47 protein-coding genes are annotated in these 45,025 nt (G+C 71.9%); 24 read left to right on the forward strand and 23 right to left on the reverse strand.

Features of this window, described 5'->3' with window-relative positions; translation table 11 throughout:
* Positions 1–98: 98 nt before the first annotated feature.
* Complete coding sequence (locus tag AC069K_RS08890) at positions 99–485, reverse strand: MerR family transcriptional regulator (protein ID WP_365113201.1); 387 nt, start codon at positions 483–485, stop codon at positions 99–101.
* A 132-nt stretch (positions 486–617) separates the two neighbouring features.
* Here AC069K_RS08890 and AC069K_RS08895 point away from each other — a divergent pair, with 132 nt between their 5' ends.
* Positions 618–1,283, forward strand: coding sequence for a class II aldolase/adducin family protein (locus AC069K_RS08895; RefSeq protein ID WP_478613706.1), 666 nt, complete (start codon positions 618–620; stop codon positions 1,281–1,283).
* On the forward strand, positions 1,280–1,693 hold the full coding sequence (locus AC069K_RS08900) for a carboxymuconolactone decarboxylase family protein (protein WP_365113183.1): 414 nt from the start codon (positions 1,280–1,282) through the stop codon (positions 1,691–1,693). The genes AC069K_RS08895 and AC069K_RS08900 overlap by 4 nt, the downstream gene beginning before the upstream one ends.
* A 64-nt stretch (positions 1,694–1,757) precedes the next feature.
* Here the strand turns inward: AC069K_RS08900 and AC069K_RS08905 are convergent, their stop codons facing one another.
* The 3 genes from AC069K_RS08905 to AC069K_RS08915 form a co-directional block, all read right to left on the reverse strand.
* Positions 1,758–2,315: an SMI1/KNR4 family protein gene (locus AC069K_RS08905; RefSeq protein WP_478613709.1), complete on the reverse strand. Its 558-nt coding sequence runs from the start codon at positions 2,313–2,315 to the stop codon at positions 1,758–1,760.
* 95 nt (positions 2,316–2,410) lie between these two features.
* Complete coding sequence (locus AC069K_RS08910; protein WP_478613711.1) at positions 2,411–2,959, reverse strand: DUF1062 domain-containing protein; 549 nt, start codon at positions 2,957–2,959, stop codon at positions 2,411–2,413.
* Between the two features lie 237 nt (positions 2,960–3,196).
* Positions 3,197–4,075: a sigma-70 family RNA polymerase sigma factor gene (locus AC069K_RS08915; protein WP_478613713.1), complete on the reverse strand. Its 879-nt coding sequence runs from the start codon at positions 4,073–4,075 to the stop codon at positions 3,197–3,199.
* Positions 4,076–4,158: 83 nt separating this feature from the next.
* On the opposite strand from AC069K_RS08915, the gene AC069K_RS08920 reads away from it, so the two are divergent.
* Both AC069K_RS08920 and AC069K_RS08925 read left to right on the forward strand, forming a co-directional pair.
* On the forward strand, positions 4,159–4,608 hold the full coding sequence (locus AC069K_RS08920; protein WP_478613715.1) for a carboxymuconolactone decarboxylase family protein: 450 nt from the start codon (positions 4,159–4,161) through the stop codon (positions 4,606–4,608).
* A 165-nt stretch (positions 4,609–4,773) separates the two neighbouring features.
* Complete coding sequence (locus tag AC069K_RS08925) at positions 4,774–5,751, forward strand: TIGR01777 family oxidoreductase (RefSeq protein WP_478613718.1); 978 nt, start codon at positions 4,774–4,776, stop codon at positions 5,749–5,751.
* 13 nt (positions 5,752–5,764) lie between these two features.
* Here the strand turns inward: AC069K_RS08925 and AC069K_RS08930 are convergent, their stop codons facing one another.
* Positions 5,765–6,640, reverse strand: coding sequence for an NmrA family NAD(P)-binding protein (locus AC069K_RS08930; RefSeq protein WP_478613720.1), 876 nt, complete (start codon positions 6,638–6,640; stop codon positions 5,765–5,767).
* Positions 6,641–6,896: 256 nt separating this feature from the next.
* On the opposite strand from AC069K_RS08930, the gene AC069K_RS08935 reads away from it, so the two are divergent.
* The 4 genes from AC069K_RS08935 to AC069K_RS08950 all read left to right on the forward strand — a co-directional run bounded on the left by AC069K_RS08935 (position 6,897) and on the right by AC069K_RS08950 (position 11,954).
* Positions 6,897–7,400: a cupin domain-containing protein gene (locus tag AC069K_RS08935; RefSeq protein ID WP_365112624.1), complete on the forward strand. Its 504-nt coding sequence runs from the start codon at positions 6,897–6,899 to the stop codon at positions 7,398–7,400.
* Between the two features lie 156 nt (positions 7,401–7,556).
* Positions 7,557–8,009: an iron chaperone gene (locus AC069K_RS08940; RefSeq protein ID WP_478613723.1), complete on the forward strand. Its 453-nt coding sequence runs from the start codon at positions 7,557–7,559 to the stop codon at positions 8,007–8,009.
* 617 nt (positions 8,010–8,626) lie between these two features.
* Positions 8,627–8,827, forward strand: a complete 201-nt coding sequence (locus tag AC069K_RS08945; protein ID WP_190087684.1) for a DUF6229 family protein — start codon at positions 8,627–8,629, stop codon at positions 8,825–8,827.
* A 310-nt stretch (positions 8,828–9,137) separates the two neighbouring features.
* Positions 9,138–11,954, forward strand: a complete 2,817-nt coding sequence (locus AC069K_RS08950; RefSeq protein ID WP_478613725.1) for a type 2 lanthipeptide synthetase LanM family protein — start codon at positions 9,138–9,140, stop codon at positions 11,952–11,954.
* A gap of 28 nt (positions 11,955–11,982) precedes the next feature.
* On the opposite strand, the gene AC069K_RS08955 is transcribed toward AC069K_RS08950, so the two are convergent.
* Complete coding sequence (locus AC069K_RS08955; protein WP_478613728.1) at positions 11,983–12,342, reverse strand: chaplin; 360 nt, start codon at positions 12,340–12,342, stop codon at positions 11,983–11,985.
* Positions 12,343–12,603: 261 nt separating this feature from the next.
* Here AC069K_RS08955 and rox point away from each other — a divergent pair, with 261 nt between their 5' ends.
* Positions 12,604–14,052, forward strand: a complete 1,449-nt coding sequence (gene rox, locus AC069K_RS08960; RefSeq protein ID WP_478613731.1) for a rifampin monooxygenase — start codon at positions 12,604–12,606, stop codon at positions 14,050–14,052.
* Positions 14,053–14,151: 99 nt separating this feature from the next.
* Here rox and AC069K_RS08965 read toward each other — a convergent pair whose 3' ends face one another.
* The 3 genes from AC069K_RS08965 to AC069K_RS08975 form a co-directional block, all read right to left on the reverse strand.
* Positions 14,152–14,940 carry an HAD family acid phosphatase gene (locus AC069K_RS08965; protein WP_478613733.1) on the reverse strand — a complete coding sequence of 263 codons (789 nt, stop codon included), beginning with the start codon at positions 14,938–14,940 and terminating at the stop codon, positions 14,152–14,154.
* A gap of 153 nt (positions 14,941–15,093) precedes the next feature.
* Positions 15,094–15,753, reverse strand: a complete 660-nt coding sequence (leuE, locus tag AC069K_RS08970; RefSeq protein ID WP_478613736.1) for a leucine efflux protein LeuE — start codon at positions 15,751–15,753, stop codon at positions 15,094–15,096.
* Positions 15,754–15,921: 168 nt separating this feature from the next.
* On the reverse strand, positions 15,922–16,947 hold the full coding sequence (locus AC069K_RS08975) for a GlxA family transcriptional regulator (RefSeq protein ID WP_478613738.1): 1,026 nt from the start codon (positions 16,945–16,947) through the stop codon (positions 15,922–15,924).
* A 50-nt stretch (positions 16,948–16,997) separates the two neighbouring features.
* Here AC069K_RS08975 and AC069K_RS08980 point away from each other — a divergent pair, with 50 nt between their 5' ends.
* Positions 16,998–17,855 (forward strand): dienelactone hydrolase family protein, encoded by an 858-nt coding sequence (locus AC069K_RS08980; RefSeq protein ID WP_365112650.1) that lies wholly within the window; start codon positions 16,998–17,000, stop codon positions 17,853–17,855.
* Positions 17,856–17,870: 15 nt separating this feature from the next.
* On the opposite strand, the gene AC069K_RS08985 is transcribed toward AC069K_RS08980, so the two are convergent.
* The gene (locus AC069K_RS08985) at positions 17,871–18,326 is read right to left on the reverse strand and encodes a MarR family transcriptional regulator (protein WP_478613741.1); all 456 of its coding nucleotides are present in this window, start codon (positions 18,324–18,326) and stop codon (positions 17,871–17,873) included.
* Between the two features lie 117 nt (positions 18,327–18,443).
* On the opposite strand from AC069K_RS08985, the gene AC069K_RS08990 reads away from it, so the two are divergent.
* The 4 genes from AC069K_RS08990 to AC069K_RS09005 all read left to right on the forward strand — a co-directional run bounded on the left by AC069K_RS08990 (position 18,444) and on the right by AC069K_RS09005 (position 22,692).
* Positions 18,444–19,181 carry an SOS response-associated peptidase gene (locus AC069K_RS08990; RefSeq protein WP_478613743.1) on the forward strand — a complete coding sequence of 246 codons (738 nt, stop codon included), beginning with the start codon at positions 18,444–18,446 and terminating at the stop codon, positions 19,179–19,181.
* 186 nt (positions 19,182–19,367) lie between these two features.
* On the forward strand, positions 19,368–19,649 hold the full coding sequence (locus AC069K_RS08995; protein WP_478613746.1) for an SDR family oxidoreductase: 282 nt from the start codon (positions 19,368–19,370) through the stop codon (positions 19,647–19,649).
* 128 nt (positions 19,650–19,777) lie between these two features.
* A complete protein-coding gene (locus AC069K_RS09000; protein WP_478613749.1) occupies positions 19,778–22,135 on the forward strand; it encodes an Orn/Lys/Arg family decarboxylase in 2,358 nt (785 codons plus the stop codon).
* Positions 22,136–22,374: 239 nt separating this feature from the next.
* Positions 22,375–22,692 carry a hypothetical protein gene (locus AC069K_RS09005; protein WP_365112665.1) on the forward strand — a complete coding sequence of 106 codons (318 nt, stop codon included), beginning with the start codon at positions 22,375–22,377 and terminating at the stop codon, positions 22,690–22,692.
* A 111-nt stretch (positions 22,693–22,803) separates the two neighbouring features.
* Here the strand turns inward: AC069K_RS09005 and AC069K_RS09010 are convergent, their stop codons facing one another.
* Positions 22,804–23,787 carry a LuxR family transcriptional regulator gene (locus AC069K_RS09010; RefSeq protein WP_478613752.1) on the reverse strand — a complete coding sequence of 328 codons (984 nt, stop codon included), beginning with the start codon at positions 23,785–23,787 and terminating at the stop codon, positions 22,804–22,806.
* Positions 23,788–23,986: 199 nt separating this feature from the next.
* On the opposite strand from AC069K_RS09010, the gene AC069K_RS09015 reads away from it, so the two are divergent.
* Positions 23,987–25,336: an aminopeptidase P family protein gene (locus tag AC069K_RS09015; protein WP_478614445.1), complete on the forward strand. Its 1,350-nt coding sequence runs from the start codon at positions 23,987–23,989 to the stop codon at positions 25,334–25,336.
* Positions 25,337–25,425: 89 nt separating this feature from the next.
* Here AC069K_RS09015 and thpR read toward each other — a convergent pair whose 3' ends face one another.
* On the reverse strand, positions 25,426–26,019 hold the full coding sequence (gene thpR, locus AC069K_RS09020; RefSeq protein ID WP_478613754.1) for an RNA 2',3'-cyclic phosphodiesterase: 594 nt from the start codon (positions 26,017–26,019) through the stop codon (positions 25,426–25,428).
* A 91-nt stretch (positions 26,020–26,110) separates the two neighbouring features.
* Positions 26,111–26,959, reverse strand: a complete 849-nt coding sequence (locus tag AC069K_RS09025) for an aldo/keto reductase (RefSeq protein WP_478613756.1) — start codon at positions 26,957–26,959, stop codon at positions 26,111–26,113.
* Positions 26,960–27,348: 389 nt separating this feature from the next.
* Between AC069K_RS09025 and AC069K_RS09030 the strand changes: the two genes are divergently transcribed.
* Positions 27,349–27,990, forward strand: a complete 642-nt coding sequence (locus AC069K_RS09030; protein WP_478613759.1) for an HhH-GDP family DNA glycosylase — start codon at positions 27,349–27,351, stop codon at positions 27,988–27,990.
* 30 nt (positions 27,991–28,020) lie between these two features.
* Here the strand turns inward: AC069K_RS09030 and AC069K_RS09035 are convergent, their stop codons facing one another.
* The 5 genes from AC069K_RS09035 to AC069K_RS09055 all read right to left on the reverse strand — a co-directional run bounded on the left by AC069K_RS09035 (position 28,021) and on the right by AC069K_RS09055 (position 32,610).
* Positions 28,021–28,386, reverse strand: a complete 366-nt coding sequence (locus AC069K_RS09035; RefSeq protein ID WP_478613761.1) for a nuclear transport factor 2 family protein — start codon at positions 28,384–28,386, stop codon at positions 28,021–28,023.
* 106 nt (positions 28,387–28,492) lie between these two features.
* Entirely contained in the window at positions 28,493–30,001 is a 1,509-nt protein-coding gene (gene proP, locus AC069K_RS09040) for a glycine betaine/L-proline transporter ProP (RefSeq protein WP_365112681.1), read from the reverse strand.
* 234 nt (positions 30,002–30,235) lie between these two features.
* Positions 30,236–31,033 (reverse strand): SigB/SigF/SigG family RNA polymerase sigma factor, encoded by a 798-nt coding sequence (locus AC069K_RS09045; RefSeq protein ID WP_365112684.1) that lies wholly within the window; start codon positions 31,031–31,033, stop codon positions 30,236–30,238.
* A gap of 482 nt (positions 31,034–31,515) precedes the next feature.
* Positions 31,516–31,962, reverse strand: a complete 447-nt coding sequence (locus AC069K_RS09050; protein WP_365112686.1) for a DUF2267 domain-containing protein — start codon at positions 31,960–31,962, stop codon at positions 31,516–31,518.
* Positions 31,963–32,178: 216 nt separating this feature from the next.
* Entirely contained in the window at positions 32,179–32,610 is a 432-nt protein-coding gene (locus AC069K_RS09055; RefSeq protein WP_478613766.1) for an Hsp20/alpha crystallin family protein, read from the reverse strand.
* 128 nt (positions 32,611–32,738) lie between these two features.
* Here AC069K_RS09055 and AC069K_RS09060 point away from each other — a divergent pair, with 128 nt between their 5' ends.
* On the forward strand, positions 32,739–33,422 hold the full coding sequence (locus AC069K_RS09060; RefSeq protein ID WP_365112691.1) for a type III effector protein: 684 nt from the start codon (positions 32,739–32,741) through the stop codon (positions 33,420–33,422).
* A 65-nt stretch (positions 33,423–33,487) separates the two neighbouring features.
* On the opposite strand, the gene AC069K_RS09065 is transcribed toward AC069K_RS09060, so the two are convergent.
* The gene (locus AC069K_RS09065; protein ID WP_478613770.1) at positions 33,488–34,432 is read right to left on the reverse strand and encodes a LysR family transcriptional regulator; all 945 of its coding nucleotides are present in this window, start codon (positions 34,430–34,432) and stop codon (positions 33,488–33,490) included.
* A gap of 136 nt (positions 34,433–34,568) precedes the next feature.
* Between AC069K_RS09065 and AC069K_RS09070 the strand changes: the two genes are divergently transcribed.
* Positions 34,569–35,822 (forward strand): MFS transporter, encoded by a 1,254-nt coding sequence (locus AC069K_RS09070; protein ID WP_478613772.1) that lies wholly within the window; start codon positions 34,569–34,571, stop codon positions 35,820–35,822.
* An 80-nt stretch (positions 35,823–35,902) separates the two neighbouring features.
* Positions 35,903–36,496: a DUF4291 domain-containing protein gene (locus AC069K_RS09075; RefSeq protein ID WP_478613776.1), complete on the forward strand. Its 594-nt coding sequence runs from the start codon at positions 35,903–35,905 to the stop codon at positions 36,494–36,496.
* Between the two features lie 38 nt (positions 36,497–36,534).
* On the opposite strand, the gene cpt is transcribed toward AC069K_RS09075, so the two are convergent.
* Together cpt and AC069K_RS09085 are read right to left on the reverse strand one after the other, a co-directional pair.
* Positions 36,535–37,068 carry a chloramphenicol phosphotransferase CPT gene (gene cpt / locus AC069K_RS09080; RefSeq protein WP_478613779.1) on the reverse strand — a complete coding sequence of 178 codons (534 nt, stop codon included), beginning with the start codon at positions 37,066–37,068 and terminating at the stop codon, positions 36,535–36,537.
* A 142-nt stretch (positions 37,069–37,210) separates the two neighbouring features.
* Positions 37,211–37,660 (reverse strand): SRPBCC family protein, encoded by a 450-nt coding sequence (locus AC069K_RS09085; protein ID WP_478613782.1) that lies wholly within the window; start codon positions 37,658–37,660, stop codon positions 37,211–37,213.
* Positions 37,661–37,853: 193 nt separating this feature from the next.
* Here AC069K_RS09085 and AC069K_RS09090 point away from each other — a divergent pair, with 193 nt between their 5' ends.
* Positions 37,854–38,234: a hypothetical protein gene (locus AC069K_RS09090; RefSeq protein WP_365114525.1), complete on the forward strand. Its 381-nt coding sequence runs from the start codon at positions 37,854–37,856 to the stop codon at positions 38,232–38,234.
* Between the two features lie 107 nt (positions 38,235–38,341).
* Here the strand turns inward: AC069K_RS09090 and AC069K_RS09095 are convergent, their stop codons facing one another.
* On the reverse strand, positions 38,342–39,436 hold the full coding sequence (locus AC069K_RS09095) for a carboxylate-amine ligase (protein WP_365114527.1): 1,095 nt from the start codon (positions 39,434–39,436) through the stop codon (positions 38,342–38,344).
* A gap of 143 nt (positions 39,437–39,579) precedes the next feature.
* Here AC069K_RS09095 and AC069K_RS09100 point away from each other — a divergent pair, with 143 nt between their 5' ends.
* The 4 genes from AC069K_RS09100 to AC069K_RS09115 all read left to right on the forward strand — a co-directional run bounded on the left by AC069K_RS09100 (position 39,580) and on the right by AC069K_RS09115 (position 43,186).
* Positions 39,580–39,909 (forward strand): DUF6479 family protein, encoded by a 330-nt coding sequence (locus AC069K_RS09100; protein ID WP_358830927.1) that lies wholly within the window; start codon positions 39,580–39,582, stop codon positions 39,907–39,909.
* A gap of 173 nt (positions 39,910–40,082) precedes the next feature.
* The gene (locus AC069K_RS09105) at positions 40,083–40,499 is read left to right on the forward strand and encodes a CBS domain-containing protein (RefSeq protein WP_358830926.1); all 417 of its coding nucleotides are present in this window, start codon (positions 40,083–40,085) and stop codon (positions 40,497–40,499) included.
* 48 nt (positions 40,500–40,547) lie between these two features.
* Positions 40,548–41,099: a type 1 glutamine amidotransferase domain-containing protein gene (locus tag AC069K_RS09110; protein WP_478613789.1), complete on the forward strand. Its 552-nt coding sequence runs from the start codon at positions 40,548–40,550 to the stop codon at positions 41,097–41,099.
* On the forward strand, positions 41,096–43,186 hold the full coding sequence (locus tag AC069K_RS09115) for a catalase (protein WP_478613792.1): 2,091 nt from the start codon (positions 41,096–41,098) through the stop codon (positions 43,184–43,186). Before AC069K_RS09110 ends, AC069K_RS09115 begins: the two co-directional genes overlap by 4 nt.
* Positions 43,187–43,283: 97 nt before the next feature.
* On the opposite strand, the gene AC069K_RS09120 is transcribed toward AC069K_RS09115, so the two are convergent.
* Positions 43,284–44,810: an FAD-dependent oxidoreductase gene (locus AC069K_RS09120; protein ID WP_365114534.1), complete on the reverse strand. Its 1,527-nt coding sequence runs from the start codon at positions 44,808–44,810 to the stop codon at positions 43,284–43,286.
* Positions 44,811–45,025: the final 215 nt, after the last annotated feature.

A 45,025-nucleotide genomic window follows, 5' to 3' on the forward strand; every position in this document is an offset into this window, starting at 1 on the left:
CCCACACACCGAAAAAACAACAGAAGACGGGGGGGGGGGTGGGGGGGGGGGTCTCCCCCCCCCCCCCCCCCCCCCCCCCCCCCCCCCCCACGCACCGCTCAGGGCGTCGGTGCCGCCGTCTGCCACTCCGCCATCTGCTCGCGGAACTTGGGGCATCTGACGATGTCCTCCTCGCCGCACTTGAGCGCGTGGGTCAGCAGTTGGTGCGCGTGGTCGAGGTCGACCATGCGCTGCTCGATCTCGGTGATCTTGGCGCGGATCATCGCCTTCCGGCGCGGCTGCTCCCGCTGGAACTCACCGATCTCGACCAGCGTCAGCCCGGCCTGCTGGCACTTGCGCAGCACCGTGATCCGCTCGGCGGCCTCCGGCGGATAGCGCCGCTGCCCGCTGACCCGCTCGGGCGCCGGCAGCAGGCCATGGCGCTCCCAGTACCGGATGGCCGAGGCGGGCACTCCGGTGATCTCCGCGAGCCGGCCGATCGTCATGCGCACGTTCCGCTCCTTCTGTGCCTGTTCGCGCCCGGCAGTTGACTTAAACCTTAGTTCAAGTTGAAGAGTGGTCCGCACGTGGACAGCGGCGGACGAGCCGCCGCTGCCGGCACACCGGGAGACACCGTCATGAGGGATACGTACGTGGTCAAGGCGCGCGCCGACGAGCTGGTGGAAGCCGCGGAGAGCCTCTTCGCCGCCGGGGTGATGGCCCACTCCGGACACGCCAACCTGAGCGCCAGGCTGGAGGGTGGGCGCATGCTGCTCACTCCCGGATACGTGCGCGGGATACGGCCCGAAGACCTGGCGGCCGTCAGCTTCGACGGGCAGGTACTGGAGGGGGAGCTCCAGTCCGTCAGCGCCGAGATCATCGCCATGCACAGCGTCGTCTACCGGGCCCGGCCCGACGTGGGCGCGATCATCCACACCCACTCGCCGTCCGCGACCGCCTTCGCCGTGGCCCACCGGCCGCTGCCCTGCCGCACCGAGCCGATGCTGCGTTCCGGACAGGCCGAGGACGTCCCCGTGGTGCCCTGGGGGCCGCGCGGTTCGGACGTCTCGGTGCGCGGGATCGCCGACGTCCTCGACCGGCGCCCGACCACGGCCGCCGTCCTGCTGGCCAACCACGGCCTCCTCGCGTTCGGCCCGCACTCGGCGGCCACCGCCCGCCTCGTCGTGGCGCTCGAGGAGAGCGCCGAGGCCGAGATCGCCGCGGCGGCGATCGGCGGAGCCGTGGACTTCCCGCCGGGCGCCCAGGAGGCCGTACGTGCCGCGATCGCGCGGCTGGCGTCATGACCGACGACAGCCTCGCCTCCCGCGCGGAGGCCGTACGGGACCGCTACCGCTCCACCCTCGGCACCGTCCCCGGGGGCGTGGAGGAACGCCTGGGCCTGGCCCAGCGCTTCGGCCGGCTGCCGACCGAGGAGGCCATCGCGGCCCTGCGCCACATCGTGCTGACCGACAACCCGCTGGGCGGACGGGTGCAGCAGCTCGTCCACTTCGGACAGTTGCTGGCTCTCGGCCGGGCGCACCCGGCCCGCATCCACGCCCGGGGCGCGCTCCACGCGGGAGCCGACATCGCCGACCTCATCGGCGTCGCCGAGACCGCCCTCATCACGGCGGGCGTCCCGGCGTACGCACTCGGCACCGAGATCGTCGCGGAACTCGCGCGGGAGCGGGGCGGGGGTGGCGACACCGAACAGTAGGGCGCCGGGCGCGGGGGGAGAACCACGGGCCCCCGGGCAGGACGGTTCCACCGCGCCGCCCCGGCTACCGCTCCTGCACGTGCTGCCCGTCGACCACCGAGAACTCCTCCAACCGCGCGGCCACATCGGTCAGATAGCCGACGAAGTCGTTCGCGACGGGACCGCTCGGCCCCACTTCGTGATCCATGTCGATGACCTGGCCGACCTTCCCGGCGGGCCCGGGCGACAGGTCCAGGACCGAGCCGTTGCCCGCCCCGTCGGCGTCGAGGCAGACCCAACCGGTGTTCCACCAGCCGGGCTTGAGCGCGTCGCCACCCGAGTGGAAGTCCTTGTGGTCGTCGAAGGTGCCGTCGGCCAGGAGACTCCGCCAGACGCCTGTCTCGCCGAGGATGCCGTCACAGGACAGCAGCCGGCCCTTGGGCCAGCCGCCGTCGGTGGTCCCGTCGTGCCGGCGCAGCGACGCCTTCACCTGGGCGGGAAGCTCGACGCCCAGCGTCGACTCGACCGAGGCGATCTGCTCCTCCGTCGCGGGGGGTTGGAGCACCTGCGCGGCGCCCTGGGCGTCGTACCACCGCTCGATGTCGTCCCAGACCGCCGCGACCGCGGTGTCGTCCTCGCTCACCGTGTGCTCCCTTCCTCGTACCGTTCGTTGGTGCCCAGCGTAGGGGGGCCTGTCCGGCGAAGCCGCCGGACAGGCCCCCGTCACCCCTTCTGGGCTCAGCGCTTGAGCGTGAAGGTGAAGTCGCCGGTGAGCTTGCCGCTCAGCCGGACCGCCGACACGAGGTTCCCCTCCGCCAGCAGCCTTGCGACCTCCGCCCGCGAAAGGCCGCAGCCGTCCGCGATGAGCCGTACCGGCCGGACGGGAATCCGTGCCGCGAAGCGGACCGAGACGTCGATCACCTCGCGGTCCAGATGGTCCGTCCCCCCGGTGTCGAGGCGCCAGGCGTCGTCCCAGTCGAGGGCGATGCGGTTACGGCGCCGCACGAGCGGATCCTGGAGCAGCTCGGCCGCCAGACCGGGATCGTTGTCGTGCAGCCGGTCGAGCAGCTCGGGCCGTACGGAACGTACGTTGGTCCGCTCCAGGATCGTGATCTTGGTGGTGTCCCCGCACGAGACGCAGAGCGCGAGGAGCCAGACGTCGATCAGCTTGTGATGGGCGTTGACGCGGAATTTGCCGTTCGCCCGGAAGCGGTCGGACGCGCACGTGTGGCAGCGGCGCAGGACGACAGGCAGGCAGGTGGGCATGACCACCCAGGTGGTGAGCACAGAAGTACACCGGTTTCAGTGAGAAGTCCGCAGCAGGAAGCAGCGCGGCGCACGAGCGCGACGCGCGAAGGTTCAGCAGTCGGGGGGTCTCACTTGGTGTACAACGGCACGTCCTTGCCTGGGCGATATGGCTCGGCAGCACGATAGGGGTGCGCGGTGGTGCTGATCCACCCAATTTCTCGTACGTCCGCGTGGGCGCTGGGTTGGATCCCGCCCACGTCTGCCGGCCCCCCGCCCTCACACCGGCGCGGGGAGGTCCATCAGCGCGAGTCTGGCCGGGTCGACCAGGGCGGTGATCTCCCTGATCCGGCCGTCGGTGACGGTGAACGCGAGGACCGTGAGCGGAGTGCCGTCCTCGCGCCAGGAGAGGACGCCGGGCAGGCCGTTGACGAGCACGGCCCGTCCGCGTACCGCCGCGCCCGCGGACAGCTTCGCGCCCGCGGCGACCTCGGTGGCGCCGAGGGTGACGACCACACCGGCGGGGGTGTCGACGGCCAGTCTCACGTTCGGGTCGAGCACCCGCAGCAGACCCTCGAAGTCTCCGTCGCGGGAGGCCGCGAGGAAGGCTTGGACCACCGCGCGCTGCTCCGGTCCCGCTCCCGGCGGCCGGTCGGTCGCCCGCACCTTCCTGCGGGCGCGGCTGGTGAGCATCTTGGTGGCGTCCGTGGACTTGCCCAGGATCTGGCCGATCTCGGCGAACGGCACCCCGAAGAGGTCGTGCAGCACGAACGCCAGCCGTTCGCTCGGCCGGAGCGACTCCAGGACGACGAGGAGGGCGAGCCCCACCGAGTCGGCGAGCACCGCGTCGTCCTCGGGGACGGGCCCGTCGTCGACCGTCACCACGAACTCGGGCAACCCGTCGCCGTACGACGCCTCGGGCCGGGACCGGCGCGCCCGCAGCACGTCGAGGCTGATCCGGCTGACCACCGTGGTCAGCCAGCCGTCGAGGTTGTGGAGGCCCGCCGCGTCCTGACGGGACAGCCGCAGCCACGCCTCCTGTACGACGTCCTCGGCGTCGGCGTGCGATCCGAGCATGCGGTGGGCGACTGCGCGCAACCGTGCGCGCCGCGCCTCGAAAGCCTCGGCCACCGGGTCCGTCGGGGTGCTGTCGGACATGTTGTTACCTTCCTCGTAACCGCTCCGTCATGGGTGTTGACGAGCCCGGAAGGGCACACGTAACCGATGAGGGAGCAAGGCTGATGGAAGCACGTATGAAGGGTGCGGCGAACCCCGATCTGATCACCGCGATCCACCACCTCCACAAGGCGATTCACGCCGGGGGTGTCGACCGGCGCCTGCTGGAGCTGGTCCACCTCCGCGTCAGCCAGATCAACGGCTGCAGCCCGTGCGTATGGGCCGGTGTGGAGGGGGCGAGGAAGGCCGGGGAGACGGATGAGCGGCTGCACACCGTGGTCGCGTGGCGCGAGACGCCCTTCTTCACGGATGAGGAGCGCGCGGCCCTCGCGCTGGCCGAGGCGGCCACCCGCATCCAGGACGGCGCGGCGGGCGTGACCGACGAGATCTGGGACGCGGTCGCCGGCCATTTCACGGAGGAGCAGGTGGCCGCGATCATCCTGGAGATCGCGACGACCAACTTCTTCAACCGGATCAACCGTACGACTCGGGAGCAGGCGGGCAAGGCCTGGTGAGGGGTGCGGAAAGCCCTTGGCCGGGCGGCCGCGCGGGCGGGGTGGCGTCCCGCCCGCCCGGCCGGGGGCGCGCCCCGCACCCACCCCCTGGCCCCGCACCCACCCTCTATTTGAACGCGTTCAACTTCTCCTCTAGGCTCGCGGCAACAGAGGGAGGGGAAGTCGATGAAGGTAGTCATTCCCGGTGGAACCGGTCAGATCGGTGCCGTGCTGGACCGTGCGCTGACCGCCGCCGGTCATGAGGTCGTGATCCTCACCCGGCGGCCCGCGGCGGAGCGCGAAGTCCACTGGGACGGCGAGAACATCGGGCCGTGGGTCCAGGAGATCGACGGCAGCGACCTCGTGATCAACCTGGCGGGACGGAGCGTGAGCTGCCGCTACACCCCGGCCAACCTGCGGGCCATGATGGATTCGCGGGTCCGCTCGACGCAGGTCGTGGGCCGGGCGATCGCGGCCGCCGCCAGGCCGCCCCGCCTCTGGCTCCAGATGAGCACCGCCACCGTCTACGCCCACCGCTACGACGCGCCGAACGACGAGGCCACCGGGGTGATCGGCGGAGCCGAGACCGGTGTCCCGGCGTACTGGGCCTACAGCGTCGAGATCGCCAAGGCCTGGGAGCGGGCGCAGCAGGAGGCCGACACCCCGAGGACGCGCAAGGTCGCGCTGCACTCCGCCATGGTGATGAGCCCCGACCGCGGCGGTGTCTTCGACGTGATGTCGTGGATGGCCCGGCTCGGCCTCGGCGGGCCCGTCGCGGGCGGCGCCCAGTACGTGTCGTGGATCCACGAGGACGACTTCGTCCGCGCCGTCCGGTTCCTGGCCGACCGCGAGGACATCTCAGGACCGGTCAATCTGGCCGCCCCCGACCCGCTGCCGCACCGCGCCTTCATGCGTGCCCTGCGCGCCGCCTGGGGAGCCCCGCTGGGCCTGCCCGCGACGAAGGGGATGGCGGAGCTGGGCGCGTACGTCCTGCGCACGGACACCGAGCTGCTGCTGAAGAGCCGCCGTGTCGTCCCCGGCCGCCTCCTCGACGCGGGCTTCGCCTTCGACCACGGCGCGTGGCCGGCGGCCGCCCGTGACCTGGTCGGCCGCCGCCGAGGGGGCGCCGGCGGGAGAGCGGCCCGGGTACGCGCGGGCGCGTGACCCCGGGGACCCGTCACTTCTCCAGCAGTGGTCGCAGATGGGCGTGAGCCCAGCCGCCGAGAGAGGTGGGGGTGGTGGTGAGCAGGTCGCGGGGCTGCTCGGGCTTCAGGTCGCGCGTTCCGGCCGTCATCCCGACCATGCCCTCGATCGCCGAGGGCGGCAGTCCGGCCGCGCGGAGCGTGTCCCGCGCGGTGTCGTCGCCGACGTGGTCGACCCGTACCGGGCGCCCGAGCGCGGCGGTCAGGATCCGCGCGACCTGGCGGAAGGTGAGGTCCTCCGGTCCGTGGACCGCCTGCACCACCCGGCCCCGCCAGGCGTCGTTCAGCAGCCGGGCCGCCACCACGTCGCCGATGTCGCGCGGATCGGCCCAGGGCATCGGACGGTCGGGATCGAACGCGGTGGTCAGGGCCCCTTCGGCGATCCCGTCCAGGTCGAACAGCAAGTTGGTGAAGAAGTACGCGCAGCGCAGGTGCAGGACGTCGGCTCCGGTGGTGTCGAGCCGTTCCTCGATCCCGGCCAGCGCGTCGATGTGCCCGGCTCCCCGCCGCTTCTCCGCCCCGATACTGCTCAGCAGCACCACCCGCCGCACCTCACCCGTCCGAGCCGCCTCGATCAGGGGCGCCACGGTGCGCAGCGAGGTGTCGACCGGGTCGGCCGTGGTGTGCGGGGTGGGGTCCACCCAGAAGACGGTCCGCGCCCCCGCCACCGCCCGGCGGACGAACTCGGCGTCCGTGAGGTCGCCTTGGCGTACGTCGACGCGCGCGCGGGTCTCGTCGTCCAGGCGGGCCGGGTCGCGGACCAGGACGCGGGGGCGGACGCCGGCTTGCAGCAGCAGCCGGACGACACGCGAACCCACGTGTCCGGTCGGTGTGGTCACCGCGATGGTCATCGGGTGTCCCTTCCGTGGACTTCACTGGCAGTGTGCACTCCAGGGTCCCGCGTACCCGGTCGCCCCGCCCCGCAAGCCAACGATCAGCCCGCCGCCCCGCCTCCACTCACCGAACAGCCGTGGCCGGCGGGTGTGGTTCGCATGTAATTGACCTCGGATTCCGGTGGGAAATTGCACTGTCCGTCAGGTCTATCCGCTGCGTAAAGTAGTGATCACAGCGACACCGAGTCCGCTGCGAACCGAACGGGGAACCACCATGACCAGCACGAACGCCGCCTCCGCCGCGCACCTCACCCGCGCCGCCGACGCCGAGACCTGCGCCGACCCGAGCAGTGTGATGACCCTGCTCGCCGACACGGACGCGCCGAACGGCGGCTTCACCTCCTACCGTTCCACCTTCGCCAAGGGAGCCGTGGGCGCACCCGCGCACTTCCACACGAAGGCGACGGAGCTCTTCTTCGTCATCAGCGGCTCCCTCCAGGTGCTGGTCGGGGAGGAAGTCACCATCCTGAACGCCGGAGACTTCCTCGCCGTGCCCCCGCACACCCCGCACGCCTTCGCCGCGGCCCCCGGCTGCGAGGCCGACGTCCTGTTCACCTTCACGCCCGGCATGGGCCGCTTCGACTACCTGCGGCTGCTCGGCAGCGTGATGCGCGGCGAGACCGACCCCAAGAAGATCGCGGAGTCCTCCGAGCGTTACGACAACCACTACGTCGACAGCCCCGCCTGGCGCGCCGCGCTCGCCGCCTCCGCGTCGTGAACCACCGGGCCCGGCACGGGCGGTGCCGGGGCGACGGCACCGCCTGAGTGCCGCCCCGCCGCCCTCTCCCGCCCGCTGTCCGGCCCGTTGTCAGTGCCCCTGGTTATGGTCTTCTCCAGAGCCGCCCATCGAGGTCATCAAGGGGGAAGACGCATCATGAGCAGCACTGACAGCCGTGCGTACGAAGGGTTCTCGGCCGAGGAACGGGCCGCGATGAAGGACCACGCCCAGGAGCTGAAGTCGGCGTCGAGACGCAGCTCGCGCGCGGACAAGGCGGCCCAGGCGGTGCGGGACGTCCTCGCGAAGATCGGCGAGATGCGGGACGCGGACCGGATCATGGCCGAGCGCGTCCACGCGGTCGTCACCGCCACCGCCCCGGCACTCGCGCCGAAGCTCTGGTACGGAATGCCGGCGTACGCCCTGGACGGCAAGGTCGTCTGCTTCTTCCAGAGCGCGGAGAAGTTCAAGACCCGCTACGCCACCCTGGGCTTCAGCGACCAGGCCCAGCTCGACGAGGGCACGATGTGGGCCTCCGCCTTCGCCCTGACCGAGGTGACACCCGAGGTGGAGGCACGCATCGCCGCGCTCGTGAAGCAGGCGGTGAGCTGAGGGGGGATGGGCTGAGGCGCGGGTGCCCGGGGGAAGGGGGCGGGCCGGGCGTTCCGCTCGGCGCGGTGGGCGGCGTCATCGTGCGCGCGTCGGCCATCGAGCCCGCTTTGTTGGCCGAGGGGTCGCTGTTGAGCCGGGGACGGCGGCTGTCACGCTCGTTTCAGCCCCAGTGGCTCCGGCGGCGCGGCTTTCTCCTGGCCCCGGCCGCCGGGTGCGGTGAACGCGGAGGTCCCCCGTCTCGGCGTGCGCCGCGGGTGCCTGTCCGCCATCGGGCGGCGGGCAGGCACCCATGACCCGGCCCTGTCCCACGTGCCGGCACACCACCCTGGCCTGCGCGACGGGACCCGGTAGCCCCTGGATGCGGTGCCCGCCGCGAACGTCAAGAAGCAATGCGGCCATCCCACTCGATCAAGTCGCGGGCCGAATAAAGCCCCCCGGAGGCCCGGAAGCAGACGGCCTCCACGCTCCGTACCGCCGTCAACGGGCGTCCCAAGGGCCGTCATTGCGCGCATCGGACTCCCAGGACTGTGGCCGGATTAGTCATCTGACAGGTGTTCGGATCCGGCAATACTCGGCACTGGGCAGTCCGCCCACTTTCCTACGTCCGGAGGCCGCAGATGCCCCAGACCAGTGTTCCCGCAACCGCCGTGCTCAACGCCTGGCTGTCGGGCGCCGAGAGCGCGTACGGCCAGTCCAACCCCGCCGGTCCGCTCTACGTCGGCGGCGCCGCCGCCGAGGCCGCGCTGACCGACCCGAGCGACTCCCTGTACGGGTTCTGCTCCAGCCCGAGTGGCTCGCGCGGAAGCTGGTGTTGCTGATCACCGAAGAGCGTTCCCGCACAGATCCTTCGCGGGACACGCCTCTTGAGCGTCCTGGCAACCGCGCCCAACGGGCGCGCCGCCGCTGAGTGACGCCAGCGGACAGGCGCGAGGACATACGGAACGACGGGTGGGGGACCGCTCACCATGCCGCGGCGCACTGGCGGACCGGGGCTGGTCACGCGGTTCCCCACCCCAGGTGGCGCATCGCGCGAAGCACCACGTGGCGCATCGCGCGCAGCACCTGATGGAGCACCCAGGGGAGCGCCTCGACGGCGCCGACGTGTGACGTACGGGGAAGGGGCGGGCCTTGGACCGATCGGCGCCGGAGAAGAGAGACGAGGCGGAGTGGTTCGTCCGTCCCGTACGCACCATCGCCCGGCCATGGCGCAGGGAACTGGCCCGGCGGCTGGCCGCCGTGGACGACCTGTCCCGTGCGGAACGCGAGGTGGTGCTGGAGGCGGGCCACACCGCCCTGCTCGGCTCCCTGCACGCCAAGCTGTCCCGGCTCTTCCTGATCGAACTGCACGCCCTGCGCATGACGGAAGGCGGCGGGCGGGCCGGAGATGACACCGCGACTTGGGCCGCCTTCATCGAACAGGCCGAGGAAGAGGGCCATCTCGACCGGCTGGCCGACCGCTACCCCACACTCGGGCGGCGGATCGCCTCGGTCGCGCGGCAGTCGGTGGCGGCCACCGCCGGGTTCGCCGCACGGCTGGCCTCGGACCGTGAACTGCTGGGAACGTTGCTGGGCACACCCGCCGGGGAGATACGGGCGGTCGTCTTCGGGGAGGGTGACACCCACCGGGGCGGTCTGACGGTCAGCAGGGTCGACTTCGACGGTGGCAGCGTCATGTACAAGCCCCGCCCCTCCCAGGTGGATGTGGCGCTGGGCAGGCTCCTGGAGGACGTCTTCGCGGACTTCCCCGACGCGCCGGAGCCGGACGAACGCATCCGTGTCCCCAGGACGTTGGTGCGCGACGGCTACGGCTGGTCCGCGTTCGTACGCCACCGCTACTGCGCGGACGACACCGAACTCGCCGCGTTCTACCGCAACGTCGGCCACTGGCTCGCCGTCCTGCGCTTCACCGGCGGCACCGACATGCACGCCGAGAACATGATCGCGGCGGGCCCGGTGCCGGTGATCGTGGACGCGGAGACGCTCTTCGACGCCCCCGCGCCCTTCCCGGCCAGTGGCCGGGGCGACGCGGTGGACGTGGCCGCGGCGGCCATCCGCCGTACGGTGCTGCGCACCGGTCTCCTGCCCGTACGCGGCACCGGCTTCGCGCTGGGCGGAGTCGACATCTCCGGGATCGGGGCGCTGCCCGGCCAGCAGCCGCTGATCCCCAACCCCGTGATCGCGGACGGCGGCACCGCCGCGGCCCGCTTCGAGGTGGACCTGGTGGCCATGCCCACCGCGGGCAACCACCCCAGCCCCACCCCGGTGCTGAGCGCGTACTGGGACCGGATCCTGGCCGGCTTCCGTGAGATGACCGCGCATCTGCGCCGACCCGGCACCGACCCGTACCGGATGCTGCGCCGCTTCGAGGGCGCCCAGGTGCGGCGCATCCTGCGGCCGACCCAGGCGTACGTCGACATCGGCCGGATGCTGTGGCACCCCGCGTCCCTGCACGACGAGGCGGCGGCCGTCGAGCGCGCCCGCGACATCCTGCGGCGCAACGCGGAGGTGCTGCCCGGCGCCCCCACCGACCGTGCGGCCATCGACGGCGAGATCGCGGACCTGCTGGCCGGGGACGTCCCGATGTCCACCTTCGTGGTGGACGCGGCCGTCGTCCGGGCCACGGTCGAAGACTGGCGCACCGCCGACCTGCCCCTGGAGGAGGCGGTGATCCAGGACGCGCTCGTGGGCGCGTACCTCAACGAGCGCTCACTGCCCCAGCGGGTCCAGGCCGCCGCCCACGAACCGCACGCCCGGGACCGGGAGCGGCGGCGCCGCGACCTGGCCACCCGGATGGTCCGGCGGCTGTGCGACGGCGCGGTGCGCGGCGAGGACGGGACGGTCACCTGGATCAGCCCGGTCTTCACCCCGGCCGGATGGTCCATCAGGGTGCTGCCCGCCGATCTGTACACCGGACAGGGGGGTGTGGCGCTGACCCTCGCGGAGTACGTGACCGAGGCGCGGGCCGGACGGGCGGACGAAGTACCGGGCGTGGCCGAGGCGTTCGCGGGTGCGCTGCGGGTGCTCATCAGCACCGAGGACCTCACGCCGACCCCCTCGGCCGGCGCGTTCAGCGGGGCGGCGTCACAGGTGTGGACGTGGCTGGCACTGCACCGGGTGCTCGGCGAGCCGTGGTTGCTGGAGCGGGCGGAACAGCGGGCGACGCTGCTCGCGCGGGGGCCGCTGGTCGAGGACGACGTGGAGGTGGATCTCCTCAACGGAGCCGCCGGGGGCGTGGTTCCGCTGCTCAACCTGGCGGAGGCGACCGGGCGGGACCGCTGGCTCGACGCCGCCGCGCACATCGGCCGGCGGCTGTCCGGGCTGGCCGAAGTCGACGGCGCCGGGGCACGCTGGACGACCCGGCTCAACCCCGAGGGCATCGGCGGCTTCGCGCACGGCGCCACGGGCATCGGCTGGGCGCTGAAGCGGCTGGCACTGAGCGGGGCGGGCTCCGCGGCCGACCGCCGGGACTGGGCGCACCTGGCCGAACGGGCCTTCGCCTTCCAGGAGTCCCTCTACCGGCCCGAGCAGGGCAACTGGCTCGATGTGCGCGTCGGCGCCGAGGAGGACTTCTTCACCAGTTGGTGCCACGGCAGCGCCGGGATCGGCATCGGCATGCTCGACCTCCACCGGCGTACCGGGGACCCCGCCCACCTCGACATGGCCCGGCGCGCCGCGCAGGCCTGCGCCGCCGAGGGTTTTGGCTGGAGCCACACGCTGTGCCACGGCGACCTGGGGCTCTGGGAGTTCCTGACGTCGGTGGGTGTCGGTGACGCCGACGCCCTCGACGGTGAGATCCTCAGCGGCCTCGAACAGCGAGGGCCGGTGGGGGGTTTGGCCCGCGAGGCCTTCTCGCCGAGCCTGATGTCGGGGCTGTCCGGGGTGCTCCACACTCTGCTGCGGATGCACCCCGAGGCCGTCCTGCCCAATCCCCTCCTCCTGGACTGAGGGGGGTCGCGGTGGCAGGTCGAACGGTTCAGCCGATGCCGACGCTGTTGCCGCAGATGTTGATGGGAGCGTCGACAACAACCTGGATCAGGTTGCCGGAGAGGACGCCGGGGGAGTTGGCGACGTACCCCTCGGCGTAGGCGCTTCCGTGGTTGGTGCATTCCGTCCCGCGGGAGTCGCCGCGGTCACGGTCGTGGTCGCGGTCACGGTCACGGTCACCGCGGCCGTGGTCACCGCGGCCGTGGTCGTCGTGGTCACGGTGGTCGTAAGAGCCGTGGCCGCCGTATCCGTTGTCCGGGCCGTGATCCGCCATGGCGGGCGCGGCGGAGCCGAGGGTCAGGGCAGTGCCGACAAGAGCGGCGAGCAGATACTTCTTGGTGTTGGTCATATGGACATGAAAACCGGTGGGATCCGATCCCGCGCGCCGGGATCGGAGGGTTCACTCGCTTGCCCGAAGCGGCCGGTATCCGACGCGGCAAGGAGGGGATGACACCTGGCAACGACGAAGCCCCGGGAACGACGAAGGCGAGAAGCTCAATCGCTCCTCGCCACTCTCAAGGTATAGCGCACAGGGGGGCTTGCGGCAAGGCCCCGGTCATACCGCAGAATCGCAGGCCGATGCCAGGACCTGCGGAAACGGGAAACTTTGATGATCGACGTGGCCATTGTCGGCGGCGGACCCACCGGTTTGATGCTCGCCTGTGAACTTCGGCTGCACGGGGTGGGTGTCGTCGTACTGGAGAAGCTGACCGAACCCACCGACCAGTCGCGCGGACAGGGCCTGCACGCGCGCAGCGTCGAGGTGATGGACCAGCGCGGCCTGCTGGACCGGTTCCTCGCGGTGAGCGAGAAGTTCCAGGCGGGCGGCCTCTTCGGCGGTGTGGTGAAGGCGTGGCCGGAGGGGCTGGACACGGCCCACCCGTACGGCGTCGCCACCCCGCAGCCGGTCACCGAGCGGATCCTCACCGAGCGCGCCCTGGAACTCGGTGCCGAGATCCGGCGCGGCTGCCGGGTGGTCGGGCTGAGCCAGGACGAGGACGGGGTGAGCGTCGAACTGGCGGACGGCAGCCGGGTGCGCTCGCGCTACCTCGTGGGGTGCGACGGCGGTCGCAGCACCGTGCGCGGACTGCTCGGCGTCGCCTTCCCCGGCGAACCCGCCAAGGTGGAGACCCTGCTCGGCCAGATGGAGGTGGCCGAGGACCCGGCCACGGTCGCCGCCGCCGTGGCGGAGGTCAACAAGACGCAGTTCCGGTTCAGCGTCACCCCTCCCGATGACGCGGGGCTGTGCCGGGTCGTCGTGCCCGCCGACGGCGTCGCCGAGGACCGTACGGCCGAGCCGACCCTGGACGATTTCAGGCGGCAGTTGCGCGCGTACGCGGGCACCGACTTCGGTGTGCGTTCACCGCGTTGGCTCTCCCGGTTCGGTGACGCCAGCCGGCAGGCCGAGCGCTACCGGGTCGGCCGGGCGTTCCTCGCCGGGGACGCGGCCCACATCCACCCGCCGACCGGCGGCCAGGGGATGAACCTGGGGGTGCAGGACGCGTTCAACCTCGGTTGGAAGCTGGCGGCCGCCGTCAACGGCTGGGCTCCCGAAGGGCTCCTCGACAGCTACCACACCGAACGGCACCCGGTCGGCGCCGCCGTACTGGACAACACCCGCGCGCAGATCACCCTCATCGGCAGCGACGCCGGCGCGACGGCCCTGCGCACCCTCTTCGCGAAGCTGATGGACTTTGAGGAGGTGAACCGGTACGTGACCGGAATGATCACCGCGGTCGACGTCGCCTACGACTTCGGCGGGGGCCACGCGCTCCTCGGCCGGCGGCTGCGGGACGTACGGCTGACGCGGGGGCGGTTGTACGAGCTGATGCGCGGCGGGCGCGGTCTGCTGCTCGACCGGACCGGGCTGCTGTCGGTGGAGGGCTGGGCGGACCGGCTCGACCATGTCGTCGACTCCGGTGCGGAACTGGACGTGCCCGCGGTGCTGCTGCGGCCGGACGGCCATGTGGCGTGGGTCGGCGACGATCAGGGGGACCTGCTCGCCCATGTGCCCACGTGGTTCGGCGCGGCGACAGGGGGCGGGGAACCGGCCCGGTGAACGGGCCGCTGACGTGCGGCGGTTGAAGGCCACCGGCCGGGGTGCGCGGTGTGACGGCGCGCCCCGGCCGGTCCGCCTACGGCAGGAAGTGCATGGCGCCTACGGCAGGAAGTACATGGGGTTGGGGATCTTGTACGTCTGGTCGGCGTGGCCGCCCGCGAGGTCGGTGTACTGGTCGCCGAGGTTGGCGACGATGCGGTAGCCGAGGCTCTCGATGTGCCGGCGGGTGCCCGCCTTGTAGTCGACCGTGGAGCAGGTCCAAGTGGGCTTGCCGCAGCTCAGGTAGGCCGGGGGGTTGGCCTTGTCCTTGAGGAAGAAGTGCGCGCTGTCGACCGGGACGCCGTAACCCGCCGAGGTGAGGTTGGTGGCGCTCGCGTCGCGCTGAGAGACGTCGCGGCCGGTGAGGAAGAAGACGGTGACGCCCTTCTTGGCCGCGTAGTTGACCAGGTCGGGCATACCGAAGACGGCTATGGACCGCGCGCTCTGGACGTACGCGTTGAAGGCGCTGGCGTTGTACGCGAAGCCGTTCTTCTTCTCGTAGTCGTACGTCAGCAGGGTCGTGTCATCGACGTCGAGGACGATCGCGGGCTTGCGGCCGTCGTGCCCGGGGTGCTCGGCGGCGTGGGTGATCCAACGCTTGGCGCGGGCCTCGATCGAGGCGACCTGCTTGGCGTAGTTGCTGGTGGGGGAGGCCTGGTAGGCGCCGGTCGAGTCGGGAGCCCCGCCGTAGTAGGCGTTGATCTTGTCCTCGACCTTGGTGATGTTGGGGATCTCCTTGTCGCTCTTCGGCGTGCCGTTCCCGGCGGTGGCCGCGCCCGCGCCGTAGAAGGCGGCGCCGGTGACGGCGAGGGCGGCGACGGTTGCTGCGGTTTTGGTGACAGTGCGCATGGGCAAGGTCTACGCGCATCACACACCGTCCCGCCAGGGTGTTTGATCAATTCTTTACCGCCGGGTAACGAAAGGGTGGGCCCGTGGCGACGGACCCACCCTTGCGTACGAGTACGGGGTACTGAGAACCGGAGTGCGGAGAACCGGTGAGCCTCACGCCCCGCTGAACGACAGCTTCGCGGCGAAGCCCAGGAAGAGGACGCCGGCGGCTGAAGTGGCGCCCGCCGACAACCGCCTGCGGCGACGGAAGGCGGCGGCCAGCCGGGTGCCGCTGAATATCAGCGTGGACAGATAAAGGAAGCTCGCCAGCTGGAGCAGTGTGCCCAGCACCAGGAACGACAGCGCCGGATAGGCGTACCCCGGGTCCACGAACTGCACGAAGAAGGAGACCAGGAACAGGATCGCCTTGGGGTTGAAGAGGCTGAGCATCAGCGCGCGCCGGTAGGGCCGCTCGACGGCGGCCTCCTGCTGGAGCTCGTCGGCGCCGGCAGTCCCGGCCGCGGTGTGGCGGTCGCGCCACATCCCGAGCGCCTGGCGCAGCATGCCGAGCGCCATCCAGGACAGATACCCGGCGCCGGCGTACTTGACGACGGCGAACAGCAGCGGCGTCGTCTGGAGCAGCGACGCGGCCCCGAGCGCGGAGAGCGTCATCAGCACCGTGTCCCCGGTCCACACCCCGGCGGCGGCGACATATCCGGTGCGCACACCACGCCGGGCCGCGACGGAGAGCACGTACAGGGAGTTGGGCCCCGGCGCCAGGATGATCAGCACCAGGCCCACGAGGTATGTCGGAAGATCGGTTACACCCAGCATGCGGGGGAGTGTCGCACATGGGTGCGAGGTGGGGGTGGGTGTTTCACGATGCGGAGGGGGCCGGGATCCGGGGTGGAGCCCTCCATGCCTCGCCTGGGCCCTTCACACCTCCTCCACCCAGGCGGCCACGTGTCGCGCCGACCGCGCACCTACGCCGCCTCTCGCGTGTCAGCCTCCACCCCGCCGGAACGCCGCCCGATAGTCCCTGGGGCGGCGGCCGGTGTGTCTGGCGAAGAGGGACGCGAACGTCGCGGGGTCCTGGTAGCCGACCGCGGAGGAGATGCCGGCGACCGTGCGGTCCGTCGTCTCCAGGAGGTGGCGGGCGCGTCGGACGCGCGAGGACTGGAGGTACTCCAGTGGGCTCTGGCCCGTCTCGTCGGCGAAGCGCCGCAGCAGGGTGCGGGTGCTCACGTTGAAGGCGTCCGACAGCGCGGTGAGGTCGTACCGGGCGGTGAGCGTCTGGTCGAGCCGCCGCATGACCCGGTGGGAGAACTCGTTGCCGGGGCGCGGGAGCAGTCGCGCGTCGACGTAGGGGGTCTGTGACGTACGGGCGTCGTCGACCAGCGCGACCCGCGCGGTCGTCCGTGCCACGTCGGCGCCGCTGTGCCGGCGGATCAGCTCCAGCGCGAAGTCGTACATCGCGCTGAAGGCGGCCGTCGTCGTCACGCCCTCGTCGGTGACGACCAGCCGCTCGGGGCGGACTTCGGCGCCCGGGCAGCGTCGGGACAGTTCGTCCGCGAAGAGCCAGGACGTCGTCGCCCGGCGCCGGTCGAGAAGTCCCGCCTCGGCGAGCAGGAACGCGCCGACGCAGATCGACACTACGGCGCGGCCCGCGGCGCCGTGGGAGCGGATCGCCGCGATCTCCGGGGCGAGGGGGGCGAGTACGGCGTCCATGTCGAGGCCCGGCACGAGCTCGAAACCCGGCACCACGAGGACGTCGACCTCGCGCAGCGGAGCGACGGTGAGGACCGCGCCGCCCGACGCGGTGACGCGACGGCGGGGCGAGACGACCGACACCTCGTACCCCGCCCGGTCGGGACCGGCGACGTGCGCGGCCATCGTCAGCAGATCGGGTACGCCGAACACCTCGGAAGCGAAACACCCCTGATAGGCCAGGACACCCACACGCAACGCGCTCGCACCCACCGCCGCCTCCTCCCCGCCTGGCCCGATGGCGAGATTACCCTCGTCCATGGCGATCCGGCCCCTCCCGGTAAGCGGGCGCGCGCGTCCAGGCTGTCCCCATGAGTGCTGCCAACCAGAGCCGCGACGACGCGATCACGGATTTCTCCCGCCGACTCGTGGAGATCGACGGAGCGGTGAAGACGGTGTACGTGGCCGGTGCCGGGCCGGCCGTCGTGCTGATGCCGGAGATGCCCGGCATCAGCCCCGACGTCCTGCGCCTGGCACGGTGGATACGGGACGCGGGCTTCACCGTGTACGTCCCCTCGCTGTTCGGGGTGGACGGTGCCTACCCCACGGCCGACGGGGGAAGCGAGGTCGTACGGCGTGCGTGCGTCAGCGCCGAGTTCCGCGCGTTCGCCGGGGGTGGAACCAGTCCCGTCACCGCGTGGCTGCGCGGGCTCGCGCGCCGGGCGCACGCCGAGTGCGGCGGTCCCGGGGTCGGGGCGATCGGGCTCTGCTTCACCGGCAACTTCGCACTCACCATGGCGCTGGAGCCGGCCGTCGTCGCACCCGTCCTCAACCACCCCTCGCTGCCACTGGACGATCCCGCCGGGCTGGAGATGAGCGAGGAGGACGCGGCAGCGGTCCGCGACCGCGTCGTGCGCGACGGACTGAAGGTCCTCGCCTACCGCTTCGACAACGACCGCTGGTGCACCGGCCGGCGTTTCGCCGCCTACCGCACACTCCTCGGTGACGCCTTCGACGGCCGCGTCCTGGACGGCGGTCACGCCCGCACGGATCCGCCGCCGTTCTTCGCCGATGTGGTGGCGTCCCCGCACAGCGTCGTCACCGCCCACCTCGTGGACGAGGCCGGCCACCCCACGGTGCGGGCCCGGGACGAGATCCTGTCCTTCCTGGCGGACCGGCTGCTGAGCCCGAGCCCGCCCGGGGAGCAGGCCGAGACCCAGTCGCCCTGACCGCCCCGGCCGCCACTAGGGCAGATCGCCGTTGCCGCCCAGGTTGGCGACGACGCGGCGCAGGACGTCGATGGTCGCCGCGTACGACGCGTCGTCGAGGCCCGTCCGCATCCGTGTGTGCACCTTGGCGTTGCGGTCGTGGGCGCGCAGGCGTCCCGCCTCGCCCGCGTCCGTCAGTACGAGCGTGCCGTCGGTCTCCGCGGTCCAGCCCCGGGAGGCGAGATCGGTGAAGACGGCGTCGAAGTCGGTGTCCTGGTCGTCGAAGGGCGTGAGCTTTGCGGCGAGGGAGGCTCGGGTCCAGTGGCCGGGGGCACCGGCTATGTGGTTGAGGGCCCACCAGTGCGGCTGGGTGAGGTCCTCCACGGCGAGGGCGGTGCGCAGACCGCCGATGACCAGGCCCGCGGCCTCTCTGGCCCAGTAGCCGATGGGCTGGGCGGCAAGGGTCTCCTGGGGGTATTCCTTGATCGTCATGCCGCGACCGTAAGACCTCAAGCGCACATGAGGTCAACCGTCCTGCCGGGCCCACCGCTGGCCGCCGAGGCCGCGACGCCGTGTTTCCGGTGGTGTCACCGGTGGCACAGTGGTTCCATGTGCGGCCGTTACGTCTCCACCCGTAGCCCCGAGGACCTGGTCCAGCTCTTCCGCGTCACCGACTGGCGTACGGAGGAGCGTCTGGCGCCGAGCTGGAACGTCGCGCCGACCGACGAGGTGTGGGCCGTCCTGGAGAGGACCGGGCGCGGCGACGAAGACACCGCACCCGCGGCGGGGAGGCAGTTGCGGCCGCTGCGCTGGGGCCTGGTGCCGCCCTGGGCGAAGGACGTGAAGGTCGGCGCCCGCATGATCAACGCCCGGGTGGAGACCGTGCACGAGAAGCCCGCCTTCCGCCGCGAGTTCCTCAAGCACCGCTGCCTCCTGCCCGCCGACGGCTTCTACGAGTGGCAGCAGGAGAAGGACCCGGCCACCGGCAAGCCCCGCAAGCAGCCGTACTTCATCCACCCCGAGGACGGCCAGGTGATGGCGCTGGCCGGGCTGTACGCGTACTGGCGCGACCGGTCCGTCCAGCACGACGACGACCCCGGCGCATGGCTGGTGACCTGCACCGTCATCACCACCGAGGCCACCGACGCGGCGGGCCGCGTACACCCGCGCATGCCCCTGGCGCTCACGGAGGACCACTACGACGCCTGGCTCGACCCCCACCACCACGACCCGGACCACCTGCGCGCCCTGCTGAGCCGCCCGGCAGACGGCCACCTCGACGCCCGCCCGGTCTCCCCGGCGGTGAACAGCGTGCGCAACAACGGGCCGGAGTTGCTGGAGGGATGAGGGGCGGCGGGGTGTTGGCGGAGGCGGCCCGTCGAGCAAGGGCGGTCACGCAAGGGGACGAGGGGGAGATCCTCGGCTCCGGCGGCGGTGTCACCGCCTGCGGCCTGATCCTCCACCACCGCCAGACGCGTGTCGACGAAGTGAGTGCGGTTATGCGCGCCGGGGGCCGCAGAGCGCCTGGTGGCCGTGGCCGCCGACAGCACCGACTCCGGCCCTGTCCGGGCCGCGGTCGAGGCGACGGTCAAGGCGTTCGGGCGGCTCGACCACGTCGTCGCCGACGCCGGTTTTTCCACCCACGACAACCTCGCCGACGCCGATCCGGACCAGTGGCGCGAGATGCTCCTGCTGAACGCCTCGGCCCAGCCCTCCTGGTCAAGGCGGCGCTCCCCGAACTCACCAACGGCGGTGGCCGGATCGTCCTGGTCGACAGCACCGCGGGCATCGAGAACACCCCCCGGCACCATGTAACTCGGTCGGCAAGAGCGCACTCCGCCCCGTACCCATATGGGTGGTTTACCGTTCCCGGCGACCGCCTCCCCTCCCCGCGCAGGATGCTTGCCACGTGAGCTGTCCGGTGCGATGTGGGTGGAGATGTCATGGTGAACGGTAGTGTCCTGCTGGCCCTGCGCGAGGATCCCCTCGGCGGGGGGCCGGGGACGGAGCAACTGCGTCGGATCGGCAAGGAATTGGAGAACCGCGGCCTGGAAGTGCGCTGGGCGCGGACCGCGGAGGCCGCCTGCGCGGCCCTGCGGACCGAGGCGGGTCTCACCGCCGCCGTGGTGGCGTGGGACCTGCCGTCCGCGAACGGCAAACCCGCCGACACCGACGCGCACGGCGCCGAAGCGGGTGGCGCGGCCGCCCTGCGCCAGATCTCGCGCCGGTTCAAGGACCTGCCGGTCTTCGTCGTCATGCCCGAGGACTCCGACCACGGCCTGGAGCAACTGCCGCTGTGGGTGGCGGAGACCGCCGTCGGGTACATCTGGCCGCTGGAGGACACCCCCACCTTCATCGCCGGCCGGGTCGCCCACGCGGCGCACGCCTACGGCGACGCGGTGCTGCCGCCGTTCTTCAAAGCGCTCCGGCGTTTCGACGACGCCCACGAGTACTCCTGGCACACCCCCGCCCACTCGGGCGGGGTGGCCTTCCTGAAGTCACCGGTGGGCCGGGCGTTCTTCGACTACTACGGCGAGCGCCTGTTCCGCACCGACCTCTCCATCTCCGTGGGGGAGCTGGGTTCCCTCTTCGAGCACAACGGCCCCATCGGTGAGGCCGAGCGCCACGCCGCCCGCATCTTCGGCGCCGACCGTACGTACTTCGTCCTGCACGGCGACTCCACCGCCGACCGTATGGTCGGCCACTACTGCGTCACCACCGACGAGATCGCCCTGGTGGACCGCAATTGCCACAAGTCGGTGCTGCACGGCCTCGTGATCTCCGGCGCGCGCCCGGTCTACCTCGTGCCGACCCGCAACGGCTACGGCCTCGCCGGCCCCCTCCCCGCGAGCGAGACCGCCGCGGGCGCGGTCGCCGCCCGGATCGCCGCCCACCCGCTGACCCCGGGAGCGGTCTCCTCCGACGCCCAGTACGCGGTGGTCACCAACTCCACCTACGACGGCCTGTGTTACGACACCGTGCAGACCGCACGCGCCCTCGCGCCCAGCACACCGCGGCTCCACTTCGACGAGGCGTGGTTCGCGTACGCCCGCTTCCACCCGCTCTACGCCCGCCGGTACGGCATGGCCGTCGGCCCGGACACCTTCGAGGGCGGGGACCGGCCCACCGTCTTCTCCACCCAGTCCACCCACAAGCTGCTGGCCGCGCTCTCCCAGTCCGCGATGGTGCATGTGCGTTCGTCGCCCCGTGCCCCGGTCGAGCACGACCGGTTCAACGAGGCGTTCATGATGCACGGGACCACCTCGCCGCTGTACCCCGCGATCGCCTCGCTGGACGTGGCCGCGGCGATGATGGACGGTCCGCAGGGGCAGTGGCTGGTCAACGAGGCGGTCACCGAGGCCATCCGGTTCCGGCAGGCCGTCGTGCGCATCGGGCGCCGTATCGCCGCCGCGGGCGACCGGCCGAGCTGGTTCTTCGGCGTCTGGCAGCCCGAGACCGTCGTGGATCCGGCCACCGGGTCCCGTACGCCGTTCGCCGACGCCTCACCGGCGCTGCTGGCCGGTGAGCCGCGCTGCTGGGAGCTCGACCCCGACGCCGACTGGCACGGCTTCCCCGGTCTGAGCGAGGGCCAGTGCATGCTGGACCCGATCAAGGTCACGCTGACCTGCCCGGGGGTCACCGCGACGGGCCGCAGCGAACCGTGGGGCATCCCCGCGCGCATCCTGACCGCCTACCTCGCCGAGCGCGGCATCGTCGTGGAGAAGACCGACACGTACACCACGCTCGTCCTCTTCTCCATGGGCATCACCAAGGGCAAATGGGGCACCCTGATGGACGCCCTGATGGACTTCAAGGCGCTGCACGACGCGGAGACCCCGCTGCGGCAGGTGCTGCCCCAGCTCGTCGAGGCCCACCCCAAGCGGTACGGGCACGCCACCCTGCGCGGCCTGTGCCAGGAGATGCACGAACACCTCACCCGCGCCGACCTGATCGACGCCCTGGACACCGCCTTCCGCGACCTGCCCCGCCCCGTCGTCCCGCCCCAGCGCTGCTACCAGCAGCTGATCCGCGGCGGCACCGAACGCCTGCCCCTCGCCGAGGCCGCGGGCCGGGTGGCCGCCGCCATGGTCACGGTCACCCCGCCCGGCATCCCCGTCCTGATGCCCGGAGAGGCCCTCGGCGCCCCCGACGGCCCGGTCCTGCGCTACCTCGGCGCCCTGGAGGCCTTCGACCGGGCCTTCCCCGGCTTCCACAGCGAGGCCCACGGCGTGGTCATCGACCCGGATACGGGTGACTACCTCATCGAATGCGTACGGGAGGAGAACCGGCCGGGAGAGTGAGGCGTCCGGGCCCGGATTCCCGTCCCGGGACGGGCGGTTCGCGGGCGTGTCGGCCATGCGGTGCGCATGACCGACCCGGGCCGACTCGCTGCGGACAACCCGAGAAGGACCGAGAAGGACCGAGAAGGACCGAGGAGGAGGGGCCCGAGTGGGGGAGTGAGGTGGTTGGTATCGCCGTCTCGGGGCATTCCAAGGGGATGCCCCCGGCGACCGCGGGGGCCCGCATGGCAGGAGTTTCCATGACCGACTACGTCATCACCGTGCCGGGTACGTTCGTCCACGGCATCACCGACGACCAGCGTGCCGCGGTGGAGCGCAAGCTGCGTCCGCAGGACCCGTCGAACACCGACTTCGGCGAGAACGAGGAGCTCAGCCTCCTCACCCTCCAGGACGGCAACATGTTCTCCGTCCGGCTGGAGGTGGAGGCAGCCACGCGCGACGAGGCCGAGGCGAAAGCCGTGGACCTGGTCTCCGCCGCCCTGCGCGACACCGGGCTGGCGGAGGACGACGCACCTCTGGGGCCCGCGGCCGTCACCGGCATCGACCGCGAGTTCTGAGCAGGGGCGGCCGTGACGCGGCCCGATGGGGCGTCAACCGGTCCGGCTACGGGCTCAGTTCGGCGCATACACAACCTGCCGGGCACGCTCCCGTCCCGACGCCGACCCGCGTCACAGCCATCCCTGCCGCTGCGCCTGCAACGCCAGCTGGAAGCGGTTCGCCGCGCCCAGGCGTGCCATCAGGATCTGGAGCCGGCGGAAGAGGGTGCGGCGGCTGAGGCCCAGTTCGCGGGCGATGACGTCGTCGCCCGCCCCGCCCGCGAGCAGCCACAGCAGTCGGCGGTCGGCCGGGGGCAGACCGCCGGGGCGGGCGGTGCTGCCGTGGAAGGGCAGGGCGTTCTGCCAGGACTGCTCGAACAGGGCGATGAGCGCGGAGAGCAGACCGCACGGCTGGACCACCAGCATGGAGTTGTGCACATCGGCCTCCTTGATCGACAACGACACCAGCGCGTACGCCTCGTCGATGATCACGAGCTTGACCGGAACCGACGGCAGCACCCGGGCCTGCTCCCCGGCGTTGACGCACGGCTCGACGGCCTCCTTCAGATGCCCCGGGTACTCCAGGGACGCCCGCGAGTACACGACGCGCTGCGTCACCCCGCGCGCGAGCGTGGCCAGCGCGTCGTCGGTGGCGCCCGACAGGGGGAAGTACGGCGGTGACTCGAACTGGCGGATCTGCTCGCGGGCGCTCGCCCAGGCCTGGCGCATCCGGGGGCCGACGGCGTCACCGGTGACGACCTCGACGAGGTGGTCGTTGTAGGCGGCGAGCCGCTGGCGCCGGAACGACTCGAAGGCGCCGCCGACGGCGATGCGCGACTCCTCGACCTCCGCAGCCCGGTGCCGGGCCAGGATCTCCAGACCCGCCGCGGGCGGAACCGGCGCCACCACGTCCCCGCCCTCCTCGGCGGCGCTGGCCAGACCGGCGTCGACCAGCTCGCCGTACGCCGCGGTGAGGGCCGCGCCCTCCAGGCCCGCCGCCGCCGCGACCGCGCTCAGCGGTGCCGGGGCCAGCTCCAGCAGGGCCAGGTAGACCCGGGCCGCCGAGGGGTCGATGCCCAGGAGCCGCAGGGCCTCGCCGAGTTTCGCGTGCGTCATGGGCCTCATTATCTGCCCCGCGCCGCACCGGGCGTGGCCGATCCGTGCCAGTGGCACTCCTCGGCGCCCGGCCCGCGCGGCGCGGAGTACCGTCCGCGCAGAACGCACCCCCAGCTCCCTCCAGAGGAAGGTGTACGCCGTGGCGAAAGGCCGGAAGAACGGTCTCTACTCAGGGATCTCCGAGGAACTGTCCGCGCTGATGCGGACGGGGTGGGCGGACACCGAGCGGCGCGACCTGCGGCCCGACGAGCAGGTCCCGTACGCGGCCGCCCGCCGCGCCGCGCTCTCCGCGCGCTTCCCGGGCGAGCGCCTGGTGATCCCCTCGGGGAACCTCAAGGCCCGCTCCAACGACGACAGTTACCCGTTCCGCCCGTACTCCGGCTACGTCCACATGACCGGCGACCAGGCCCGCGACGGCGCGCTCGTCCTGGAACCCCGGGCGGACGGCGGCCACGACGCCTACTGCTTCCAGCTTCCCCGGGACAGCAGGAACGACAACGAGTTCTGGACCGGCTCCACCGCGGAGCTGTGGATGGGCCGGCGCCGCTCGCTGGCCGAGTCCGAGGTCGTCCTCGGACTGCCGTGCCGTGACGTGCGCACGGCAGCCGACGACCTCGCCGCCTCCGGCGCGCCGACCCGGATCGTGCGCGGGATCGACCCGGCCCTGGAAGCGGCCGTCGCCACCGACGAGGAGCGCGACGACGAGCTGGAGGAGGCGCTCAGCGATCTGCGCCTGGTCAAGGACGACTGGGAGGTGGGAGAGCTGCGCAAGGCCGTCGACTCCACCGTGCGCGGCTTCACCGATGCCATCGGTGAGCTCTCCCGGGCGATCGCGTCGTCCGAGCGGTGGATCGAGGGCACGTTCTTCCGCCGCGCGCGCCTGGAGGGCAACTCCGTCGGCTACGGCACGATCTGCGCCGCCGGTGAGCACGCCACGATCATGCACTGGACCGACAACGACGGCCCGGTCCGCCCCGGGGAGCTCCTCCTGCTCGACGCCGGGGTGGAGACGCACACCCTCTACACCGCCGACGTCACCCGCACGCTCCCCATCAGCGGCACCTTCACGCCGCTTCAGCGCAAGGTGTACGACGCGGTGTACGAGGCACAGGAGGCCGGGATGGCGGCCGTCAAGCCCGGCGCCGCGTACCGCGACTTCCACGAGGCGTCCCAGCGCCATCTGGCGGCCCGGCTCGTCGAGTGGGGCTTCATCGAGGGCCCGGCGGAGCGCGCCTACGAACTCGGCCTCCAGCGCCGCTTCACCATGGCCGGGACCGGCCACATGCTCGGTCTGGACGTCCACGACTGCGCGCAGGCCCGGAACGAGGAGTACGTCGACGGCGTCCTGGAGCCGGGCATGGTGCTCACGGTCGAGCCCGGCCTGTACTTCCAGCCGGACGACCTGACCGTCCCCGAGGAGTGGCGCGGTATCGGCGTCCGTATCGAGGACGACCTCCTCGTCACGGCCGACGGCCACGAGAACCTCTCGGCGGGCCTGCCGCGGTCGGCGGACGAGGTCGAGGAGTGGATGGCGCGCCTCGCGGGCTGAGACCCCCACGGGGATCGCCGCCCGCTCCCATCCGGCACACCGGCGCACCGGCACCGGCCCCCGCTCGTGGACGGCGGCGGGCCGGGACGTCAGGACGGGCCCGCGCCGAACCGCCACGCCGCGATGTCCCGGTAGTGGATCGGCCCGGGCCCGCGGCCGACGTTGCTGGCGACCAGGTGCAGGCGTTCCGCCTCCCAGGTCCGGCCCGTGAAGCCGGCGAGCGAGGCGGCCAGCTCCACCACGCTGGAGGTGTCGTCACGGCGTGCGCGGGCCAGGGTCAGATGGGGGCGCAGGGGCCGGTCCTCGAAGGCCACGCCGCACGCCCTGATCACGTCGCGGACCTCCTTGGTGAGCAGGCGCAGCCCTTCGACGTCCCCCTCGATCCCGCTCCACAGCACCCGCTCGTCGAAGTGCCCGCCGCCGCGCAGCGCGAGTCCCAGGGGCCGGCTCGCCGCCGCCAGAGCGGCGAGCGGCGGCTGGAGGAGCGGGACGGTCGCCACCGGGAGCTCGCCGAGGAACGCCAGGGTGATGTGCCAGTCCTCGATACGGTTCCACCGCAGACGGGGGTAGGTGGCGTAGGCGGGCGCCAGTTCGCGCGCCAGCTCCTCCTTGGCGTCGTCGGGCGGGGCGAGCGCTATGAAGACGCGGACGGTCGCGGGCCGGGACTGGGACTGTTCGTTCACGCATGACTTCGTACACCATCGGCCGCGGGAACGGAGTACAGGCTGCGCCTGGAAGAGCCGCCCGCCGTCCCTGGGTGGTGCGGCCCGCCGGTCAGTCGTCGAGGGTGCTGTTGCCGAGCCGGCCGACCATCACCGGGTCGCGGTGGTCGAAGAAGAGCGAGGCCCCGGTGTCCAGGGTGGCGACCGCCGCCATCTGGTCGGCCGTGAGCTGGAAGTCGAAGACGTCGAAGTTCTCCGCCATGCGCTCGGCGCGGACCGACTTGGGGATGACCACGACCTCCCGCTGGATGAGCCAGCGCAGGACGACTTGGGCCACGGACTTGCCGTGCGCGGTGGCGATCCCGACGAGTACGGGGTGGGTGAAGAGGTTGTTGCGCCCCTCGGCGAACGGCCCCCACGACTCGATCTGGACCCGGCGCCGGCGCATCAGCTCCTGATCGGAGGTGCGCTGGTGGAAGGGGTGCGTCTCGACCTGGTTGACCGCCGGTGTGATCTCGTTGTGGTCGATGAGGTCCACGAGCCGGTCGGGGTAGAAGTTGGACACGCCGATGGCCCGGACGAGCCCCTTGTGGTGCAGGCTCTCCATGGCCCGCCAGGAGCCGTAGACGTCGCCGTAGGGCTGGTGGATCAGATACAGGTCGAGGTGGTCCAGGCCGAGCTTGCGCAGCGAGGTCTCGAAGGCGCGCCTGGCCCTGTCCTCACCGGCGTCGGAGACCCACAGTTTGGTGGTGACGAACAGGTCGTCGCGCGGGATGCCACTGCTCCTGATGGCCCGCCCCACGGCCTCCTCGTTCCGGTAGGCGGCGGCGGTGTCGAGCGAGCGGTAACCGGCGGCGAGGGCGTCGGTGACGGCCTGTTCGGTCTCCTCGGCCGGGATCTGGTAGACGCCGAAGCCGAGGATCGGCATCTCGACACCGTTGTTCAAGGTGACCGTCTGCATGGGGCGGGTCCTTCCGTACACAGGGCCTGGGGCACGCGCTGACGCTGTCCAGCCTGCCCCCTGGTACCGGCGACAGGCGGAGCGAAGCGCGGGGCGGCGAGCCGGATGGGCCGTTCGGCGGGGACCCGGCGGGCGCCCGGAGGCGTCCGGGGACGGCCGGGGACGGCCGGGGACGGCTTGGCGTCCGTTTCCCCGAGCCACCGCCTGTCACGCGTGTGATGGTTGGGGGGAGAGGGGTACTCGGGCGGGTGACCGGCGAAAGAACCGGAGAACCTTGGGCGCCCCGCCTCCCCACCGCGAGGGCCCCGTATCCCGCCCGGATCAGACCTGACCCGACCCGACCCGACCTGACGTGACCCCTTGGTCCCCACTGCGGCGGAAGGAGCACCATGGCACCGCGCGTCACGGCCGAGCGCCTGTTGCAGGAGTACGGAAAAACCCACGCGGAGGAAGCGGGCATCCACCTGCGGGACACGCCGCCCCCGCTGTACCAGCTGCTGACTCTGTGCGTGCTGTTCTCCGTCCGGATCAAGGCCGACATCGCGGTCGCCGCGGCCCGTGAGCTGTTCGGGGCCGGGATGCGTACGCCCCAGGCGATGCTCGCGGCCTCCTGGCAGGACCGCGTGGACGCGCTCGGCCGCGCGCACTACCGCCGCTACGACGAGAGCACGGCCACCGCCCTCGGCGCCGGAGCCGAGCTTCTGATGGACCGGTACGGCGGAGACCTGCGACGGCTGCGCGAGAAGGCCGACGGCGATCCCGTCCGGGTGCGCGAGCTGCTGCGGGAGTTCCCCCGGATCGGGCCGGTCGGGGCCGACATCTTCTGCCGGGAGGCCCAGGGCGTGTGGCCCGAGCTGCGCCCCGCGTTCGACGACCGGGCGCGGCACGCCGCGGGCGAGCTGGGTCTGCCCGGGACGCCCGAGGGGCTTGCGGAGCTCGTCGCCGCGGAGGACCTGCCGAAGCTGGCGGCCGCGCTGGTACGGGTGGAGCTGTCCAAGGGGGCGGTCGACGCCCTGCGCGAGACGGGGTGAACGGCTCCTCGAAGCCACCCCGTCCGGGGCTCAGCCGCCCGGCGTGCCCTGGTGGAAGTACAGGCGCCATCCTGACTCCGTCAGGCGCCACAGCGAACTCCGCCGCGCCCGACGGCCCGCGTGCTCGGTGGCGTACGTCAGATGGACCACGCCCGGGGCGAGGACGACGCCGGACATCTCCGCGACGTGGACCGGCGCGTCGTCGGACACCGTGCCGTCGCCCGTCGCCGCCAGGATCGAGTTCCGGTCCCAGTGGCGCCCGGATGCCCCGATCTCGGTGAACTCCGGATCGAGAAGCTCCAGCACCCGCTCCTCGCAGGCCCGCACCTGAGGGTCGAGGAGCCGCAGCTCCCCGTCCACGGCCGCCCGTACGTCCTGCTCACGCTCGTCCGTCATGCGGAAACCCTAGGTACCGCGTGGACCACGGTCCAGCCGGTTCTTCACGCGATCGGCGTCACCGCGATCCGGGATGCGGCAGGCCCGGCCGCCCGCGCGCCCCGAGTCAGTCGTGGCGGTCCCCCGGTGGCCGGGCCCAGGGGTGGCGGAGGCGGATCCAGATGTCGCGGGCCTGGCGGCCCGCCGCCGTGCGGCTGTGGGCGATGACGCGGTGTGCCTCGTCGGGGGTCTCGACCATCGGGCCGGAGCCGCGCAGTGGCTTGCCCGCCGTCTCGTGCAGGAACAGCGTGGAGACGAGGCCGATGACCCCGGCCACCATCAGGTAGTACGCCGGTACCAGGTCGTTGCCCGTCACTTCCACCAGCGCGGAGGCGAACAAGGGCGTCGTGCCGCCGAAGAGCGACACCGAGATGTTGAAGGCGATGGACAGGGCTCCGTACCGCAGCCGGGTGGGGAACAGGGCCGGCAGGGTGGAGGCGGCCGTGCCCGCGAAGCAGACGAGCAGCAGGCCCAGGATCGCGCAGCCCAGGGCCGGAAACAGGATGCCGCCCTCGCGGATGAGCAGGAACGCCGGTACGGCCAGCACGATGAGGGCGATACTGCCCGCGAGGAACACCGGCCTGCGGCCCCAGCGGTCCGAGGTGTGGCCCACGGTCGTGATGGTAAGGACCACGAGCAGCATGGTGCACAGCACCAGCAACTGCGCCGTGGTGTCGTCCTGGTCCAGGGCGACCGTCATGTACGTGGGGAGGTAGGAGGTCACCATGTAGTTGGTGACGTTGTACAGCAGGACGAGACCCATGCAGATGAGCACCGCGTGCCAGTGCCGGGTGAAGATCTCCTTGAGGGTTCCCTTCGCCGTCGGAGAAGCCTCCTCGGCCGTGGGGTTCGCGCTCTCCGCGGCTGCGTAGGCGGCCTCCTTCTTGAAGGCCGGTGTCTCCTCCAGCTTCATCCGCATGTACAGGCCGATGAGGCCGAGCGGTCCGGCGACGAAGAAGGGGATCCGCCATCCCCAGTCCTCCAGCCCATCGGTGCCGAGCACCGCGGTGAGGACTGTGACCAGGCCGGACCCCAGGGCGTAACCGACGAAGGTGCCGAAGTCGAGCCAGCTGCCGAGGAAGCCCCGGCGCCGGTCGGGCGCGTACTCCGCGATGTAGGTGGTGGCTCCCGCGTACTCGCCGCCCGTCGAGAAGCCCTGGACGAGCCGGCAGAGGAGGAGCAGCAGGGGAGCGGCGACACCGACCGCCGCGTAGGTGGGGAGGAAGCCGACGGCGAAGGTGCTCGCCGCCATCATGATCATCGTCGCGGCGAGCACCTTCTGGCGGCCGATGCGGTCGCCGAGCGGGCCGAACACCAGGCCGCCGAGCGGGCGGACCAGGAAGGCGGCGGCGAAGGTGGCGAAGGTCGAGACGACCTGGACGCCCGGTGAGCTCGCCGGGAAGAAGACCTTGCCCATGGTGCCGGCCAGATAGGCGTAGACGCCGAAGTCGAACCACTCCATGGTGTTGCCTAGGGCCGCCGCCGTCACCGCGCGGCGCACCTGGGGCCGGTCGGCGACCATCACGTCGGCGGTGCTCAACGAGCGCTTGCGACGCCGGAGCAGCGTACGGAGCATCTGGTCGGTCCGCGCACGGCCCCGGCCTGATCCGGGCGGACGACGGGTAGGTCCTGGCATGGGGAGGGGCCTCTCTGCCGGGGCGCGGCGCGACGCCGGTGCCCCCTCATTCTTCGAGGCAACAGGACCCTTGGGCATGTCTACTGGTCTCTCCGGGTGAATCGTGTACGGGTACGGGTACGCGTATGCGCGCCTCTGCGGCAGGGCGCGGCGCGGCAACAGCAGCCGCGGGTGTCAGGCGGCGTGTTCCGCGAGTGCCTCGCGGCGGACACGGGTGCAGGTGCGGTTGAGGAGCCGGGAGACGTGCATCTGGGAGATACCGAGCTCAGCGGCTATCTGGCTCTGGGTCATGTCGTTGAAGAACCGCATGTAGAGGATCTGCGACTCGCGCTCGGGCAGCGCCCGCAACGCGGGCTTGACCGCCTCCCGGTCGAGGACGGTGTCGAAGCCGGGCTCGGTCGTCCCCAGGGTGTCGGCCAGCGACAGTCCTTCACCGGCGCCGCTCCCGGGTCCTGACTCGGCCTCCAGGGAAAGGCTCTTGAAGGAGTCCAGGGCTTCCAGCCCGTCCCGGACGTCGTCCTCATCGAGGCCGCAGTGCGCGGCCAGCTCGGCGATGGTGGGCTCGCCGGGGTGCGCGGCCTGGAGCTGCCGGCGCGCCGCGCGGACCTTGTTGCGCGCCTCCTGGACGCGGCGGGGGACGTGGACGGCCCACAGGGAGTCGCGGAAGTGACGCTTGAGTTCGCCGTTGATGGTCGGGATCGCGTACGCCTCGAACGCGCCGCGCGCCACCTCGTACCGGTCGATGGCCTTCACCAGCCCCATCGCCGCGACCTGGTACAGGTCCTCCAGCTCGGCGCCCCGGTTGCGGTACTTGCCCGCCAGGCGCTGGGCCATCGGCATCCACTGCGCCACCAGGTCCTCGCGCAGCGCGTCGTGTTCCGGGCCCCCGTCGAGGGAGTTGAGCCGGGCGAAGGCGTCATGGGTGTCAGGGGCGTCGTCGTGGTTCCGCTTGCGAGCGAGGCTGTGGGGCATGGCTCGGGCTCCTGCACGTCGGGGGTGTGGGTGACGCCGCCGAACCTCATGTGGCCAGGGCGCGTCCGGAGTTGACGACCCCGGAACACACGCGTCCAGCGGGCGTGCCTCCGGTCCGAAGCACGACTCGCGCCTGCCCCGCTCCCCGGTGCGAAAACGTCTGCGTTCGGGCCCGGCCGCGTACCGGCCCCCGAACGGGCCGGACCGCACCAGGAGCCTAAGCAGGGCGCGGGTTCGGGGCGAGGCGGGTGACCCATTCGGCGGACACCGGTACGGGCGGGCCGGGGGTACGAGCGGGCCGGGGCACGCACAGGCGGGGCACGCACGGCCGTGGGGCGCGGGAGCGTGGCAGCAGCGCATCGGCCGGAGCCGCGGGGTGGGGTGGTGCGGCTCCGGCCGGATCTCGACGGTCAGGGGGATGTGCGGGGTGGGGATGGGGAGGGAGCGCGGGCCACACAGAAGAGGGCGGCGCCCCGCCCGGCCTATGCGGCCTGGGTCAGCTCGGCGCGGCCGAACAGGAGCGCGTACCCGGCTGGGAGTTGGTTCAGGATGCGGGTGAGGAGCTCGGGGCCGGCCAGGGCGGCGATCGCGGACAGGACCGAGCCGGTGTCCCAGCGGGTGGTGGCGAGGGGCGCGCCGGCGCGGCCTGCCAGGTCCTTGACCAGCGCCCAGCCGCTGAGCGGCTGCACGTCGGGCACCTGCTCGGTGAGGACGCGCGCGGCCTCGTGGGGCAGCCGGGCGGCCAGCTCGACGCGTTCCTCACCGGTCAGTTGGCGTCCCAGCCCCGACACGACCAGCCGTACGGCTTGCTCGGCCCGCTCCCGGGTCGGATACGCGCCTTCGTAGCGGACCTTCTCCAGCAGCTGCTCGTAGGTCATCGCCCGTGCGGGCCGCGGTGCTGTCTGCAGGTCGGAGATCACTGCGGTCATTGCCTTTCTGTCGCCGAGGACGTGAGGGGGGAGGGGGTGAGGGGCCGGGGAGGGGGCCCGGCGGTCGGGGCGGCGCGCCGGGCGGGGGAGGGAAGGGGGACGGACCGGGGGGCCGGGGGGCAGTCCGTCCTCCAAACCGTCCGGCCTGGCCTGGTCCGGCCTGGTTCGGCTCGGCCTGGTCCGGCCTGGCCCGGGTCCAGCCCGGCCCGGACCGGCTCAGGCGCGGATCTCCTTGCGGGACGACTCCCCGCCGACGGTGATCTTGCGGGGCTTGGCGCGCTCCGCGATCGGGATGCGCAGGGTCAGCACGCCGGCCTCGTAGTCCGCCTTGATGCGTTCGGTGTCGAGCGTGTCGGCGAGGACGAGCTGACGGGAGAAGGCGCCCATCGGCCGCTCCGACAGCTCCGTCTGCACGCCGTCGGCCTTCGCGACGGGGCGGCGCTCGGCCTTGACGGTCAGCATGTTCCGCTCGACGTCGATGTCGATCGCCTCCGCGCTGACGCCCGGAAGGTCGAAGGCCACCACGTACTCGTCGCCCTCGCGGTAGGCGTCCATCGCCATCGCGGACGGCCGGGACCAGTTGCCCGGGGTGATCAGCTGCTGGGCCAGCCGGTCGAGCTCACGGAAGGGGTCGGTGCGCATCAACATCGTGAAACACCTCCAGAAGGTTCGGGCAGTACCTGCCAATGCGCCTCACGCAAAACGTTGTACCATGTCATCCAATGGATGACAAACACGGTGTCGTCGACAGGACGACAGCAGGGAAGGAGGCCCCCATGGCAGGCGCTCAGCAGCCGTCCTCTCCGAGTGACGAGGCCCGGAGTCCGGCCTCGTTCCTCGCCGCAGCGGCGGCCCTGGAGACCATCGACAACGCGCTGCGCGCGGCCCGGGACGAGGGGCCCGGCGGCACGTCCGCCATCGGCGGCGACGGCCCGGAACAGGCGCTGGCGTCCCTGCTGTTGCTGCGCCAGGTCCGTGAGCAGCTCGCCGGCTGGGAGACCGGCCTGATCGAGACCGCCCGCGAGGCCGGCGCCAGCTGGGCCGACCTCGCCCACCCCCTCGGCGTCGCCAGCCGCCAGGCAGCCGAGCGCCGCTATCTGCGCAACCGGCCCGGCCTCGCCGGAAGCACCGGTGAGCAGCGCGTCCAGGCCACCCGCGAACAGCGCGCCGCCGAGCGCACGGTCGCCGCCTGGGCCCGCCACAACGCCGCCGACCTGCGCCGTCTCGCCGGCCAGATCACCGCGCTCACCGACCTCCCCGCCGCGGCCCGGATACCGCTCCGCCGCCTCGACGCGGCCCTCGGCCAGGAGGACCCGGCCGATCTCATCCATCCCCTGACCGCCACCCGGCCCTATCTGGCAGGGCCCCACCCCGACCTGGCCGCCCGGCTCGACGCCCTCCCGAAGGCGGATACGGGCAGCGGCGCGGGGACGGGGAGGGGCACGGGAACCACCGGCTGAGCCAGCAGGGCGGGCCGGCTGCCCGGCACCGTCATGCCATCCGTACCGTCATCTCATCCGTCACGTCATCCGTCTGTCCCGCGCTGGGCCCAGCCGGGCGCCCACGTCCCGGTGGGGGAGTGGCCGGCCCGCCGGGTGCGGAGGTCGGCGCGGAGCGCGGCGAGGGCGGGGTGCGTGTTGTCCCGGTGCCAGATCAGTGAGTGGGGGTACACCGGGGCCGGATCCCGTAGGGCGATGCGGCGCAGACCGTGGTCCGCGGGCCAGACCAGATGGGTCCGCTCGCCGACGAAGGTCGCCAGGGACGGGGAGTCGGCGATGGTGTCCAGCAGGGGCTCGGTACCGAAGTCGGGCCCGGTGATCTCGATGGTGAGGGCGAACGCGGCGGCCAGGGCGTCGTAGTAGGCGCCCCACTCGGTGCCGGGAACGAGTCCGGGCATCCAGATCCGGTGCCCGGCGAGTTCGGCCGGGGTGACCGCGCGCGCGGCGGCGAGTGCGTGGGCCGGGCCGGTGAGCAGGTGGATCGGCTCGTCGAAGACCCGCGCGGCCTCGATGTCGTCGGGGAGGCGGCGGCCGGGCATGGTGACGGCCCGGAAGGACGCGTCGATCGTGCCGGAGCGGACGGCGTCCACGGCCGCGTCCACGTCGAAGAGCGTCACGACGTCGAGCTCGGCGGCGGGATGCACCCGGCGGAAGTCGCGCAGCAGGGAGGCCGGGGCGAGCCGCCGCCCGATCACGTCGACGCGCAGCGCCCGGCTGCCGGGCCGGACGGAGGCCAGAGCCCGCTCCTCGGCCCGCAGGAGGTCGCGGGCGTGGGGCAGGAAGGCCTGCCCGTCGATGGTGAGCGTGGCGCCCCGCGCGCCCCGCGTGAACAGGCGCACGCCGAGGCTCTTCTCCAGCGTGGCGATCCGTTTCGAGACGGCCTGCTGGGTGACCGACAGCGCCGCGGCGGCGTCCTGGAAGCGCCCTCCGTCGGCAACCGTCACGAAGGTGCGCACAGCGTCGAGGTCCACGTCCGCGATCGTAGGGGGACAACCATCGGTTGTGCCGTCGGGGCTGTACGGTTGTTTGCTTTCGACGTCCGCTCCTCGCTTTGATGCCGGAGGTCGGCGCGGGGTTGTACGGAGTGGGCGAGGGGCGTGGCGGGGCATGCGGGGTGGACGGGCGCTGGGGCGGCGCTTCGGATGGTTGTGGGCGGCGTTCGCGGTCAGCGCGTACGGCTCGGGGCTCGGCTTCGGCGCGTTCCCCCTGCTCGCGGTCGTCGTGCTGCACTGCGGGCCGGTCCAGGTGGCGGCGCTGGCCGCGGCGGGGCGGGCGGTGGGCGCGCTGGTCGCGGTTCCGCTGGGGCCGTGGATGGAGTTCCGCCGCAAGCGGCCGGTGATGGTGGCGATGGACCTGATCCGGTTCGCGGTCCTGATGAGCGTCCCCCTGGCGTTCGCGCTCGGCCGCCTCACCTTCGTCCAGCTCCTGGTCGTCTCCGTGGTGACCGCCGCGGCCGACATCGCCTTCAGGGCGGCCTCCGGCGCGTACCTCAAATCGCTCGTACCACCGGAGGACCTGCTCGTCGCGAACAGCCGCTTCGAGTCCACGACGTGGACCGCGACCACGGTCGGCCCCCCGCTCGGCGGCGCCGCGATCGGACTGCTCGGCCCGGTGACGACCGTGATCGCGGACGCGGTCAGCTATCTGCTCTCGGCCCTGGGCATCCGCGCCATCGGCGGGACCGAACCGCCCCCGGCACGAGCCGCCGCACCACGGCTGCGCGCGGGCGACCTCCTCGAAGGGTGGCGCCACATCCTGAGCCACCCCACCCTGCGCCCGCTGTTCCTCAACACCCTCGCGGTCAACGGCCTGATCATGGTCGCCGAGCCGCTGATGGCCGTCCTCCTGCTGGACCGTCTCGGATACGCGCCCTGGCAGTACGGGCTCGTGTTCGCCTCCCCGTGCGTCGGCGGTCTGATCGGCTCCCGTCTCGCCCGCCCCCTCGCGGCCCGCTACGGGCAGCACAGGGTGATGCTCACGGCAGGGGTGCTGCGCGCGTGCTGGCCCGTCGGACTGGCCTTCGTCGGCCCCGGCGCGCCCGGAATCGTCCTGATCATCACCGTCCAGCTGGGCCTGGTGACGTGCTGCGGCCTGTTCAACCCGCTGCTGGCCACCTACCGCCTCGAACACACCGACCCCGACAAGCTGGCCCGCACGCTGGCCGCGTGGTCGATCAGCAGCAGCGCGGCGATCGCGGCGCTGACCGCCGCGTGGGGCCTGCTGGCGGCCACCACCAGCCCCCGCACGGCGATCGCGGGGGCGGGGGTCCTGTTGCTGGCCACTCCGCTGCTGCTGCTGCCGCGGCGGAAGGGGACGGTGGCGCGGCAGGGGAAGGAGGAGCAGACGGTGAGCGTCACATGACGCCGCCCCCATCGCTCTGCGGGGCCCCGTAATTCGATATTCGATGGCGTACGTGAAGCGGTGTCTCCACTCTACTGATCATGGACGAACCGAAGCACCAGATCCGGGCCCAGTACACCGACTCGACCATCACCGTCTACCAGGCGTACGCCCCCGGGATCGGCCTGCCCGCGGCCCGGGAGGGCCGGTTCCCGGAGGCGTGGCAACGGGACCGGATGACCTGGATCAAGCCTTCGTTCCTGTGGATGATGTACCGCTGCGGATGGGGCACCAAGGAAGGCCAGGAGACCGTCCTGGCCGTGGAGATCACCCGGCAGGGTTTCGCGTGGGCCCTGGCACACGCCTGCCTCTCCCACTACGTGCAGGACCTGCATGCCGACCACGCCGAGTGGAAGCGCCAGCTGAAGCGGGCTCCGGCACGGGTGCAGTGGGACCCCGAACGCGACCTGCGCCTCCAGCCCCTGCCCCACCGCTCGCTCCAGCTTGGCCTCTCCGGCGAGGCGGCACACCTCTACGCCGACGAGTGGATCGTGTCCATCAAGGACGTGACCCCACTGGCCCGCACGATCCACGCCCACGTACGGGACGGATCCCTGAAAACCGCCCGCGAACTCCTGCCCCCGGAGCGGCCCTATCCCACCGCCCAAGGACTCCTGGCGCACCTGGGCGGGTGAAGCGGCCGGGCCGTGACGGAGGCCGGTTCTGCCTGCGGTCAGGCCGCGTGGGCGGCGATCGTTCGCGCACACACCAGGGACTCGGTGTGTGTGGTGTCCACCTCCAGGTCGTACGTCACGCCTTTGTGCACCGCCGTCGCCTGTGCCGCGGCCATTCCCCGTACGCGGTCTCCGCGGGCCAGCTCGCGGCCCGCGGCCACGGCGGCGTCGCACCTGACGCCCACCCACAGCGCCGGCAGTCCGCCGAGGGCCTTCCGCCACCGCTGCTGGGAGTCGGCGCCGCCGAGGAACACGTCGTCGATGATCACTCGGGCGCCCGCGCGGACCATGGTCGCGACGCCCTCGCGCCAGGCCGCCTCCAGCGCCAGGAAGTCCGCCCCGACACTCACCCCGCCGTCCGCGCCGATCGTGATCCCTCCGGCCGAGCTCCGCATCCTCGCGGGCAGGGCGTCGACGTACGAGTCGCACCCGAACGCCAGCCACGGATCGGGGAGTACGGCCTGGAGGCACCGTACGATCCCGGACTTCCCCGCGCTGGAACCGCCGTTGAGAATGATCATCCGAGTCGTCATCGCGCCACCGTACGGGGCTGCCCTCGCCGCACGAAAAGCATTTCCGGCGGTGGTGCCACCGCAACGTGCCCGACCCCCTGCTGTCCGGGTGGGCGCAGCAGGGGGTCGGGCATGTGTTCCGGGAGCGGATTCCGGGGCTGTCTCAGACCTGTCCGCGCCACGCGCCGGTCTCGGCGCCGCGGGACTCGATGAACTCCTTGAACCGCTTCAGGTCACCGCTCACCTGGCGCTTCACGAACCCGAGCTTGTCGCCGACCGTCTCGGCCAGGCCCTCGGGGTCGTACTCCATCTGAAGCATCACCTTGGTGGTGTTGTCGTCGATGCGGTGGAACGTCACCACACCCGCCTGGCGGACATCGCCGCCGACGGTGGTCCAGGCGACGCGCTCGTCCGGGATCTGCTCGGTGATCTCGGCGTCGAACTCCCGCTTCACGCCGTCCACGCTCGTCACCCAGTGGGTGAGGGTGGAGGTGCGCTGCTCGATGCGCTCGACGCCGTCCATGAACTGGGGGAAGGACTCGAACTGGGTCCACTGGTCATACGCGGTGCGAACCGGGACGGCCACCTCGACGGACTGCTCTACCTGCGACATGCACTGCCTCCTGCGTCTCTGGTGGGTATCGGGGTCTTCTGCGGACAGCGGGTACCCCGCTCCCACGCGATCACTCGGCCGGGACGCGAGACGGCGCGAAGAGAGTGACACCGCGCCGGTTTCACCCTTGCCCTACGGGTACCTGCGGGACGTCGACCCTGGTGACCGATCAGGAGGGACGGAGGTACGGATCATGGAACCCACCCTCGGTACCGAGGCGCCCTCGGCGCAGCACGTGCACGTCGTGCTGGGCGGCTGCTCCGCCGGCGACGCCGAAGCGGTCCTCGCGAGCCTGCACCGGTGGTACGCCTCCGAGCGGGGAGTCACCGCCCCTTCGACGCGTGACATCTCCGCGCACCCGACGGTGTGGACCGCGATGGTCGACACCTCCCACCGCTCCGGCGAGGTGGAACCGGTGACGCTGGGGGAGAGCGTCACCGTGAACATGCAGGGCGGACCCGGGGCCGTCGGCCGGCTGCGTGACACCTTCGCGCAGGCCTTCGCGGTGAGCGACGACGGTACGGCCTCGGGCGACCAGGAAGTGGATGTGCAGCTCCATCTTCGCAGCCGATGATCGGCTTCCGGGTCGGTTTCCGGCTCGGCTCTCGACCCGGCGTCCGGTCGGCTTCCCGGTCGGTTTCCCGTTCTTCGCCGCTGGGCCCCCGCCGCCGGACCACTGCCTCAGGCCAGCAGACTCTGGCTGGTGATCAGCTCCCGTACCGCGGGCATCCCGCCCTCGGCGAAGGCCTTCTGCTGCCGGTCCGCCCCGGTTCCCTCGCGCAGCAGCCGGTGGAGCAGGGCGTCCACCTCACGGGTGTCACCCAGCGCCTCCAGCGCCGGGCCGATGTGCTTCATGAGCATGCACAGGACATCACCGCACCTGCGCAACTGCCCGTCGGGCGTGACCAGCTTGCCGGTCAGGCCGTCCCGGGCGGCGCGCCACGTGGCCGCCTGCAACAGCTCGCCCGGGCACTCCGGAACCGGCACTCCTTCCTTCTGCTCACGGATCGCCGTGGCCACCAGGGCTCGTACGATGGCGGCGAGCAGCACCGCGTCGTCGGCCCGCAACTGCACGTCCAGGCACCGGACTTCCACGGTTGGGTAGTTCTCGCTGAGGCGGGCGTGCCAGTACAGCTGGCCCCGGTCCATGACGGCCCCGGCCGCCTTCAGTGCCTGTGCGCGGCTCTCGTAGTCGTCGAGGTCGACGAAGCGCGGCGGCGGCCCGCTGACCGGCCAGCGGCTGAAGACGAGGGTGCGCCAGCTGGCGAATCCGGTCTCGTGGCCGTCCCACAGCGGGGAGTTGACCGACAGGGCGAGCAGGGTGGGCAGCCAGACGCGGATACGGTTGAGGACCGCGACACCCACCTCGCGGTCCGGAACCCCCACGTGCACGTGCATGCCGTTGATCAGCTGCTCGTCGACCAGTTGCCCCGCGTTGATGTGCATGGCCCGGTAGCGCGGGCGCTCGGTGACGGGCACGGGAGTCTCTCCCACGTCGGGGGCCGCCCCGACCGCGGCGAGCCGGCAGTCGAGGCCCTCGGCGGCGGACCCGACCGCGTGCCGCAGCCGCAGCAGATGGCCGCCGAGCTCCTCCAGCGCCTGGCAGACCGGCGTGGCCACCTCCACCTGGGCCTGGAGCAGCTCGGGCTGGACCTCGTCCTCGTCGACGGCGGGCCCCAGTCCGGCGGCTGCCCGTACACCTTCGGAGCGCGCAACCGGCAGCCCGGTGGTGGGATGCACCAGGAGATACTCTTCTTCGACCCCAAACGTGAGCATGGCCTGCGGGTACCCGCCCGGCGCTGTGTGAACCGTATTCACTCGGCGCGCTGTGCCAGGTGCGGGAGGAGTGCGTCGGGGACTCAGTGGGGGCGAATTCACCCACCACCGTTTCGTGCACGGCTGCCGGGTATCCGCCAGTCATGACTTTGCGCAACACAGAACTGGCCGCGTCACGGGACCTGGCGGTCGGCGTGGCTCCCTTCGTTGTCGGTGTGCTCCTCGTGGCGCTGCTCATCGCCCTGGTGTGGCGTGGGCAGCGCAAGCGGCGGGCCCGGGTGCCGCGTCCGGAGGAGCAGCCCCGGCTCCCCGAGTCCGGGCCGGTGGGCGAGATCGTCGAGCAGCGCGAGCCGGACGCCGTACCGCAGGACGGCGAGCGGCTGAAGCCGCACGGACTGCACGGCTACGGGAACTCCGGTACGCGCACGGCGGGCACCCAGCAGGAATCGCCGACCGGCGATCGCGATCGCTGAGCGGGGTGGCCGGGGCGTCGGCGCGGGCGACGGGCCCCTTTCCGGCCGCGCCGGAGCGGGCCCTTTCCGCCGATCGACGACCTGGCCCGTTCGGCGCGTTATCCGGTGGGCGGTCCGGGGCACCCGGCGGCCGACAGACCAACGCGCCGCACACGGAAGTGAGGAGCAGGCACATGACCACCGCACGCGACATCATGACGCCCGGCGCCCAGTGCGCCTCGGCGACGGAGTCCGTCCTGGAGGCGGCCGTCAAGCTCACCGAGCTCGGCGTGGGCGCGCTGCCCATCTGCGGCAGCGACAACCGTCTGAAGGGCGTCATCACGGACCGTGACATCGTCGTCAAGGTGCTGGGCGCCGGCAAGGACCCCGCCGCGACGACGGCCGGTGACCTCGCCCAGGGCGAGGCCGTCACCATCGGCGCCGATGACGACGTGGACGAGATCTTCCGGACGATGAGGACCCACCAGGTCCGGCGGCTGCCCGTCATCGACGGCCACACCCTGGTCGGCATGGTCGCCCTGGCCGACGTGGCCCGCTCGCTGCCGTCGCCGGAGGTCGGGGACCTCCTGGAAGCGCTGTCGACCGGCTGACGGTCCGGGGCACGGACAGGCACACGCACACGAAAGGACCGAGTACACATGCGGATCGCATTCCTCGTCGCGCCCGAGGGCGTGGAACAGAAAGAGCTGACCGAGCCGTGGCAGGCGGTGCGCGCCGCGGGTGGTGAACCCGTGCTGGTCTCCACCGAGAAGGGGGAGATCCAGGCGTTCAACCACCTCGACAAGGCGGATACGTTCCCGGTCGACGAGGTCGTCGGCGAGGCGGACGCGGCGCGGTTCGACGGCCTCGTCCTTCCCGGCGGCGTCGCCAACCCCGACTTCCTGCGGCTCGACGAGAAGGCCGTGGCGTTCGCCAAGGCGTTCTTCGACCTGGGCAAGCCGGTCGCGGCGATCTGTCACGCGCCCTGGACGCTGGTGGAGGCCGACGTGGTGCGCGGACGGGTCCTGACGTCCTGGCCGAGTCTGCGTACGGACATCCGCAACGCCGGCGGTGAGTGGGTCGACGAAGAGGTGAAGGTCTGCGACCACGGGGCGAACGTCCTGATCACCAGCCGCAAGCCCGACGATCTGCCCGCCTTCTGCAAGGCACTGACAACCGAGTTCGACAAGGCCGGGAGGACCGTTCGGTGACCGACCCCAAGCGGACGCAGCGTGACGCCTTCCGGGCGCACGACCCGGCATCGGGCCCGCTCACCACCGACCAGGGAGTCGTCGTGGACCACACCGACGACTCCCTGCGGGTGGGTGAACGCGGACCCACCCTGCTGGAGGACTTCCACTTCCGCGAGAAGCTCACCCACTTCGACCACGAACGCATTCCGGAGCGCGTGGTGCACGCCCGCGGCGCGGGTGCCTACGGGTATTTCCAGCCGTACGAGTCCTGCGCGGACTTCACCCAGGCTGCGTTCCTCCAGGACCCCGACGTCAGGACACCGGTGTTCGTCCGGTTCTCGACCGTTCAGGGCCCGCGCGGATCGGCCGACACCGTACGGGACATCCGCGGATTCGCCACGAAGTTCTATACCTCGCAGGGCAATTACGACCTGGTGGGCAACAACGTCCCGGTCTTCTTCATCCAGGACGGCATCAAGTTCCCCGACTTCGTGCACGCGCTGAAGCCCGAACCGCACAACGAGATACCCACCGGCGCCTCCGCCCACGACACCCTGTGGGACTTCGTGTCGCTCCAGCCGGAGACGCTGCACGCCATCATGTGGCTGATGTCGGACCGGGCCATCCCGCGCAGCTACCGGATGATGCAGGGCTTCGGGGTGCACACCTTCCGCTTCGTCGACGCGAACGGGAAGGGCACCTTCGCCAAGCTCCACTGGAAGCCGAAGCTCGGCGTCCACTCGCTGGTGTGGGACGAGGCCCAGGAGTGCCAGGGGCGCGATCCGGACTTCAACCGCCGCGACCTGTGGCAGGCGATCGAGGCGGGCGCCTTCCCCGAGTGGGAGCTGGGCGTCCAACTCGTGCCGGAGGAGGACGAGTTCGCCTTCGACTTCGATCTGCTGGACGCCACCAAGCTGATTCCCGAGGAGCTGGTGCCCGTCCGCCCCATCGGCCGGATGGTCCTCGACCGCAACCCGCAGAACTTCTTCGCCGAGACCGAGCAGGTCGCCTTCCACACGGCCAACGTGGTGCCCGGTATCGACTTCACCAACGACCCGTTGCTCCAGGCCCGTAACTTCTCCTACCTGGACACCCAGCTGCTGCGCCTGGGCGGCCCCAACTTCTCCCAGCTGCCGGTGAACCAGCCGCTCGCGCCCGTCCGCACCAACCATCGCGACGGCCCGCACCAGGGCGTGGTCCACTCCGGCGCCACCAGCTACACCCCCAACTCGCTCGGCGGGGGCTGCCCCGCGGTCGCGGGCGGCAACGCGGACGCCTACCGGCACCACGCCGAACGCGTGGACGGGGAGAAGATCCGCCGCCGCAGCGCCAGTTTCCAGGACCACTACAGCCAGGCCGCGCTGTTCTGGAACAGCATGAGCGACTGGGAGAAGCAGCACATCGTCGAGGCCTTCCGCTTCGAGCTGGGCAAGGTCGAGGCGATGAGCGTCCGTGCCCGCACCGTCGAGGTGCTGGCCTCGGTGGACGGGAGGCTGGCCCGGGAGGTGGCCGAGGGCATCGGTGTCCCCGTACCGAGCCAGGGCACGGACCGGTACAAGGGGAGTTCCCCCGCGCTCAGTCTGGAGTCGCTGCGCGGCCCGGGATCCCTCAGCACCCGCCGGATCGCGCTGCTGGTGGCGGACGGGCTGGAGACGGAACACCTCGCGCCGATCCGTGAGGCACTGACGTCGCAGGGCGCGATCGTGGAGGCCATCGCCCCGCACGACGGGAAGATCACCGGCCTGGACGGTAGTGGCTATGTCGTCGACCGGGCCCTGCCGACCGTCGCCTCGGTGCTCTACGACGCGGTCCTGCTGCCGGACGGCCCGCCCGGCGACTCCCCGCTGATCACCGAGGAGGCAGCCGTCCGCTTCGTCCGGGACGCCTACCGGCACGGCAAGCCGATCGGCGCCCTCGGCTCGGCGGTCGCCCTCCTGGACCGCCTGGGCATCTCCATCGACAAGGGCCGGGGCGTCGCCGCCGACCACGGTGTGGTCACCGATCCCACGGCCCGGCCTTCCTCCGGTGGCGAGGAGTTCGCCGAAAAGTTCACCGAGGCCGTCGCCGCACACCGCCACTGGAACCGGCCGGCCCTGCTGCGCTGACCCAGCGGCTCCGACGGCTCTGTTCGGAGAGCGGAAAGCCCCCCACGGCACTGCCGTGGGGGGCTTTCCCTGTCGACCCGGCCAAGGGCCGGCGCCGTCACACCTTCCGCTGCCCCAGCGGACGCGTCGCGGGGCCCTGGATCACCTTGCCGTCGGTGTCGAAGCGGGAGCCGTGGCACGGGCACTCCCAGGTGCGTTCCGCACCGTTGAAGGCGACCAGGCAACCCATGTGCGTGCAGCGCGCCGACACGGCGTGTGCCTCGCCTTGTTCGTCGCGGTAGACCGCGCACCGCTCGCCGTTCACGCGGACCACGGCCCCGTCGCCCGGTTCGATGTCGGAGACGTCCTGGACCTGCGGCGGGCGCAGCCGGTCGCCCACGAAGTGGCGCGCGACCTTCGCCTGGTGCTGGAGGAACGCGGGAGCCTGGCGTACGGCGCTGAGGACGCGCGTCGGGTCGTACAGACCGCTCCAGGGAAGCGGTTCGCCGGTGATCTGCGAGGTGAGGAGGCGGCTCGCCATGATGCCGCCGCTCATGCCCCAGCCGCCGAACCCGGTGGCCACATACGCGTGCGAGGCCCGCGGATGGAGGCGCCCGACCATGGGCACCTGGTCGGTGGGGTCGGTGTCCTGGGCGGCCCAGCGGTGGGTGATGGTGATGCCGGGGAAGTGCTGGCGCGCCCACTCGGCGAGCTGCTCGAACCGCGCGGGCGTGTCGGCCGCGCCGGGCGTGAAGCTCTCGCCGGTGACGATCAGCAGCCGCTGCCCGTCCTCATAGGGCGCGGTCCGCACCGAGCGGGTGTTGAGCTCGGGGGTGATGTACATGCCTCCCGGGTCCCGGTCGGCGGCGATGGGCGCGGCCACGACGAGTTCACGGTGCGTGGACAGGCGGGTGAAGAGCAGGGCCCGGTCGAAGATGGGGTAGTGGGTGGCCACGACGACGTCGCGGGCCGTGACGGTCACTCCCGTATCGGTGGTGACGCGGCAGGGCTCGCCCTCGTCGAGGCCGACGACGGTGGTGTGTTCGTAGATCCTGCCGCCGTGGGCGAGCAGGTCGTCGACGAGCGCCAGGAGGTATTTGCGCGGGTGGAACTGGACCTGGTCCGCCAGCCGTACGGCGCCCGCCACGGGATACGGCAGCCCGGTCTCCTGGACGTACTCGGCGGGCAGTCCCGCCGCCCGGGCCGCCTCGGCCTCGGCCCGCAGTTCGCCGGTGCGCCTGGTGTCGCGCAGATAGGTGTAGGCCGGGACGCGTTCCCAGTCGCAGTCGATGCCGAGGTCGTTCACGACGGCGGCGGCGTGTTCCAGGGCGTCGGTCTGCGAGCGCGCGTACAGCTGGGCGGCCTCCGCGTCACGGGTGCGCAGCAGCCGGGCGTACGACAGGCTGTGCAGGGCGCTGAGTTTGGCCGTGGTGTGGCCGGTGACGCCCTGGGCGATCCGGCCGGCTTCGACGACCACCACACCGCGCCCGGCGCGGGCGAGTTCACGCGCCGTGCTCAGACCGGCGATGCCCGCTCCGATGACGACCACATCGGCTTCGGTGTCCTGGCCCAGGGGTGGGAGGGGAGTGCCGCCGGGAGCGGTCTCGATCCAATACGATCCCCCGGTTGCCCGCGTCTCATTCATGCGCACCGGGTGCCCGCCGACGGCCTGTCGACACCTCGGGGGAGCGCCCGCCCACGGGGCGTCCCATCAGGGTGTGCGGCGGGGGGGGGGGGGGGGGGGGGCCCCCCCCCCGCCCCCCCAGGAACGTTTTCTTTTTGCTGCGTAGGGTCCCCTTTTTTTTGGCTCTTTTCCCTCCTTAGGGACCGTCGAAGGTTTTTTATCTTGTCTTCGTCGCG

This window comes from Streptomyces sp. NPDC043908, assembly GCF_056435525.1.

Coding starts and splice junctions, on each gene's coding strand:
- AC069K_RS08925 (WP_478613718.1), top strand. CDS start 4,774: ATGAAGGTAGTCATTCCCGGTGGAACCGGTCAGATCGGTGCCGTGCTG.
- AC069K_RS08930 (WP_478613720.1), bottom strand. CDS start 6,640: ATGACCATCGCGGTGACCACACCGACCGGACACGTGGGTTCGCGTGTC.
- AC069K_RS09060 (WP_365112691.1), top strand. CDS start 32,739: ATGGCAGGCGCTCAGCAGCCGTCCTCTCCGAGTGACGAGGCCCGGAGT.
- AC069K_RS08920 (WP_478613715.1), top strand. CDS start 4,159: ATGGAAGCACGTATGAAGGGTGCGGCGAACCCCGATCTGATCACCGCG.
- AC069K_RS09100 (WP_358830927.1), top strand. CDS start 39,580: ATGACTTTGCGCAACACAGAACTGGCCGCGTCACGGGACCTGGCGGTC.
- leuE (WP_478613736.1), bottom strand. CDS start 15,753: ATGCTGGGTGTAACCGATCTTCCGACATACCTCGTGGGCCTGGTGCTG.
- AC069K_RS08985 (WP_478613741.1), bottom strand. CDS start 18,326: ATGACGATCAAGGAATACCCCCAGGAGACCCTTGCCGCCCAGCCCATC.
- cpt (WP_478613779.1), bottom strand. CDS start 37,068: ATGACGACTCGGATGATCATTCTCAACGGCGGTTCCAGCGCGGGGAAG.
- AC069K_RS09075 (WP_478613776.1), top strand. CDS start 35,903: ATGGACGAACCGAAGCACCAGATCCGGGCCCAGTACACCGACTCGACC.
- proP (WP_365112681.1), bottom strand. CDS start 30,001: ATGCTCCGTACGCTGCTCCGGCGTCGCAAGCGCTCGTTGAGCACCGCC.
- AC069K_RS08955 (WP_478613728.1), bottom strand. CDS start 12,342: ATGACCAACACCAAGAAGTATCTGCTCGCCGCTCTTGTCGGCACTGCC.
- AC069K_RS09105 (WP_358830926.1), top strand. CDS start 40,083: ATGACCACCGCACGCGACATCATGACGCCCGGCGCCCAGTGCGCCTCG.
- AC069K_RS08975 (WP_478613738.1), bottom strand. CDS start 16,947: ATGGACGAGGGTAATCTCGCCATCGGGCCAGGCGGGGAGGAGGCGGCG.
- AC069K_RS08915 (WP_478613713.1), bottom strand. CDS start 4,075: ATGTCCGACAGCACCCCGACGGACCCGGTGGCCGAGGCTTTCGAGGCG.
- AC069K_RS08965 (WP_478613733.1), bottom strand. CDS start 14,940: ATGCGCACTGTCACCAAAACCGCAGCAACCGTCGCCGCCCTCGCCGTC.
- AC069K_RS09005 (WP_365112665.1), top strand. CDS start 22,375: ATGACCGACTACGTCATCACCGTGCCGGGTACGTTCGTCCACGGCATC.
- AC069K_RS09095 (WP_365114527.1), bottom strand. CDS start 39,436: ATGCTCACGTTTGGGGTCGAAGAAGAGTATCTCCTGGTGCATCCCACC.
- AC069K_RS08980 (WP_365112650.1), top strand. CDS start 16,998: ATGAGTGCTGCCAACCAGAGCCGCGACGACGCGATCACGGATTTCTCC.
- rox (WP_478613731.1), top strand. CDS start 12,604: ATGATCGACGTGGCCATTGTCGGCGGCGGACCCACCGGTTTGATGCTC.
- AC069K_RS09000 (WP_478613749.1), top strand. CDS start 19,778: ATGGTGAACGGTAGTGTCCTGCTGGCCCTGCGCGAGGATCCCCTCGGC.
- AC069K_RS08890 (WP_365113201.1), bottom strand. CDS start 485: ATGACGATCGGCCGGCTCGCGGAGATCACCGGAGTGCCCGCCTCGGCC.
- AC069K_RS08895 (WP_478613706.1), top strand. CDS start 618: ATGAGGGATACGTACGTGGTCAAGGCGCGCGCCGACGAGCTGGTGGAA.
- AC069K_RS09070 (WP_478613772.1), top strand. CDS start 34,569: ATGCGGGGTGGACGGGCGCTGGGGCGGCGCTTCGGATGGTTGTGGGCG.
- AC069K_RS09045 (WP_365112684.1), bottom strand. CDS start 31,033: ATGCCCCACAGCCTCGCTCGCAAGCGGAACCACGACGACGCCCCTGAC.
- AC069K_RS09030 (WP_478613759.1), top strand. CDS start 27,349: ATGGCACCGCGCGTCACGGCCGAGCGCCTGTTGCAGGAGTACGGAAAA.
- AC069K_RS08990 (WP_478613743.1), top strand. CDS start 18,444: ATGTGCGGCCGTTACGTCTCCACCCGTAGCCCCGAGGACCTGGTCCAG.
- AC069K_RS08935 (WP_365112624.1), top strand. CDS start 6,897: ATGACCAGCACGAACGCCGCCTCCGCCGCGCACCTCACCCGCGCCGCC.
- AC069K_RS09035 (WP_478613761.1), bottom strand. CDS start 28,386: ATGACGGACGAGCGTGAGCAGGACGTACGGGCGGCCGTGGACGGGGAG.
- AC069K_RS09110 (WP_478613789.1), top strand. CDS start 40,548: ATGCGGATCGCATTCCTCGTCGCGCCCGAGGGCGTGGAACAGAAAGAG.
- AC069K_RS09120 (WP_365114534.1), bottom strand. CDS start 44,810: ATGAATGAGACGCGGGCAACCGGGGGATCGTATTGGATCGAGACCGCT.
- AC069K_RS09055 (WP_478613766.1), bottom strand. CDS start 32,610: ATGTTGATGCGCACCGACCCCTTCCGTGAGCTCGACCGGCTGGCCCAG.
- AC069K_RS09010 (WP_478613752.1), bottom strand. CDS start 23,787: ATGACGCACGCGAAACTCGGCGAGGCCCTGCGGCTCCTGGGCATCGAC.
- AC069K_RS08900 (WP_365113183.1), top strand. CDS start 1,280: ATGACCGACGACAGCCTCGCCTCCCGCGCGGAGGCCGTACGGGACCGC.
- AC069K_RS09085 (WP_478613782.1), bottom strand. CDS start 37,660: ATGTCGCAGGTAGAGCAGTCCGTCGAGGTGGCCGTCCCGGTTCGCACC.
- AC069K_RS09050 (WP_365112686.1), bottom strand. CDS start 31,962: ATGACCGCAGTGATCTCCGACCTGCAGACAGCACCGCGGCCCGCACGG.
- AC069K_RS09090 (WP_365114525.1), top strand. CDS start 37,854: ATGGAACCCACCCTCGGTACCGAGGCGCCCTCGGCGCAGCACGTGCAC.
- AC069K_RS09015 (WP_478614445.1), top strand. CDS start 23,987: ATGCGGACGGGGTGGGCGGACACCGAGCGGCGCGACCTGCGGCCCGAC.
- AC069K_RS09025 (WP_478613756.1), bottom strand. CDS start 26,959: ATGCAGACGGTCACCTTGAACAACGGTGTCGAGATGCCGATCCTCGGC.
- AC069K_RS08940 (WP_478613723.1), top strand. CDS start 7,557: ATGAGCAGCACTGACAGCCGTGCGTACGAAGGGTTCTCGGCCGAGGAA.
- AC069K_RS08945 (WP_190087684.1), top strand. CDS start 8,627: ATGCCCCAGACCAGTGTTCCCGCAACCGCCGTGCTCAACGCCTGGCTG.